Origin of the sequence: Maritalea porphyrae (genome assembly GCF_027213965.1) — a bacterium.
Lineage (GTDB): Bacteria > Pseudomonadota > Alphaproteobacteria > Rhizobiales > Devosiaceae > Maritalea > Maritalea porphyrae_A.
The window spans coordinates 52,040-109,238 of the sequence record NZ_JAPWGX010000001.1 but is presented as its reverse complement, the minus strand read 5'-3'; the positions used below and the strand labels follow the sequence as shown (position 1 = coordinate 109,238).

The window sequence follows — 57,199 nt, the reverse complement described above, 5'->3', positions numbered from 1 at the left end:
AGTTGCCCGCAAGCTTGATGTGGGACCAGCGCTCATTCTGGGGCAAAGCGAAGCCAAAACGGGCGGCGCGAGCAAAGAAGCCATTTTGGGTGATGTGTGCGAAGCAATCATTGGTGCCCTATATGTTGATGGCGGACTAGAGACAGCGCGAGCATTTATCGAAAAACGGTTCTCCAAATTCATAAAGGCAGGAACCGAAGGTCGCGGCGACGCAAAGACCAGTCTGCAGGAATGGGCACAATCGCGCAGCTTGAGTTTGCCCGAATATGTGGAGGTGGCCCGCAACGGGCCGGACCACGCGCCAGAATTCACAATTGAAGTCCGTATAGACAAACACGAGCCTGCTTCATCAAGCGGGAAGTCAAAGAAATTTGCCGAGCATGAAGCCGCGAGCCTGTTTTTGGTGCGCGAAGGCATTTGGAGTGAAGATGACGAATAGTCAGAACAATGAAACAGAACAGCAGGACACCAGGTGCGGGTTTGTTGCGCTTGTTGGTGCGCCAAACGCGGGCAAGTCAACGCTGCTTAATGCGCTAGTGGGCACCAAAGTGTCCATTGTTACGCACAAAGCGCAAACAACCCGCGCACAAGTTCGTGGCGTTGTTACGCTTGAAAAAGAGCAAATAATCTTCGTTGATACCCCAGGTATTTTTAAGCCAAAACGTCGTTTGGACCGGGCTATGGTCCATTCCGCTTGGAGCGGCGTCGGCGATGCGGATTTGGTTGCGCTGATCATTGACGCAAAGCGCGGGCTTGTTGACGAAGTTGAACGGCTCATCGAGGGCCTCGCCAACTACAATCAACGCAAGGTCTTGGTGCTCAACAAAATTGACCAGATTGAACGCTCAAAACTGTTGGAACTCGCCCAAACGCTGAATGAAAAGGTTGAGTTCGAGCAAACCTTTATGGTGTCCGCGCTAAATGGCGACGGGGTGAAGGATTTTGTCACCTATTGTGGTGAGCAAATGCCTTTGGATCATTGGCATTTCCCCGAAGATCACCTAACTGATCTAACGATGGCATTGACTGCAGCCGAAGTGACGCGTGAAAAGCTCTTCTTGCGTATTCACGAAGAAATTCCTTACGGCGCAACAGTGGAAACTGAGAGCTTTAAGACCCAAAAAGACGGCTCTTACCGCATTCAACAAATCATCTATGTGGCGCGCGATGGCCACAAAATGATTGTATTGGGCAAGAATGGCCGAGCGATTAAAACAATCGGCGAAGAAGCGCGAATTGAATTGAGCGAAATGTTCGACACAAAGGTGCATTTGTTCTTGTTCGTCAAAGTGCGCGAGAAATGGGCAGACGATCCGTCGCGCTATCGCGAAATGGGACTTGAGTTCCCCAAATAGGCAAATGAAATGGAATGGCGGGACGAGGGGTTGATCATTGGCACGCGAAAGCATGGCGAAAACGCTGTGATCATCGAAGCCATGACCAATTCACACGGCCGCCATCTGGGCTTGGTGCGTGGTGGTCGCTCTCGACGGTTCGCTGCCATCTTGCAGGCCGGCAATACAGTGGAATTGAGTTGGCGGGCGCGGCTCGAAGACCATTTGGGCAACTATACGGTTGAAGCCAAAACGCTAAGGGCAGCGGGGCTAATGCAAAGTCGCAATCGTTTGTCCCTCAGCCAATTAATATGCGAACACCTGCGTATCCTGCCAGAAAGAGAACCGCATCCGCGTTTGCTGGCAGAAGCAACTGCCATGCATGATGCTGACGCGGATGGCTATGTGTTAGGCTGTGCACTTGCCAAGTTTGAAATGCGCTTGCTCAACGAACTGGGCTTTGGGATAGACATTGCAAGCTGCGCGCTAACAGGGGAAGAAGAGGGCCTGGCCTACATCTCGCCCAAAACGGGTAGGGCGGTGACGGTTGCGGCCGCACAACCCTATTTGGAAAAGCTGATGCGTTTGCCGCATATCTTTGGCGGGTCGCTAGATATGGACCCAAAAGAGGAACTTGAATCCGCTTTCAACCTCACAGCTCACTTTATGAACATGCATATTTGGCTTCCGCGCCAATTATCCCCACCTTCTATGCGAGAACGACTGATCAAATCCTTGTGTGACGGGCTATAATCGACAAGTTGATTCGATAAACGCGACGAGTAATTCAAGACTGACGAGGCATTGCAATGGGCGAACAACTGCCCCCCGACGATAGCGATAAGCTGCCAATTCTTAATCTGCGTTCTGCATTGGAAGAACGCTATTTGAACTATGCGCTGTCGACAATTACGCAACGGGCGCTGCCAGATGTGCGCGACGGACTGAAACCCGTTCACCGCCGCATTTTGCATGCCATGCGTTTGCTTAAGCTTGAACCGGGTCAAGGTTACAAAAAATCGTCACGCGTGGTCGGTGATGTGATCGGTAAGTTTCACCCCCATGGCGATCAGTCTGTCTATGATGCGTTGGTGCGGTTGGCGCAGGATTTTGCTGTTCGCTATCCGCTCGCCGACGGCCAAGGCAACTTCGGCAATATCGATGGCGATAGCGCCGCGGCGATGCGGTATACAGAAGCGCGACTAACAGACGTTGCCGCTCGCCTGCTCGAAGGGATCACCGAAGACGCTGTTGATTTTCGCGATACCTATGATGGCGAAGACGAAGAACCAATCGTTTTGCCGGCGAACTTTCCCAATCTTTTGGCCAATGGCTCAAACGGGATTGCTGTGGGCATGGCGACGTCCATTCCACCACACAATGTTGCCGAACTTTGCGATGCGGCATTGCACCTGATCAAAACGCCAAATGCGCGCACCGAAACGCTCGTAAATTACGTCAAAGGTCCAGATTTCCCAACTGGTGGCATTTTGGTTGATGATGAGGCATCTATCATCACCGCCTACGAAACTGGGCGCGGCGCATTCCGCTGCCGTGCACGTTGGGCCACAGAAGATACGGGCCGTGGCGGCTATCAGATCGTGGTCACCGAAATCCCATATCAGGTGCAGAAGGCGCGCCTGATTGAAAAGATCGCTGACCTGCTTATCGGCAAACGACTGCCGTTGTTGCGCGACGTGCGGGACGAGTCAGACGAAAACGTTCGTTTGGTACTCGAACCAAAATCACGTGTTGTCGATCCAGTTCTTTTGATGGAGTCGCTGTTTAAGCTGACTGATCTTGAAAGCCGAATCTCGTTGAACCTCAATGTGTTGACCAAAGGGGCCGTGCCAAAGGTACTTGGCCTGGGCGACACGCTGCGCGAATGGCTTGAACACCGCAAAGAGGTTCTGGGCCGCCGTTCACGGCATCGCCTGCGCCATATCGAGCATCGATTGAATGTTTTGGGCGGTTACTTAATCGCCTATTTGAACTTGGATGAAGTCATTCGCATCATCCGCGAGGAAGACCACGCCAAACAGTCGTTGATGAGCACTTTCAATCTAAATGATGTGCAAGCCGAAGCGATTTTGAACATGCGTTTGCGGGCATTGCGCAAACTCGAAGAAATCGAAATCCGCACTGAATTTGATAATCTGACCGCCGAGAAGATCGAAATCGAAGCGCTGTTGGCCTCAGATGAAAAGCAATGGGGCGTCATTTCTTACGAAGTGAAAGAGCTCAAGAAGGCATACGGCGAAAACACGCCTCTAGGAAAGCGTCGCACCACGTTTGAAGTGGCACCTGTCGCCAACCTTGAAGACATTCAAACCGCAATGATTGAGCGCGAGCCAGTCACCGTCATTCTATCTGAAAAAGGTTGGATTCGCGCGTTGAAAGGTCACACAACGGACGTTGAGGGGCAGACGTTTAAGACAGACGACCGCCTGAAGACGTGGTGTCACGCGCAAACGACGGACAAAATCCTACTCGTTGCCACCAACGGCAAGGTCTTTACTTTGTTGGCCGATAAACTGCCCGGTGGGCGCGGTCACGGGGAACCAGTGCGCATTCTAATCGACCTTGAAGAAGGTGCCGATATTCTTGACCTGTGCGTCCATGTTCCAGGTACCAAGCGCGTCGTGGCGTCTGATATTGGCAATGGTTTCCTCGTGGAAGAAGACACAATGATTGCCAACACCCGCAAGGGCAAGCAAGTGCTTAACTTGTCCGGTGCCCAAGAGGCAAAGATTTTTGCCCATGCGCAAGGCGATATGGTTGCCGTTATCGGGCAGAACCGCAAGTTGCTGGTGTTCCCAAGCGATCAATTGCCAGAAATGGCGCGCGGAAAGGGCGTTCGCCTGCAACGCTATAAAGATGGTGGTGTGTCTGACATCAAACTGTTTAACAGCGCGGATGGTTTAACCTGGACGGATAGTTCAGGCCGCACCTATACAAAGCCATTTGATGAATTGATGGAATGGCGTGGTGAACGAGCGCAAGCGGGGCGTCAGCCACCAACTGGTTTCCCACGCAACAACAAGTTCAAAGGCTAACTTGTTGGATCATCACCAATTTCAAAATCAATAATGAGCGGGTAGTGGTCAGACCCGCCATTTGCGCCTCGGTGAGGAAGGTTCGTTTTTACGTCACCACGGGTCAAAATGTGATCAAGCTGCATCCAAGGCGGCATATCAAACGGATATGTCGGTGGCGCGGGCCAAGTTGGCATCAACCAAACGACGCGTTTCATGCCCGCTTCATCGACCAAGCCTTTGAAGGCGTAAGAGAAGGGGGTTGAGTTGAAATCTCCCCCGAACAGCGTCGGTCCATCAATCTTGTTGAGCGCATCCGCTACCACTCGCCGTTGTTTTTTCTGGCGATCGGAAGGAATTGGCCAATCAAAATGGGTAGTTACAACATTAAACGGAATCTCATCCTGAACTTGAACGGCAATGATTGATGTACGTTGTTCCGCACTCAGTGAATCAACGCAGTCTTGTATGCTGAGTTCTTTAAGTGGGAACTTTGAATAGACGCCCAAGAATGATCGTTTGCCACCCTGACAGTGCACACTATATGGCATCAACTCACTAAGCCTTGGCTCTAGCCCTTTGCGATGCCAGCTCCAATACTCCTGAATGAATAGTATATCCGGGTCCTGTTCTTCAATGCTCTGAAAGAGCCCCTCAAGGTCCTCGTTTTTGGCGTAGATGTTAAATGTCATCAGACGTCGTGTTTCGCCAAACAGTTTTGTCGGGTTTGCATTGAACTGAACGGCGCCAACAACTTCAGGAACGACAACCAGACTTGATGCAACAAAGCCCATTGCGCAAAAACTCAAGACCAAACCCTTGAACGGTTGGTGTTTAGCAAAAATTGCGCTGATCAAAAACAATGCCAGGCTGAGTGGAAATATAATCGGTTGGAAATGATTGAAGACGTCTAGCGGCCAAAAGGCAAAGGCCAAAAAGCCAACAATTGCACTCAGCGAAACAAAGAATGCGCCGCCAGCAAAGAGAAACCGTACTATGGACAAAAGCCCTTGATTGTTCACGCGCTATCTAACTTGTCTTGACCCTGTTTGGTCTTCATCCAGCAATTGCCAGTGATCCCCGTTTCCAAGAACTTCTAGCGGTTTAAACGAACTCTTATAGGCCATTTTAGGCGAATTCTTGACCCAATATCCTAAATATAGGTGAGGCAAGCCCGCGGCACGTGCGCGTTCAATTTGGTCCAATACCATGAATTTGCCAAGACTTCTATTGGACAAGTCAGAATCAAAAAAGCTGTACACCATAGAAATGCCATCCGGCAAAATGTCGGTTAGGGCAACAGCTAGCAATGGCCCCGGTTTTTCACCGATTGGCGTGCGTTCGCGGTATTCAACAACAACGGACTGCACGGGCGTGTCTTCCACCATAAACTCATAGTCAAGGTGCGACATTTCCGACATGCCGCCATTTTTATGCCGATCCTTCAAATAGCGCTTAAACAACAGATATTGTTCCTGTGTCGCATGTGGAAACACATCTGTGCTGACAATATCTTGGTTTTTGCGCCAGATCCGGCGCTGATTGGCGTTGCGTTCAAACTGTGCAACCAAGACCCGGGCAGACTGGCACGCTTGGCAACCATCACACGCGGGACGATATGCGATGTTTTGGCTCCGCCTAAACCCATGCACACTCAACATATTGTGCAAGTCAGCGGCGCGCCTGCCGGCTAAGTGGGTAAACAGTTTGCGCTCGTACTTTTCAGGCAAATAGGGACACGCTGTTTCAGCGGTCAAATAAAACTGCAGGTCTGAAGGACTATGTTCGGTCATTTCCGCTTGTTGATCGTCAATACGATCATCCCTATCGGCAACTCGTCAAGACAGTTTAGACCCCATAGTACCATGGCGCAACAATGCTGAAAGTAATCCAAACCAATAAGATTAATGGCACACCAGCAATAAAGTAATGTTTGAACCGATAATGCCCGGGTCCCATGACCAACAAATTGGTTTGATAGCCGATTGGGGACGCAAAAGAAGCATTGGCACCAAGGATAACAGCAACCACAAATGGCAATGGATCAACACCTAAGCTTTGTGCTGTGGATATGGCAATCGGGGTGAACAATACCGCCGTGGCATTGTTGCTCAACACATTGGTGAGAATGGCCACAACGATAAATATGATCGCCATCACAATGGATGGTGTCACATTGCCAAGGCTACCAACGGCCCAGTCCGCCAACAATTGCGCGCCGCCAGTGGCTTCTAAAGCCCCAGACATGGCGATAGCAGAGCCGACCAAAAGAATAATCCGTCGATCAATCGCTCGGGTTGCTTGGCGCACGTTCAAGCAACCAGTCGCCAACATACCAAATGCCCCCGCAATTGCAGCAAACACGATGGGCACAACGCCCGTTGCGATGGCAAGGACAGTAGCAAGAAATACCAGCTGTGCGCGTAGCGCGAAGCGGTGAGGGCGCAATTCAGAGGCACTCCATTCGATCACCACAATATCTTGCAATCCGCGCATTTTGTTGATCCGGTCAGCAGGACCTGCAATCAACAGCACGTCCCCGGCCTCCAAACGAATATCGGACAGAGACTCGCGCGGCATGCGACTTCGCCGTTCGACCCCTAAAATCAAACAGCCATGTTGCGCAAGAAATCCACGCTGATCGACACCATTGTTGATGAGGCGCGAACCGGGCTGCACCAACGCTTCACACATGACCACACCATGATCAGGCGTGCCATCGTCAGAACCGGGTTGAATAGGGTTGTCAAAGGCACGCCATTGTTTCAGCGATTCGGTCAGCTTTTCCCGTGTGGCGGCCAAAATCAGTACGTCGCCAGTGCGTAACTCAATGTCATCGAACGGGGGCAGGTATCTCTGATAACCACGAATGACCGTGCGAACGGTCATGGTGGTGATCGAGGGGAACATGCCGGCAACCGTTTTGGCCCCAATTAAGGGGTGTCCTTCGTAAAGTCGAATTTCAGAAATAAACTGCAAATTGCGTTGTGGGATTTCCTGCCCATCTGCATTGATGGCACTGGGCAATAGTCGTGGCATGACAAAAAGCACATATGCGCCGCCAACCAGCGCCATGATGGACCCAGGAACGGTAAAGGCAAAGAAGTCCAATCCTTGCACACCAGCACCAATAGCAATGCCCGCTGCAAGAAGGTTGGTGGACGAGCCAATGAGCGTGGTCATGCCGCCTAGAATTGAAATGAAACTCAACGGCATCATCATCTTGGGTGTTGGCAATTTCCGACGCGCAGCAACGGCTGTGAGCAGCGGGATAAACATCACGACAACTGGAGTGTTGTTGATGAATGCACTGGCAAGACCAGCAATGACCAATATTAAAGGGATAACCCGGCGCGGATGGCGGGGCCACAGCCGCTCAAAGGTCTTGGTCAAACCGCCAAGTGCGTCAGTTTGAAAAAGGGCCTGACCAATGACCAGAAGAGCCAAAATCGTCAAAAGGGCCGGGTTGGAGAACCCAGACAGCAACGCATCAACCTCAAGTCCTGAATCAGGAGCAAGCAGACCAACCGTCATCAATAGAACGATTGCGCCCAGTGCCACCAGCTCAAGCGAGACCACTTCTGTCGCAAACAATACAATTGCAATTACAATAACTGCAAAGCTTGCCCACATGGCGATAGAATCAATGTTTAAAACTTGTGCGACCATAAACGACACATTGCAGACTGGGGGCGATCACTCCAAGTCCGTTTTTTGCCTTACATCGCTCAAATCAACAGATTTTGTTGTTTTTTGAGCGGCCTAGTCGCGCCAGCGCGGGTTTTTTGGGTCTGCCCAAGCTTCCCCATAATGCTCGGCTTCTTGCCGCCAAAACTGCTCCATGGGCGAGCGACGCACCATCAACGTACCAACAACAAGGTCATGCAACATCTGGCGGCGCTGTGTGAACAGCGGCACAAACAAGACCAAAGGCGTAAGTGCTTGAGCGATCCAGCCCGCAATAGGGTGCAAAACCGCCAAACCGCCATCCAGCGGCGTAGAACGCGTTGGCGTAAGCACAATATCCATAATCTGCATACCTACAGTGGCACGGGCAGAAGAGCCCAATGTCACAACATAATAGGCAAACAACACGCCGGGAACCAAAATGAAGTAACCCAGCCACGCGATGCCAAGCGTCAATATGCCTAGAACACCAAGAACAACGGCCGATACAACAATGGCAACCGTTATGATGACGCTGTCGATAAAGAAAGCGATGACCCTGCGCATTAAGACGCCTTCAAACAGTTCTGGTGATGTGTTGGGTGTGGGAAGGTCGTCACGCATTATTCGTCCAAACGCATCTTTTGGCATCTTTGTTCTCCATTGTTGTAGCATAGATGGGCATGAATGTGCTGGGTGCAAGACTGTTTTACACATTTGTGTGATGGGATGAATTCAAAGCACACGTTTGCGCACCGCGGCGCATTTGCCCGGAGATTGAAGATATTGCAGACACGCGAGGCAAGTTTTTGTCTCTTAGTGCGTTGAAATGTAAAATGAGACGCCGACCGCCTCGCGCAAATGGCTTTTGCCTTAAAACTGAAATGCCCCGAGGTGCTAAACCCTTCTATCCCCTTGCTCAGCGCTCCATCAAAACAGTTTTGATCTCTTGCGATCATTTGATGATCACCGTTTTAAAGGTGAAGGTGAGAAACAATACCCACCAAACATCTTACAAGCTGCCTTCGGTGTCAGGCTGGACATTTCAATTCAACGCGAACAACAACCGTCTTGTTGTTCGGCCATCCCCTTTTCTTTGAGGAAGTTGGCTGATCCGGGGCGATGCGGCTGGAAGTCAATTGTTCCTCTCGCACCGTCCCGCACTTGATGCGGGACCTCTTTAAAGAGCCCCCCCACCCTTAATCCCTCCCCACAAGGGGGAGGGAAACAAGGGCAGTGCCATCACAACTCTCACCGCCCAACATTCGTCAATGCCCTGCGACGGTTTCAAGAAAAGGTATGGATATTCTGGCATAAGGTTTTGGGGGCGGGGATAAGTTTTGGGATGAATGGGCAATGGGAGCCTAGCGACTGAGCAATCGCGGGGCCGTCCACCGCTTGTGCGGCAAGAGCAAGCGGCACGCTGTGAATTTGAATTTGCGGGTATAAATGGGGCCAGCTTGGTTCGGGGCAAACCTGCAATCCAAGCTGGTTGATGATTAATCGTTCAGCAATTGCGCCATTTCTTTGGCAAAATAGGTCAAAACACCCGAACAGCCAGCGCGTTTAAACGCCACAAGGCTTTCAACCATTGCCGCTTGTTGATCGATTGCGCCGGCTTGGCCAGCAAACACAATCTGTGCATATTCGCCAGACACCTGATAGGCGAAGACAGGCACTTCGAACCGGGTTTTGATTTCGCGCACGATATCAAGATAAGGCATACCCGGCTTGACCATAATCCAATCCGCAGCCTCTAATATGTCTTGCTCAACCTCGCGCATGGCTTCTTCGCGATTGTAGGGTTCAAGCTGATATGTCTTCTTGTCGCCTTTTAGTCGAGAGCCAGAACCAACGGCGTCTCTGAAGGGGCCGTAGAATGCCGAAGCATATTTTGCCGAGTATGACAAAAGAATTGTATTTTGAAACCCTTCCGCATCCAACCCTTCTCGTATGGCACCAATGCGACCATCCATCATGTCTGATGGAGCTATTATGTCCGCGCCCGCGCGCACTTGATTTAGTGATTGTTTGATGAGGACATCGACAGTCTCGTCATTCAAAATCTGCTCGCCGTCCATCAACCCGTCATGGCCATGACTTGTATAGGGGTCTAGTGCAACGTCGGCGATCAAACCAATTTCTGGCACGGCGCTCTTTATGGCCGAGAGAGCACGGCACATCAAATTGTCCGGATTAAAGCTTTCTTCGCCCATGTCCGAACGGCAGTCTGCGGGCGTGTTGGGGAACAATGCCAGCGCAGGTATGCCCAACCCATGGGCTTCTTTGGCCGCTTCTACAGCCAAATCAATGCTCAGCCTGTCAACGCCGGGCATGGATTTTACGGGGTCGCGCTCATTAGTCCCCTCAATTACAAATAGCGGCCAAATCAAATCACTGGGTTGAATTGTGTTCTCACGCACCAAATCGCGGCTCCAGCCAAATTGGCGTGACCGCCGAAGGCGACGACCATTCAGAAAATCCATGTTTGCGCGTGCGAATTTGTTTGTCATAGGTCTCACATCAAATATTAAACTGCTTGGCGCATTTGGAACTTAACTTGATACAATCGTCCAGCTAAATTTATGTAATTTCGCTGCGGCACCTTGCCACGAGTTCAAAAGTTTCGTTATTGAGCACAAAAAAGGAGCGATCAATGGCATTCACAGCACGTCGAATTCGCGTGGCAGCACGTGTCGTTGCGGGCGTAAGCTTATTCGTGGGATTGGCCAATGCGCTCCATGCTCTTGGGGTAAGCGGCAATGTGTCTGACCCTGTGTTGGGGTTCGGTCAATTCGTGTTCGCTGTTCTGACCATAATCGCGGTTGTGCGCCTGTTTGCAGCGGTTGGGCTTTGGGCTTACGCAACCTGGGGCGCTTTTTTGCTGTTGTTTGCAAGCTTGTTAGAGATCGCGCTGGTGGTTCTTGGTGGTGCAGAAATGATCGTCACACCAGCTGGATTCGGTATGAGCATTCTGCTGCTTTCTTCTGCCGTTGGCCTGTTGGTGTGGCGCGTTATCAATATCAGAATGCAGGTCAAACGGCTGTGATGGTTAGGAAATCCTGAACGCAGGTAAGGTTTGGGAAAGCTAAAAATGTCAAATGTTTCAGTAACATATTTTTAAGTCTGTATCTTAAACTGATCTTATCGCCCGCTCGCTAATTTGGCTGCATAGACACGAAAAATCGTGCGACCAAAACAGTGAGGCAATTATGGCAATGAATACTTTGAAAGTGCAGGCGCATGTGCCTGAAGAAGGGCACACTTTAAAGCCCAGCTATCTTGAAGCAGTTTCGCGCGTTGAGCGCTTACACCGCCGGTTACTTGATCTTATTAAAGACGAATTCGATCGTATGGGGTGGGATGATATTGGTCCCGTTCAAGCGATCATGATGTTTAACATTGGTGATTCAGAGCTTACAGCCGGCGAATTGCGCTCGCGTGGCTACTATCTAGGTTCCAATGTCTCTTACAATCTGAAGAAACTAGTCGACACAGGCTATATTCACCAAGAAAAGTCAAAGACTGATCGCCGTTCTGTGCGCATCAAACTGACGCCAAAAGGTGAAGAAGTGGCCGAGGTCATCGACGAACTTTATGACCGTCATCTGAAATCAATTGCAGAAGTTGGTGGTCTTTCCCAGGAAGAATTTGAGGGGCTAAATACAGCACTTGCTCGCCTTGAACGCTTTTGGGTCGACCAAATTTTGTACAAACTTTAGAATATTTTCTAGGTCCTCAACAGGACTGTTTGGTTGAGCGCGGGTCATGTCGAGTGCATTTTTTAGCATCGACATGGCCTTTCGCAGTTCAATCTGCTCAATCAAACCCACATAAAAGTTCAAGTGCACGCATAGTCACAATCATGCCGCAAACGCCCCTTATTCAGCATTTGCAAGATTGGCAGGTTGAGGCAATTGCGCTGGGGTGTTAAACCTCGGCAAAATTATCCCTGTTTTGGTGACCATTGGGGCATTTGGCATGAGTTTCTCTAAGAATTACGTTTTGGCAGCGCTGTTGAGCGTCGCATTATCATTTTGCGTTGGTGCCGGTTCTGCATCAGCACAAGACAGCGAAAATGCGCCAAGCGCCGCAATTGAAACCATTGAGCCCATTTTGTCTTACGACACGGCTTATAATCTGCAGCTCGCCATTCAAAAATATGAAGCCATTGTGGCGGCTGGCGGTTGGAAAGAACTGTCGCGCGGAACCTACGGTTTGAAAAAAGGCGCGGTTCAAGGTCATGTGCGTGGTCTTCGTCGCCGACTAGTTGCGACGGGTGATTTGAGCGCGGACCTAAGAATGTCCGATAAATTTGACCAAGATGTTGAAGACGCTGTGCGCTTGCTTCAAGCGCGTCACGGGTTGCGCCCAACAGGCATAATTGATCAAGAAACAATGATCACAATGAATGTGCCTGCCACGGAAAAGCTTACACAGCTGCGGCTTAACCTATTGCGCGTGCAAGACGCGGTGAGTGCTCTGTCTGAGCGGTATATCGTTGTGAACATTCCCGCAGCATCGATTGAAGCGGTTGAGAATGGCACCGTACAACGCCGACACACAGCAATTGTCGGGCGCATTGAACGCCCCACGCCGCTTTTGCATTCAAAAGTGCACGAGATTAATTTCAATCCCTATTGGCACGTTCCAAAAAGCATTATCCGCCGTGATATCATAAAGTATATGAATGATGATCCCCAGTATCTGACCAACTTCCGCATCAAAATCTATGGTGCTGACGGCGAGGAATTGGACCCAGCTTCAATTGATTGGTCAACTGATGAGGCCGTGCAATACGCTTTCCGGCAAGAGCCGGGTGCGGAAAACTCCATGGGCCATGTGAAGATCAACTTCCACAACAAACATGCCGTTTATTTGCACGACACACCGCAAAAATCACTATTTGGGCAAAACCGCCGCTTCCATTCTTCTGGTTGCGTGCGGGTTGAAGAAGTTGACGAGCTTGTTGCTTGGTTGCTTGCGGGCAATGAAGAATGGAATCAATTGGCTGTTGATGGCGCCTTCGCCTCTGGTGAACGATTAGATGTGCGATTGAAAAGCCCGGTGCCTATCATCACAACCTACATTACCGCTTGGGCAAACCGCCAAGGCGTTGTGTCATTCCGTGAAGATATTTACCAGTTCGACAAGCAAGGACGTGTTGCACTGCTTGACGATTAGGTATTAATTGTGGGCATGAATGAACGCGAGAAAAGTGAAATCGGTACGGTATATTTCGAATTTGCCCAAATCGGCGGGCAGGTGCGGATAAACGCGATTCACGAAGCTACGGGCGTCGAAGTCATGGCAATTGCGCCCATTCAAGCGACGCAGAACCACATGCGTCAGCTCGCGCTTGGTAAGCTTAAGCGAAAACTTGAGCAACTGAGTAAGCAATAAGTACCATTTAATCCACAGACGGCTTGGATAACCCAATTTCCTATGATAAGCGAAGCGCACCGAAATTGGTCGTTAATCGCGAGGATTTTCCATGACCGAAATTTTTCCAAATTTCTTCTCCAATTCGCTGGCGGATGTCGATGCCGATGTTGCGCGGGCAATTGATGCTGAACTTAATCGTCAGCAAACTGAAATCGAACTGATCGCTTCTGAGAACATTGTTTCAAAAGCAGTCATTGAAGCACAAGGTTCTGTGCTGACAAACAAATACGCAGAAGGCTATCCGGGCAAACGCTATTATGGCGGTTGTCAGCATGTTGATGTGGTCGAGAACTTGGCCATTGATCGCGCAAAGCAGCTTTTCGGCTGTGATTTTGCCAATGTGCAGCCAAACTCTGGCTCACAGGCCAACCAAGGCGTATTCCAAGCGCTCATCCAGCCGGGTGACACGATTCTTGGCATGAGCCTTGATGCTGGTGGTCACTTGACCCACGGCGCGCGTCCTAACCAGTCTGGTAAATGGTTCAACGCTGTGCACTATGGTGTGCGTAAAGAAGATGGTCTGTGCGATATGGACCAAGTGCGCGAAATGGCCAAAGAGCATCAGCCAAAATTAATCATTGCTGGTTTCTCTGCTTACTCTCGTTTCCTTGATTTTGCGGCATTCCGTGAAATCGCGGATGAGGTGGGCGCATACTTCATGGTAGATATGGCCCACGTTGCTGGTCTTGTGGCCGGTGGCAAATACCCAAGCCCATTCCCCCATGCGCATGTGGCAACAACCACAACGCACAAAACATTGCGCGGCCCACGTGGTGGCATGATCTTGACCAACGATGAAGCCATCGCCAAGAAGGTCAATTCAGCTATTTTCCCTGGTATTCAGGGTGGACCATTGATGCATGTTATTGCAGCAAAAGCAGTAGCTTTTGGCGAAGCTTTAACACCTGACTTCAAGCAATATATCTCAGATGTTGTTGATAATGCCGACGCGTTGGCCAAATCAATCATCAGCGGTGGCTTGGATATCTTCTCCGGTGGAACAGACAACCATTTGATGCTTGTTGACCTTCGCCCCAAAGGCGTAACCGGCAAAGCAACCGAAGCCGCTCTTGAGCGTGCGCACATTACTTGTAATAAAAATGCAATTCCGTTTGATACGGAAAAGCCTTTCATTACGTCTGGTATTCGTGTGGGCACACCGGCAGCAACTTCACGTGGCTTCAACCAAGAAGACTTCACCAAAGTTGGTGAGTTGATTGTTGAAGTGGTTGCTGGTTTGGCTGAAAATGGCGAAGAAGGTAATGCTTCAGTGGAAGCTGGCGTTCGTGAGCAAGTTAAAGTGCTGACAGACGCGCACCCAATCTACGCATAATTTGCCTTAAGGAGGCACCATGCGCTGCCCTTATTGCGGTAACCATGACACGCAGGTAAAGGATTCTCGGCCCACCGAGGATTCTAACGCTATTCGCCGCCGCCGAGTTTGCTCGGCGTGCGGTGGACGCTTCACCACGTTTGAACGTGTGCAGCTGCGCGAATTGATTGTCAGCAAAAAGTCCGGTCGCAAGGTGGCTTTTGATCGGGAAAAACTGAACCGATCCATCAAAACAGCCTTGCGCAAACGCGAAGTTGACGCAGAAGCCGCAGATCGCATGATCTCAGGCGTTGTGCGCCGGCTGGAAAGCATTGGCGATGCTGAAATTACGTCCGAGCAAATTGGTCAGCTGGTAATGGAAGGCCTCAAAGAACTCGACGACGTAGCCTTTGTGCGCTTTGCCTCTGTTTACAAGAATTTTTCCAAAGCGGACGACTTTAAGTCGTTCCTGTCCAAGCTCGACGCGGACAATTCGGACGACGATTAAATGCCAACCTTGGCGGACATCAAATGGATGGACGCAGCCGCGAGGTACGCATCGCGCTTTTTAGGCACCACAGCAGAAAACCCCACCGTTGCCGCACTTATTGTTGATCCTAAAACGGACATACTGGTTTCTCGTGCTGTAACTGCACCCGGTGGTCGCCCGCACGCTGAACCCCAAGCGATTGAAAGTGCAGGCGAAAAATCAGCAGATGCAACGCTCTACGTTACGCTTGAACCCTGTCACCACCACGGTAAAACGCCACCTTGTGTTGACGCAGTGATTGACGCGGGCATCAAGCGTGTTGTTATAGGTCAGTTGGACGCAGACCCACGTACCGCAGGTCAAAGTGTCGAAAAGCTGCGTGCGGCTAAGATTGATGTCATTGTGCTCGTGGATCATCAACCAACAACGATATTGCACCGCGCGTTCTTTAAGCGCGTTAGAAAAGGCCTCCCTTTTGTCACAGCCAAACTCGCCGTATCCAAAGACGGTATGGTTGGGCGTATCGGCGAGGGCAATGTTGCCATCACCGGATCAGAGGCAAAGGCTTGGACCCACACTCTGCGTTCACGGATCGACGGGATTGCAGTAGGTGCAAAGACTGCCATTTTGGACAACCCGTCGCTTAATGTGCGTTTGAGGGGGCTGGAAAGCCGCAGTCCACGACCAATTGTCATTTCGTCTGCAACCTCAGATTTGCCAAGTGGCATGACACTTGGTGCAGACCCACGTTTCGTGAGCGTTTGCAGCAACAAAGACTTGAAAAGCGCCCTCCAATCAATTGCGAATGAAGGCATCAATCATTTGCTGGTGGAGGGTGGCCCTAAGTTGCTAAATGAACTGCTCGATGCCGGACTGATCGATGAGTTTTACCTATTGGAAAGCAAAATTGAGATTGGGGCAGGCGGCTTGCCTGCTGTGCAAGGCTCAAATATTGGCGACAAGCTGGCATCGCTGGGCTTTTTAGACTATGGAACCAGCAAACTTGGCGCAGATCGCGTTACACACTTTCAAAGGAACGATTAGTGTTCACAGGAATTGTTTCAGACGTTGCAAACATCATTTCAGTTGAAGAGCGGGCTGATGGTCGCAAAATGCGCATTGGCACGTCTTACAACACCGTTGATTTCGACCTTGGGGCATCAATTGCCCACAACGGCATCTGTTTAACCGTAACCGCAAAAGAAAATAGTGCGGACGGTAAAAATTGGTTTGAGGTATTTCTGGGGCAGGAAACACTGTCTTTGACCACTGCCAAGAATTGGGCGATTGGCGACAAAGTAAACCTTGAACGCTCTTTGCGATTGCAAGATGAGCTGGGCGGACACCTTGTGTCGGGGCACGTTGATGGAATTGCAAAAATTGTGTCGCGAGAGGACTTTAGCGATCAATGCAAACTGACGTTTGAAGTGCCAACTGACCTTGCTCGGTTTATCGCAACCAAAGGTTCGGTGGCGCTAAATGGCACTTCGCTGACTGTGAACTGGGTAGAGGGCAATCGCTTTTCGGTTCTGCTGATTCCGCACACGCTTGAAGTGACAAATTGGCACCTTGCGCAAGCGGGTGATGAGATAAACATTGAAATTGATCAGATGGCGCGATATGCAGCGCGCTTGATTGAAATGCAATAACCCCCGCACAACCTGCGATTTGAGGACGAAGATGACCGACAAGCCAAAGATTTTGCTCATTGAAGCACGTTTTTATGATGAATTGGCCGATGAACTTGCAGCAGGTGCGATTGAAGTGCTGGAAAAAGCAGGCGCTGAAATAACACGCGTCGCTGTCCCCGGCGTATTGGAAATTCCCGCTGCCCTTTCAATGGCGCTCATTGCCGCTGAAGTGGCCGATGCCGACATATACGATGGTTATGTTGTTCTTGGTGCTGTTATTCGGGGCGAAACAACCCATTATGACATTGTTGCCAATGAAAGCGCCCGCGCGATCATGAATATGGTAACATCTGAAGGCTTGGCGCTTGGCAATGGTATTCAGACCGTTGAAAACCAAGAGCAAGCTTGGGCGCGCGCCAACCGCTCAGAAAAGAACAAAGGCGGCGGCGCAGCTGAGGCAGCGCTTGCCATGATCCAAACAAGAACCAAGCTCGGGCTATAACGATGAGTGATGACAAACCACAACGCGATCCGGGCAAAGCCAATCAACGTGGCGCAGCTCGTTTGGCTTCAGTTCAAGCGCTTTACCAAATGGATGTCGGGCGCGCTTCTTTTGATGCTACGGTTGAACAGTTCAAAATGTTTCACCTGGGCAAAGAAGTAGAGGGGGAAGAATATCTTCCCGCTGACGCCGACTATTTCAAGCAGCTGCTTGAAGGCGTGCGGACATATCAGGTCAAAATTGATCCAATTATAGACAATTCGCTCGTGGACGGTTGGCCTGTCACTAGAATCGACAGTACACTTCGGGCGATCCTGCGTTCTGCAGCGTTTGAAATGCTTTACAAAAAAGACATTCCAGCCCGCGTTGTCATCAATGAGTATGTTGATGTTGCACGTGCATTCTTTGAAAAAGACCAGCCCGCAATGGTCAATGGTGTGCTCAACAATATCGCCACAACATTCCGGCCTGACGAAGTGAAATAAATGGAGATAAATCAATGACCGAACCCCAATTTGATAAAGCAAAATATGCGGGGCGGAACATTGGTTTGTTGGCTGTAACCCAAGCAACTGGCGGCTCTAGCCAAGCCATTATTATGGCCGTTGGGGCGCTAACTGCAGCCAATCTTGCGCCTGACAAAAGCATGGCGACAATTCCAACCACGGCCATGATTGTTGGTCTGGCGCTTATGGCGGGCCCCGCCACCAAGATCATTTACGCCATTGGGCGCCGCAATGGCTTTATGATTGGCGCTGCATTGGGCTTTGTTGCTGGACTGTGCGCCGCAGCTGCTGTTGCCTTTTCCTCATTCATCCTCTTTGCGCTTGCTCTTTCTATTGTGGGTATGGGTGGAGCCTTTACCCAGCAGTATCGCTTTGCAATCGCCGACAGTGTGCCTGACGACATGAAGGCGAGGGCGATTTCATTGGTTTTACTTGGCGGCGTCGCTGCTGGCTTTTTGGGCCCTAGATTGTCCTATCTGGCCAAAGATTGGCTTGGGGGCGTCGAGTTCGCGGGCTCGTTCCTGATCATTTCGATCCTTTCAATCGTCGCCATGGCCATGCTCTGGCAAACACGGCTGGCGCCAATTGTTAAGCCAAAGGAAGGCGACGCCAAGGGCCGCACGGCCATGGAACTTTTCAAACTGCCGGAAATCAACATTCCCATCATAACGGGAATGGTTTCTTATGCGCTGATGACCTTTGTTATGGTCGCGGCGCCTTTGGCGATGGTGCATGTATGCGGGCACTCAGCAGAGGCCGCAACCACAGCAATTCAATGGCACATCATTGCAATGTTTGCTCCAAGTCTTGTGACGGGCAACATCATCAATCGGATCGGTTCTCACGCCACGGTGGGCATTGGACTGGTCTTAATTTTGGGTAGCGCTCTGATCAACTTGAACGGCATCACGACCCTTCACTTTGACGCTGCGTTGATCTTGCTTGGTGTAGGGTGGAACTTTGGTTTCATCGGCTCGACAACCATGCTGTCACAAGCCTATCGCCCAGAAGAAGCATCAACGGCGCAGGGGCTAAACGAGCCATTTGTTTTTGGCTCAATGGCAGTTGCCTCAATCAGCTCAGGGGTCTTGCTAAACACTCTTGGGTGGCAGTCAATTAACATCTTGGTCCTGCCTATTGTAACGGCCACTTTGGCGCTGTTGGCTTGGGGCGACTACCGTCAACGTAAGTTGCGCACGCAGTAAGCCACAAAAAGGCGAGGGGAGCAAATTGCTCAACCCTCGCCATTTTCTATGTTTCTTGAAACCGGATGTTTGAACTTACAAGCTCAACGATCCCAACAATTGTTGAACGAACGAGCGATCCTGCCCAAAGCCCGGTGTTTTGCGTGAAACGGTCTCGACCAAGCGCCCATCTTCAAGTGAATAAACCGCTTTGTCGACGACACGGTCTTTTTTGTCGAAATAAACGGCAACAACGGTGCGCTCTTTGACGTTTTTGAGGCCAAAGGCTGTCTGTTCAATTTTTGTTTCCACGTAATAATAGGCTTCTTCGTCGCCGAACGTGTTCTTAGATTGCGGTGAACCCATTACAAATTCGACCAATTGTCTGGAAACGCCTGGGCGGACCTGCGCCAAATTGTCCTCAGAAATGTCATAGCCCTGTGTGCGCTGTTGTGTAAGACAGCCAGAAAGTGCAAGCGCAGCAGCGAAGACACTGATAAGTGAAAGGAAGCGGATTGCTGAACGCGTGAACATCATTTAATTGGCTTTCTCACAAAAACTCGATTAACAAGACAAATAACGCATCTAAAAAAGGGGCGTCGGAAATCTGTTTAGCTGCCAAAGTGATAAGATGGCAAGATGCAGATGGAACTTAAAACTTCGACCTGTAGCAGAACCGACAACAGACTGATGATTTTCAACCCATTTCGCAAAGACCCATTCGCCGATGCTGCACTAGCTGCGTACAATATCATTGTGGCGCAATCTCGGCACCCAGAATTCTATTTGTCCCATGGCATTAAAGACGATGTAACCGGTCGCTTCGATATGATCGCATTACACATGACCCTGGTTTTCCACCGCCTGCACAAAGGCGACGAAGACCAAAGGAAGTTCGCCCAGTCGCTGTTTGATTTGTTCTTTAAAGATATGGACCGCTCTTTGCGCGAAATGGGCGTTGGCGATATAACCGTGCCCAAAAAGGTCAAAAAAATGGGTGAAGTCTTTTACGGCCTTTTGGGGGCGGTAAAGGACTCATATGAGAGCAAAGATGTCGCAACACTTGCTCTGGCGCTAAATCGTAATTTGTATAATGACGAAGATAGCACAAATGCAAACGTGTTGGCCCAATATGCGATTGGACAAATCGCCAACTTGGGCACTCAAAACCAAATCATTCGCGGAACAATCCATTTTCTGTCTCCCGAACAATCAATTGCCAGCATAAATGCTGAGGAACAAGAATGAGCAAGACCCAAGAATACACCATCGAACAACTATCTCTTTTGCTCGATATGGTGGTTCGTGTTGAAGAAGTGCCCACACAAGGGCGTAAATATGACTTTGCAGCCGACGAGCAAACGCTCAAAGTCCTCGCTGAGCACTCAGCGGCAACCGAACTTACACAGTTTGAAGGGTTTGTCGAAATTCGACCGATTCGTGGGGGGCTGGAAGCCAAGGGCAAGTTGAAAGCGGCACTGCAGCAACCGTGCGTTGTAACGCTTGAGCCGGTCGAAGAGCAAATTGATGTCGCTATCGAACGCATTTATTTGCGCGGCGAAGAGCCCGAGTTGGATTTGACCGCAAATGGCGAAGTCTTTGTGGATCTGGAAGTGGATGCGGACACAGAATGGTTCACGGCCGATAAAATCGATCTAAGTGATTTCATATACGAGCAGTATTTGCTAAACATTGATCCGTATCCAAAGAAACAGGGCGCTGAACTGTCAAATGTCAAAGATGACGAGGATTCGGGCGAACTGTCCCCATTTGCCGCGTTGGCGGCACTTAAACAGACAAAGTAATTAGTCGACAAAGGTGCAAAAAAGCTTGTATGCGGCTTATTCCTAGATAAGCTGCGCACGAGTTTTGCTAAAAACCAAAGCGAATATGGCAAAAAACATAACAATATCAGTCGACGCTATGGGTGGCGACAACGGGCCGGCGATCGTTCTCTTGGGCGCGAAAATGGCTCTTTTGGAGCGGCCAAACACCAAATACATCTTTCACGGGCGTGAAGATGAGCTGGTGCCTTTGCTCAAAAAATATCCTGACCTTCAAGCAGTGTCCGAAATCCGTCATTGCGAAAATGTGGTTTCGATGGACGAGAAGCCTAGTCAGGCCCTCCGCAAAGGCCGCGGCAAATCATCCATGTGGAATGCCCTGCAATCCGTTGCCGATGGAGAGGCCGACGCGGCCATTTCAGGCGGCAACACTGGCGCACTTATGGCGATGGCGACATTCTGCCTGCGCCCGATGGAAGGCATCGCTCGGCCCGCGTTGGCCGCGATCTGGCCGACCTTGCGCACAGAAATCGTTGTGCTCGACGTGGGGGCAACCGTAGGGTTTGACAAACAACAGTTGATTGACTTCTCCATTTTGGGGGCCGCCTTGGCCCGCGCGCTCTTCGATATGAAAGAACCAACTGTTGGTTTGCTCAACGTCGGCGTTGAGGAAGTTAAGGGCTTGGACGCGGTCAAAGATGCTGCCAAAGAACTTAAGTCACACACAGGGTGCGGTTACCAATATCACGGCTTTGTTGAAGGCGATGACATTGGCAAAGGTACAGTGGATGTTGTGGTAACAGAAGGTTTTACAGGCAATATCGCCCTGAAAACCGCAGAAGGAACCGCACGACAGGTCGGCACTTATCTGCGCACCGCGCTCACCAACAGCTGGCTATCAAAACTTGGCGCACTCATTGCTTCGGGTGGCCTACGCACGTTGCGTGACAAAATGGACCCGCGCAATGCCAATGGTGCTGTTTTTCTTGGCGTAAATGGCATCGTGATCAAAAGCCACGGCGGCACCGACGAAATTGGCTTTAAGAGCGCTTTGGGCATAACCTATGAAATGGCCAACAATCGATTGATGGATAAAATCGGTGACGGGCTGAAACAATTTGAAAAGCCAGCCGACAAGGCATCAAATGGCGACAATGAAAGTGACGAGGTAGCATCAGCGTGAGTGGGGTAAAATCAGTCGTGCGTGGGGTTGGGCATTATTTGCCCAAAAACGTTGTCACAAACAAAGATCTAGAGAAAAAAGTCGACACAACGAACGAGTGGATTGTTCAGCGCACGGGCATTGAGCAGCGCCACATTGCCCTAGAAGACGAACAAACATCGGATTTGGCGGTAAATGCTGCACAGAACGCGCTCGACGCGGCGGGCATCAATGCCTCTGAAATCGATTTGGTCATTGTTGCAACAACAACTCCAGACCGCACGTTCCCAGCGACAGCTGCATTGGTGCAAGAAAAACTTGGCATCACCCAAGGGTCTGCATTTGACATTCAAGCGGTATGCTCTGGTTTTGTTTATGCCGTTGCAACTGCAGATAGCTATTTAAAAAACGGTCTTGGCACCAAAGCGCTTGTTATTGGCGCTGAAACGTTTTCGCGTTTGCTCGATTGGGAAGACCGGACAACCTGTGTGCTATTTGGCGATGGCGCAGGCGCCATGGTGCTTGAAGCTGTGCCAACTGAGGCAGAAGGTGACCGTGGTGTGCTTTCAAACTGTTTGCGCTCAAATGGCGAACATTGGCGCAAGCTCTATGTTGACGGTGGCCCATCGCTAACTCAATCCGTTGGATTTGTGCGCATGGAAGGCAAAGAAGTGTTTCGCCATGCTGTAGGCATGATTTCGGACGTGGTTGAAGGCGCATTTGAAAAAGCAAATGTTGAGCCAAGCGATCTAGATTGGTTCGTGCCGCACCAAGCCAATAAGCGTATTATTGACGGGGCTGGCAAAAAACTGAAGATCCCGGCAGAAAAAGTTATCGTTACGGTGGACAAACATGCCAATACTTCAGCGGCTTCAGTGCCGATGGCGCTAAGCATTGGGGTGGCTGATGGGCGTATCAAGCAGGGCGATCTTGTGATGCTTGAGGCCATGGGTGGCGGATTTACATGGGGCGCGTCTTTGGTGCGCTGGTAAAGTGCAATAAGAGTTTGCGCTTCATCATTGACCAAGACAAATGTCGCATCTATGCTCGTTAACATATTGAAATGCATTGCGGAGTGGACATGGCAGGGAAAACACTAACACGTGCTGACCTCAGTGAGGCAGTTTATCAGCAAGTCGGCCTTTCGCGGGCCGAGTCGTCTGATTTGGTAGAGCGTGTATTGGATTTGATGAGTGATGCACTTGTCGCTGGGGAAAGCGTCAAACTGTCGTCATTCGGTTCATTTTTGGTCAGATCTAAGAATGAGCGGATTGGTCGGAATCCTAAAACCGGCGAAGAAGTACCGATTTTGCCAAGACGGGTTTTGGTGTTTAAGCCAAGCAACGTTTTGAAATCCAAAATCAACGATAAGATGCTAAGCGCAAAATAAAACAATAACAGCGCTTAGCTAATACGAGGGTGGAACCGTTGGAAAAGTCGCCAGACGCTTTTCGTACCATATCGGAAGCGGCAGACGAGCTTGACTTGCCTCAGCACGTTTTGCGTTTTTGGGAAACACGATTTTCGCAAATCAAACCGCTAAAGCGGGGCGGTGGTCGTCGCTATTATCGGCCCGACGATGTGCAACTGCTGCGCGGCATACGATATTTGCTCTATGATGAAGGTTTTACCATCAAGGGCGTCCAAAAAATTCTCAAAGAAAATGGCGCACGCCACGTGATCACCATTGGCGAAACCGGGGCAATTGAGCCTGTGGTTCCCGTTGGTGGCAATGGCGACACGGCTGAACAACCTCAAATTGCAGCACCAGAATCATCACACGGCTCCGGAAAAATCGACACCTATTCGCGCGCACGACTAAACGAAGCGCTGCACGAATTGCTCGAGTGCAAGCGGCTTTTGGACAAAGCCACGGAAGATCCGTTGAATTAGGTCAATTTATTCGCCATGACCAGTGCTGTATTTTGCATGATGCCGAACTGGACTGCATCATACACGGCGGCTGCAATGATTGCCAAAACTACGGTGTACCAAAATCTTCTTTGCAGCTTGCCAGGTGAGGCGACGCCTTCAAATTCCATTTTTGGAACCATCCACTTGAAGTATGCGAAAAGTCCTCTAAAAATATAAAGTGATAAAAACATAAAATAGATGTGAATCGGAATTTGTATGCCGCTATTCAAATCTAGATTTCCAAAAAACAAATTGTAAGCCCGAAAAGTCCCCCAAAGGGATAAAGGAAGTCCGAGAAGCATAAGTAGCCAATCATATGCGCCAGCTTTGTGGATCCAGTTTGTTGGTAGTTTTCTGTCAGCGAAGAACTCGGATAGCTGAGAGGAAAGCGACCGTGCCCACGATTCAGAGGTGCTGGAAATGAAATAATTGCTGTTGTTTGGCGTTTGCGCAGTTGGCGGATTCGACACATCCAAGAGCAATGGTCGAGTGAAATCTAAAAGCAGAGTAGCTTGTTCAGTGGGGTCATGATCTAAGAGTGCTTTTGGACTAAAGCTCGTGTCGAAGAAAACTTGGTCGACACTATCTGGAAACTCAGAACTCTCGAAGAATTCTTCGCCGTGGCCAGTTGTCATTATGCCGTTGGAGCCGGTAACAGTTACGGTGACAATCAGCGCATCGCGCACTCGCTGCGCACGTTGATTGAATTGTTGAACTGACTCTTCTTCGATCTGACTGATCTTAGACTCCAACCCATTCAAATACTCGAGCTGTTTAGCTGAGAATATCCTGTAAAGGCGTTTGAGATCAGCCGAGGTCAAACGGCAAGACTCAATAGGCGTCCGGCTCTTAAAGCTTCGCCAAGCCAAATTAGGATTTTCGTAAGCCGGAACAGGCGGTTCATTTGTCATGGGATAATGCTAAACGAAAGTATGGTGCCGATAAATAGAAAAAAAGCTGACTGGTAGTATGGGTTTGCTATTCGACGAAAAATGGTCGGAGTGGCCAGATTTGAACTGACGACCCTCTGTCCCCCAGACAGATGCGCTACCAGGCTGCGCTACACCCCGACTGGGGCCTTGTTAGACAAATTCGCTGCTTTGCGCAAGTCAGTGTTGCGCTAATTTTGTGCGTTCTGACGGATCTGACGTTTTGCGCCTTAACACCAACTCCTATTTGCGGTAGCCATCTGCCATGTGTGATGGATATTGATGATGGCCCTGATTGAAAACACCGGGATTGACCGTGACAAACTGCTCGCTGCGCTAACGGCCTGGCCGGGGCTTGCGCGCGCTCAATGCACTCTGATCAACCATACAGAAAACGCTACCTTTCGCTTGGACTTGCCCGATGGTAGCAAGAAAATATTGCGCGTGCACCGCCCCGGCTACAATAGCGAACTTGCCATCACTTCTGAACTGACTTGGGCAAAGGCGCTGCGCACCGATATGGCGGTGCAAACCCCAATCGCCATTGCTGGTAATAATGGGCATTTGCTGCAATCAGCTCATGTGAGCGGAGCATATGCGCCGCAGTTCATGGTGCTTTTTGAGTTTGAAGAGGGGAATGAACCCCAAGAAAATGAAAATCTCTCAGCGGCGTTTGTGGAATTGGGACGGCTTGCCGCCACGGCGCACAATCATGTGCAACAATGGCAAATGCCTGAGAGATTTGAGCGGATGCGTTGGACGGCCAGCAGCATTCTTGACCCAAACGGGCTTTGGGGCGATTGGCGCAAAGCACCCGGGATGACCGAACAGTTTCGATCGACCTTTGACCAACTTGATGCGTTGTTGCGCCAGCGCTTAGCAGAATTTGGACAGGGCCAAGATCGGTACGGATTGATTCATGCCGATATGCGGTTGGCGAATCTGCTGGTTGATGGCCGTCACATCAAGCTGATCGACTTCGATGACTGTGGCTTTTGCTGGTACATGTATGATTTTGCAGCCGCCATTTCATTTATTGAAGACAGTCCAGAAATCCCAGCACTCAAGGCAGCATGGCTGCGCGGCTATCGCAAAGAGCGAACGCTTGCCGATGCCGATGAAGCTGAGATGGACACGTTCGTGATGCTACGGCGTATGGCGCTAACCGCCTGGATAGGCTCGCATAGTGAAACGCCTTTTGCGCAAAGTTTGGCAGGCGACTTTGTTCGCCGAGGTGCAAAACTTGCCCAAGACTATTTGCTCAGGTTTGGTGCAGCTTAAGGCAACCGCCGGTCGTATTGGCCGCCTTTATAGACATCATAGCCAGCTGAAACGCCCCAAATGATCCCCATCACTAAGAACAAATGACGCCAGTGATCAATATCGATAATCGCGGCTTCAAGGATCAGCGGTAAAAATGTAGCGAACGCCGGGATCATCAACAAACGATTGGGTGAGGGGATGGCCATGGACACAACGGCGCGTCGCAATGTCATCAGAATCAGCCAAACAAATGCACCGCCGCCAAGCCATCCATAGTCCAAAAAGACTTTTAGGTAGGTATTGTGCGGTTGCTCTAAAACCAACATTTGGTCAAATTGCCAGGGCCCAATGCCCAGTGGGTTATTCAACGCAAGCGCATATCCCCACGCCTGTCGGCCAAATCGACCCGTTTCACCACCGTCATAACTTTGAACAAGCGAAGCACGTTGCAAAAACAAGTCTGCGACTTGCGGGATCATCAACAAGCCCAAAATACCTAGGACCAGGGCGAAAATGCCCACGACGGCCAACCCGATCATTTTTATGCGTTCACGCGGCGTCGCTTCCAACAAGAAGTTGAGCAGATAGACAATGATAAATGTCAACAGCAAGTGCCCCCATGCGCCGCGGGAGAAGGACACGAAAACCCCCACACAAATGATACCCAACCACAGGGCATTCATTGCCATTTTTCGATAGTCGCCCAAAAGGATTCGTTGCCACAAATAGGCAGCGGGCAACACCAAAAAGGGGCCAAATACATTGGGGTCTTTAAAGAAAGCTTTTGCACGACCATAGCGCAGAAACAGATCTTTGCCGGGGATCAAACCAAGATATGCCAGCGTGCCAATAAGGGCCGCAAAAACTGCAGCAAATATATACGCCTTATTGATTAAACGCATACGTTCAAATGGTTTTTCAGCAACAAAGTTGGCAACAAAATACCCGGTGATCAACAAAAACACCGTGACGGTGGTAAAGATCAAGCCCTTCGACAGCGTTGAATATTGCATCTGCAAAATGGCAACGAACGCGGGGGGAATGAACAACAAAGTTGCCATCAAATAGGTGTTGGTGCGCCGCGATATCGGCATGCCCGCCAACATGGCACAGGCAAAAACGGCCACAAATACCAACTCATAAGGGGACGGTTCAAACATAACCAGTGCCCCGCCCGCAATCCAAACCGGCACCAGCATCATCATTAGACGATGAGCGAGCGCAGAGCCGCTCACCTTAATGTTTTCGCCCACAAATGTTGTTTGAATTGACATGAGGATGGCCGCGCTAGTATGCGCCCTCGTTTTTGCTGACCAGCGAAATAGGGGTCATCAAGAGAATATAGAGATCCAAGAAGATCGACCAGTTCTCGATGTAGTAAAGATCGTGATTTACCCGCTGCATGATTTTATCGACGGTGTCTGTCTCGCCCCGCCAACCGTTAATCTGTGCCCAGCCAGTTATGCCTGGCTTCACCCGGTGGCGCGCAAAATAGCCGTCCACAGCATCATGGTAGAGACGGTCATCGGCTTTGGCTTGCAATGCGTGCGGGCGAGGGCCGCAGATTGAAAGCTCTCCGCGCAAAACATTAAGGAACTGGGGCAGCTCATCAATTGACGTCTTGCGAATAAAGCGGCCAACTTTTGTGACACGCGGATCATCTTTTGTGACCAGCTTTGTCGCTTTTTCATCCGACATTTCCGTGTACATAGACCGGAACTTGAACACATTGATCAATTCATTATTAAAGCCGTGACGCTTCTGTTTGAAGAAAACGGGGCCCTTGCTCTCCAACTTGATGGCAATCGCGGTAATCAGCATGATGGGGGAGAAAGCGACCAGTGCAACCGCTGCAACAACCATGTCAAACAACCACTTTGCGACAATATTCCAATCAGAGATTGGTTTGTCGGCCATATCAAACACCGGCACCTCACCTAAATAGGAATAGGCGCGTGATTTGAACTTCAGCTTGCTCATGTGCGCGCTTAGGCGAATATCAACGGGCAGCACCCACAATTGTTTGAGCATGTGCAATACACGTGTTTCCGCCGAAACGGGCAGGGACACAATAACCAAATCAATGCGCGTTAGCCGCGCAAACTCAACCAAGTCGGCGACTTTGCCAAGCTTGGGACAGTCCGCCACCAGTTCAGGTGAACGCTTGTCTGCCCGATCATCAAAAAGGCCAAGCAATTCGATATCGTTGGTCGCCGTGCTGGTGATGTTCTCAATGAGTTGTTCGGCATCTGGCCCACCACCAACAAGCACAGTCCGTCGCTTAAGACGTCCGGCAACCGTCCACTGGATAATCAAGCTGCGCACCGCAATGCGATAAAACACCAAGAAGGCAGAACCAATAACCAGCCAACCCAAAGTCCATACGCGTGAAAACGAGTCGCTGAGTTTGAACAAGAAGATGAATGCAATCACCAACAGAATGGTTGCGCTCCACACAGCCAATGCGCGCCCGATTTGACGCAATGTCGTGCGATACTTTTGAATCGAGTGGTTCTTAATGATGTTCTGACCGAACAATGCAACACCTGAAGCACCAATCGACATGGCAAGATAGTACAAAACAGATGGCTCGGGCACATAAACAAGACATACAATCATCCCGATTGTTGCCAAGAACAGCAGTTCGACGAGCTGAACCACTCCAACAATGATCTTGCTGGACATGGCAGTTTCAACCGGCGCCGAAGCTATTGCTTTTGCGCGCTTGGACAAAGAACTGGCAGCGACAGCATTTTGGCGTGCGCCCACAATTTCGGTCACCACTTCTTTGGGGTCGATGCGATACATTTGGCGTTATTCCTGAATTCAATATTGTTTCAAGACACACAATACGGTTCAAGGCGTGAAAGCCAAATGAAACACTATGGTAAATATTTTGCTATTGATTCAAATATATCGCTAGGATTCTACTTGCCATTTTCTCAATTGAGAACCTAGAGTGCACGTGATTTTGTAGCCGTTGATTGTGCGCGGCCAAGTCTTCACCACCTGCTAAATATTGCTGCATAGTGCGCGACAGCGCCTTTGAATCCGATGGGGGGAGCAGTCGCGCTTTTTCTGGTCCAAAAATCTCTGAAATGCCGCCAACATCTGTAGTGATGACGCTTTTTTCGGCCGCTACGGCCTCCATTACCACATAGGGCAGTGATTCTTTGAGCGAGGGGACCACAACAATATTTGCACGCGCAAATCCGTTGCGTGCGGGTTGTGCACCAGCGAATTCGACACGATCCTGCAGGTTGAGTTCAATACTCAATTGTTCAAATTGTTCCCGGTGTGGTCCATCGCCAATCAATAGCAATCGAGCGGGATTGCCTTGGGGCGTTGTGACATCGGGCAGGGCCCTTAGCAAAAACTCGACGCCCTTTAAGTCTCTGAGTTCACCAACAAAAACAAAATCAAACTCGCAATTGGTGTCAATTTTTGAGAATTCGGCTTCTGCAAGTCCATTGTGTACAACCGTTCCCTTTGCACCAACCTCGCCAATTTGATGACGATAGGTAGAGGCGGCATATTCGCTTTCGAAAATGATCCGGTCACTTTGCGGCACAAGTTGTTTTTCAAGTGTATGAAAAACACGGCCCGCCGGGGATGATTTGGAAAAATGCAGCGCCCCACCATGTGGCGTATAGATCTTTTTTACATTTGGGTTTCCCCAAGCTGCCAAACGCGCGTGAAACCCACCTTTTGCACCATGACCATGGACAACATCAATTCCGAGCTGACCAATCAGTTTCTTTATCTGAAAGGGGGCAACAAGGTCCTGAGGCCCAAAAAGACGAGGAATAGCAATTGGATGAATGCCAAGCTTTAGGTGTTTGGAGATTTGATCCAGTTTTGAGGATGTTTCAGCATCATAAGAGAGCGCATCAACGACCAATCCAACTTCGTGGCCGTCGGTGTCCAGAAAAGTAGAAAGATCACAAACATGGCGAAACAATCCGCCAACTGGTGCACGCAATACCTGTAGAACGCGCAAAGGTTTACCCATTTTACTTGATCCTACTTATTAGGTGTTTAGAGCCAGCGCTCATGCACAACAATAGTATCACCCGGCTGAACCAAATCATCCATCTTCGCGCGAAGTTTAGTCGTTCCTGTGGTCGCTTTGCGGTATATCGTCACTGAGTTTTTGGTTGCAACATCGCTGAACCCGCCTGCCGTGCTGATCGCTGCGCGCACACTCATGCCAAATACAAATGGGAATTGCCCGGAACTGGCAACTTCGCCTTGGATATAGAACGGTCGATATTGCGCCACTTCAACAGCAACATTGGGGTCACGAAGATAGCCGCTTGCCAAGCTGGAGGTGATCAATGCGCTAGCTTGGTTCACTGTTTTGCCACGTACATAAACCCGGCCCACCAATGGCATCGATATAAAGCCAGCATCATCAATGCCAAAACTGTTGGTCAATTGAGCGTCATTATAGACTGTGACGCGCAACACATCGCCCGTATCAAGTTGATAGGCGACGTGAGATTTTTCGAATGCCTGCCCGTTATGTGTGGAAGGGCGTGGTCCAGTAGCACACGCTGAAACAAAGAGCAGGGCAAACAAAGCGGCGAAACGCACCAAACGCATAACAGAGACCTTTTGAGATTCGAAGTCGAGATCTCTTATGGCTGCTTATGGTTAATAATCCGGAAAAATCACCGTCTAATCGACGGTGAAGTAAAATCTTCAGGCAGCAAAGTTAACCGAATTCTTACCATACAGGGGTCACAAAGGATTCTAAATGACGAAGACTTTGAAGGATTACTTCACATGACCCAGAATGGGCCTCGAAGCTACGAAGACGTTCAGATCAATATGTTCAACTTGTTCGGGGCGATTTTTCGTGCGTTGCCGCGCATACTTGTTGTTACGGCAATATTGTGCGGGCTAACCTTTGTTTCATTCTCCTTCATGACCAAACAGTATTCGGCTGAAACCAGCGTGTTGCTTGAACCGCGCAGCGATAGTTTTGCCCAATCTGCTGGTACGCGCACGAACCAAACCAGTGTATCGGCAGTGGATGGTGCTGCCATTGCTAGCCAGATTCAACTCCTCAAATCGCGTGAAACACTTTTGCGGGTGGTTGATGAGCTTGATCTGCGTTCGAATGCGGAATTCGTCGGCAGTTCTGTTGGGCCTCTAGATTTGGTTTTTGCGCTGTTTTCAGTTGGCCAAGACGCGGCAACTAAAGCAGAAAATGATTCGACTGATGACAAGATTATCGGAAAACTGACCAAGAACTTGGTTGCGGCACAAGCAAGAGATAGTCGCGTCATTTCGATAAAATACACTTCAGAATCCGCACAAACAGCCAGCAAAGTCGCGAATGCCCTTGCAAAGGCATTGGTGGATCGGCGCTCTGGTCTGTCAATATCGGACACTTCTGATGCAACGGTCTGGCTTAGCCAAGAAATCAAACGGCTAAGTGCAGATGTTTCGGCCGCGGAAAACGCCGTGGCAAACTTTCGCGTAAACAACGATCTATTCAGATCAACTGAAACGACTTCGCTTATTGGCCAGCAATTATCTGACTTGTCGCGCCAAATCAGCACCGTATCTGAGCGAAAGAACGCCGCGAGCACGCGTGCCCGACTTATTCGCGACTTGCTCAGCTCCGGGCGCAGCCTTGAGGCAGTTCCGGACGTGCGTCAGTCCCCAATCGTGCAACGCATGTCAGAGCAAAAGGCAAATTTCCAAGCTTCGCGCGCACAGTCTTCTGCCACATTGCTAGACAATCACCCAACGCTACAAGCGCTCGATGCTCAGATTCGCGATATCGACCGCCAGATTCAGCTTGAAGGGCGCAGAATTGCGGAATCATTGGAGACTCAAGCGCGCATTGAAGGGGAACTTGAAAAGTCGCTGCGCGATGACTTGGTTCGCTTAAAACTATCAGCTTCCGGCGCTGAACGTAGCGGAGTGACGTTGGCCGAGCTAGAACGTGAAGCTGCAGCCAAACGCGATTTGCTCAATACATTCCTTGCGCGTCAAAGCGAAGCAACTGCACGTACCAATACAGGGGCCATATTCCCCGATGTTCGCATTATCTCCACAGCGGCTACACCTACCAAAGCCTCTGCACCAAACAAACCATTCTTGTTGCTTTTGGTCGGCGGCCTTTCCGTCGTTATTCAACTGGGAATGGTGATTATCAGCGAACTTGCTGCTGGCAATGTGATTACCGTTCGGCACGAATTGCAACGTGAAGAAGTGGCTGATTTGGCTGTTCGCACTGAACCTATGGTCAATACTCAGCCTGAACAAAAAGAAGACGAGTTTGCCAGGTTCAAAGAACCCGTCGCCGAAACCTTGCCTGAGGTAGCACCCGAGCCAGCAAGCTTAAGAGAGCTTCGTGAGGCAGCCAGTGTATTTGAGGAGCCAGAGGTGCAAGAGACAGTGTATGTTGAACCCTCGCCACAACGCGTGGAACAAGCGGCTGTTTCTCACCCCCCAAGTGATCTAACCAAAATTGCAAAAAGTATTCGCCAAAATGGAATGAGTACAGTGCTTGTTGCAAGTGCTGACCAGACGCGCGCTGACAGCGTGACCGCAACACAATTGCAGCAACACCTTTCCTTGAACGGCGCATCAACCATTCTAGTGAATGCCGGCGGCGCCGATAATGTGGGCATGCTTGGACTGACAGACATGTGTGTCGGTGAAGCCGACTTTGGTGGGATCATCAAAGTAGGGGCCAGCGAAAATGAGTTTTTCGTGCCGTGGGGAACCAAGAGCCGACTACAGTTCTCCAATGAGCGGTTTTCGCTGATGTTTGATGCACTCGGCGAGATTTATGACTATGTGATCGTGGAATGTGGTCAGTTTGGACTGCGCGCACCGCTTTCTCCATTTGCTGATATGGACGCGACATTGCTCATTGTTGGCGACTTTATGGACACACAAATGCGTGCCCATATGGAGGAGGATGCCAATGCGATTGGAATTGACAACGTGTCATTTGTGACGCGCGATAAACAAGAATCCAACGTAGCCTAGTTAGGCAAAGCTGTGAAAAACTTGAAATATCGTCTCATCCATCTGGCAATGGAGTGCTTTGCACTCCCAGGCGTTGCACGTTCAATTCGGGCTTTGTCGAAGTGCAAAGGTACGATCTTCACCATGCATCGCGTTTTGCCAGGCACACCAGCGGCTTTTTCCCCCAATGGTATTCTTCAGATCACGCCCGAATTTCTTGAAACGGTTATTGTTGGTTGCCAAAAGCAGAATATTGATATTGTCGACTTAGATGAGGCAATGCGCCGACTTCGATCAAAAGAGCCGGAAAAACAATTCGCTGTTTTTACATTTGACGACGGCTACAAAGACAATTTGGAATTTGCCCTGCCAATATTGCGCAAGCACAATTGTCCATTCACCCTGTTCATTGCACCGAATTTGATTGATGCTCAGGCCGAGATCTGGTGGCAAGCGCTTGAGGATATTATTGGCGAAAACGATAGTCTTGAGTTTGATCTAGGGCAGGGTATCGAATATCGAGAAACGGCAACAACCCAGAGCAAACTCGACGTGTTTGATGAGCTTTATTGGTTCATGCGTGAAAAGCCAGAAGCTGACCGTCTAAAGCTCTTATATCGTTTGGCGAAGCGCTATGCGTTCAACCTGAGCGATCATTGTCGCAATTTGATTATGGATTGGGATGAACTTAGAACCTTTGTCGATGAGCCGCTTTGCACAATTGGCGCGCACACGGTCAACCATTACGAGTTGAACAAATTGCCAGCCGATAAAATGCGGACGGAAATCGAGGATTCTGTCAAAATTCTGACCCTGCGAACAGGCAAGCAGCCAGACCACTTTTCCTACCCAATCGGCGGGAAACTGTCGGCAGGGCCAAGGGAATTTGCGGCCGTTAGGGACTTGGGACTTGTGACGGGCGTAACCACTCGGCCAGGTGGTCTTTATGCTGAAAATGCAGAGCATCCCGAAGCTTTGCCGCGTATCTCACTCAATGGCAATTATCAAAAGAGCCGCTTTGTTGACGTTTTTCTGACAGGAGCAGTCTTTACGACGCACAGCGGCATGAAAAAGGTCAATGTGAACTAGGTGGCAGCTCGTCAGGACGCGCTGACATCCATCTAATGGCCCAAGTCGCTGGGAAAAACCAGCAACTGCCAGCAACCACAAAATATGCCAACAAGATCAGATTGTGCGCACCGGTGAGCCAGTTCTCGTAGATGAAGACGGCAATCGAAGCGTAAACAACGATGATCAACAGCAAAAGCGGAATGCCGAGCAATTTGCGCTGACGTAGACTCATATTGATCCCAATCACTTTGCTTAACGTATGAACCGGTGCGGCATTGCAGTCCCTTGCGGAAATGCACACAAGGATTTAACACAAAGCACCGATCAAACAAGAGTAGATACGCCACATGTCTGTTTCCAATCAGCCTATCAGCGAACAAACGTACGAAGCTAAAATCAGACCAGTTCGCATTTGGTTATATGTGCTGGCACTTTTGGTGCTGTTGATGGTGATGGTCGGCGGTGCAACGCGTCTCACAGATTCAGGTCTGTCGATCACACAGTGGAAGCCCATATCTGGCACAATTCCACCGCTGTCCTTAAAAGACTGGAACGCCGAATTCGACGCCTACCGACAGATCCCTGAATACCAACAAATCAACAAGGGCATGTCCCTTGAAGAGTTTAAAGGTATTTTTTGGTGGGAGTGGGGGCATCGCTTTTTGGGGCGATTCATCGGCTTGGTTTTTCTTGTGCCATTTTTGGTGTTCCTTTTCCAACGCAGATTGGACTGGAAACTGGCCCCCGCGCTCGCCGTACTGTTTGTCATGGGTGGTTTTCAAGGGTTTTTAGGCTGGTGGATGGTGTCGTCCGGCCTTGTTGAGCGCGTGGACGTTTCACAATATCGTCTGGCCGCGCATTTGGGGGCCGCATGCATATTATTTGTTGCGCTTATTTGGGTCGCCCGCCAGTTGCGCCCTGCTCAAGTCATGTGGGTGCAAAAAGGGTGGCGACCTTTGGTCGTCTTCTTCGGCCTCATTGTTTTCGTGCAAATTATTGCAGGGGCGTTTGTCGCTGGGCTGGATGCTGGGTTTAGCCACAACACCTGGCCTTTGATGGATGGAAAATTCATTCCAAATGGATTGGCTATGCACCATCCAATCTGGATCAATAGCTTTGAAAACATCATCACTGTTCAGTTTAATCACCGCATGATTGCATACCTCATCTTGGCACTCGCGGTTGGTCTGTCGTGGCATGCTTGGGCAAAAACGCAATTCGACGGCGTGCACGGCTGGATGCTGATCATTGCTGGTTTGACCCTTTTACAGGTGATTTTAGGCATTTTGACCTTGATTTATGTGGTGCCGATGCACCTTGGGTTGGCGCATCAGGTCACAGCATTTGTTTTGATGGGCTCAGTTGCTGCCTATCTATCTGATATGTCACGACAAAATTAGTGGTATTATTATACCGCTTTTCTAACGTGTTGATATATAACGATATAAACTTTGCGCTTGACGGGGCGTCGATATTTGTCTAAATCGCCATTCGAACCTACTGGAAATCGGGATATTGCCTGGTTTATTGATCCAGCAAATCAAGGATTTGGAAATGAAGACGTACTCGGCAAAACCGAGCGAGATCGAGAAAAAATGGATCTTGATCGACGCAGAAGAAATGGTGGTTGGTCGCCTTGCTGCATTCATCGCAACACGTTTGCGCGGTAAGCACAAAGCCTCTTTCACACCACACATGGATTGTGGCGACAATGTTATCGTCATCAATGCTGACAAAGTGAAATACACCGGCAAGAAGATGGACAACAAAATCTTCTACTGGCACACAAATCACCCAGGCGGCATTAAAGAGCGTTCAATGCGCGATCTACTTGAAGGTCGTTTTCCTGAACGTGTTTTGGAAAAAGCCATTGAGCGTATGATGCCAGGTGGTCCGCTAACACGCGCCCAACTGAAAAACCTCCGTGTATACGGTGGTTCTGAACATCCTCATGAAGCCCAAAATCCAGAAGTTTTGGACGTCGCGTCTATCAACCCTAAAAACAAGCGGGTGAAGTAACATGGCTGAACAAGAGACCATCAACTCGCTCGAAGAATTGGGCGAAGTAGCAGCAGTAGCAACTCAAGAAGCAGCTCCTGTATACGAACAAAAACTTGATGCACAAGGCCGTGCATACGCAACCGGCAAGCGTAAAGACGCTGTTGCTCGCGTATGGATTAAGCCTGGTTCAGGCAAAATCACCATCAATGGTCGTGAAATGCCTGTTTATTTTGCACGTCCAGTTTTGCAAATGGTTGTACAGCAGCCAATCGTTGCAGCTGAACGCAAAGACCAATATGACGTTGTTGCTACCGTTTCTGGCGGCGGCTTGTCTGGTCAAGCTGGTGCGGTTCGTCACGGTATTTCAAAAGCCCTTACACATTTCGAGCCTGCGCTTCGTCCTGTGTTGAAAAAAGGTGGCTTCCTTACACGTGATAGCCGTGTTGTTGAACGTAAGAAATTCGGTCGGGCAAAAGCGCGTCGTTCTTTCCAGTTCTCAAAGCGCTAATTTTCCAAGCACTTTGCATACAAATTCAAAGGGTCGGCTTTTGCCGGCCCTTTTTTGTTCTCAAGCGGATAGGTACTGCGCCAATCTTTTGTTGCGGAGCAGGGCGATGCCACATAACCTAGCATTTCTTCACATGTATAGGATTCCTTCGTGCAACGCTCCCAACCCCTAAAGGCTGCCTATTGGATGGCAGGTGCCATGGCGTCTTTTTCCCTGATGGCAATTGCAGGGCGAGAGCTAGGCGGGCTGTTGGATACTTTTGAAATCATGATGTATCGCTCGTTTTTGGGTGTGTTCATTGTGGTCGCTGTGGGTAAATTTGCAGGAACGTTGGGGACCATAGGTTTCAACCAAATCAAACTGCACGCGCTGCGCAATGTGTCTCACTTTGTGGGGCAAAACCTTTGGTTCTATGCGGTTACTATTGTGCCGCTCTCCCAGCTTTTTGCCTTCGAGTTTTCAGCGCCGCTTTGGGTTATCGTGTTGGCCCCAATCTTTTTGGGCGAAAAGCTGACGGCGACCAAAGCTTTTGCTGCAGTTCTAGGCTTCACGGGTATTCTGATTGTGGCGAGACCGGGATATGTGGAAGTGGACCCAGCAATTATAGCTGCTGCCGCATGCGCAATTTTCTTCGCTGGCACAACAATGGCCACAAAAAAGCTTACGGGAACTCAGTCAACAACCTCAATATTGTTTTGGCTTGTTGTCATGCACTCCGTGCTTGGGTTGGTATGTGCGGGATTTGACGGGCAAATTGCCGTGCCAGAAGGAATGGAAATTGTGTTGGTCGCAGCGATCGGAATTTGTGGATTGCTTGCCCATTTTTGCATCACCAATGCACTCAATTTAGCCCCGGCAACGGTTGTCACCCCGCTAGAGTTCTTGCGTCTTCCGCTTATCGCGTTCATTGGTTTTGTGCTTTATCAAGAGGCGTTTGAGTGGCCAGTGATTGTGGGGGCTGCCTTGGTGCTTGCTGCCAATACCATAAATATTCGAGCGGAAAATGCGCGCAATAAACAAATTGCGGCGCGCACCGCGTAGAAGACTTTCGCACAGATCTCTACAAATACGCTTGACTCTATTTCGAGATGTATCTAATTAGATTGTATTCGAAATAGGATGTGTCTGTGAATTTGGTTTTTGAAGCTCTGTCGCACACAGTGCGGCGAAAAATTGTGAAAGTCCTGAAACAAGGTCCAAAATCTGCGGGTGACTTGGCGGAACTATTTGATCTGACCAAGCCAACGATGTCTGCCCATTTTGCAAAGCTAAAGAAAGCCGAACTTGTGCGCACTACGCGGCAAGGGAACACCATCCTTTATCATCTCAACGCATCCGTGCTGGAAACAGCACTCAGTGATTTGCTCGACTTTAAACAAGGTGGCTCAAATGATTAAAACCTTCTCTCCCATCAACATTTTCCTTTTGCTGATTATCCTCGCCATTTTTGTGTTTGGATTGGTCACCATACCAGCGGATCAGTTGGTGGCGGTACACTGGAACATCAACGGCGAAGTTGATTTTGAATTGCCTGCCAATTTGGCGCTTTGGATTGGCCCATTGGAATGTCTTGTGGTGATTCTTGGTGTGTATTTTGCACATAAAAACATGCCGACCGAAGAGTTTGCAGCGGCAAAGTCACTCCTTGAAGCCTCGGTATCTATCGCCTTTGGTGCAGGTTTGCTGGTGCAGTCCGTCATCACGTTGAGTGCATCGGGTTATGTGCTAGATGTGCCGCAAATCGCTACAATTTTTATCGGTTTTGTAATGCTGATCTTGGGTAACTATTTGCCCAAATCACAGGCGAACAGAGCAGCAGGAATTCGTCTGCCTTGGACGATGCGTTCAGAAACGGTTTGGACAAAAACCCACCATTTCGCTGGCAAATGCTTCATGGCAGCTGGAATGGTTATCTTGTTGGCGGGGGTTATCAACTTCGCAGCGCCTGTCATACTCATCATAGCACTCGCCACCGTCCTATTGTGCGTCGGTTTGGTGGGCTTCTATAGCTACTCTATCCGTGAATTGACTTAAACTCAGCTAGGCATTGCCGCTATTGCGCGGCATTGCCTTGGCGTACGGTCGAAGACTCAAAATTCGTTATAACTTCGCCAATAAGATCACACGCCCGCTGACAACCGTCTTCTGCATTGAGCTTGGCCGCAATTTGTTCAGCGTTTTTCTTGTAATCATTGTTGGTTGCCAGTTGGCGCAAAGCAGTTGCCAAATCGTCAGATGTCAATTTGCGCAATGCAATTGGTTTCGGCCCGCACCCAAGGGCATGGACACGACGGCCCCAAAATGGCTGATCCATGGTCTGAGGCACAACCAATGCAGGCTTGCCGGCGTGTAGACCCGCAGAGGTCGTGCCTGCGCCGCCGTGATGTACAACACCCGCAACATATTTGAAGAGTTTATCATGCGGTGCGCGACGTATCGCATAAATGCTGTCTGGTAAATCTTCAGGGTTTATACCGCCCCAACCACGACCCACTACAAGACGTCCGCCCCATTTGGCTACGGCGTCCTTTAGGATCTGCGTATTGCGCTCAGCGCCAAACGGCATGGAACCAAAGCCCACATAGATCGGTTTGGAGCCGTTGGCCAAGAACTCTTTAAAGCTTTCACTCGGCTCCCAATTCGTTTGATCTTTTAACTGCCAATAGCCCGTCACATGTGCCGTGCGCGGCCAGTCGTCGGGTCGGCGGCTAATGTGGGCGGAATAGGCATAGAGCGCGGGCAAATCAAAGCCATTGTTGTCTTTAAAGAAACCACCCTTTTTGCGTGGCTCCATCCCCATGAGGGCCTTACGCAACTTGTTGCGCGGCCAATCATAAAACATCTGCTGCCAATTCATCGGCGCATGCGAAATATAATTGAAAGCTGGCCCCAAGTCGGGACCATCATAGGCAACAATAGGGAACTCGCTTGTGGCGGTGAGGGGCTGGAGGGCCGACATTACCACAGGTATGTCCAAAGCTTCGCCGATATCGATGCAGAATGTGGTGTTCATATTTGCCATCAGCAAATCAGCGCCTTGGGCCATTTCCCAAGACCGACGCGCGGCAATCTCAACGATTTTTTGACCCTGGCGCATCAATTTTGGCGCGCTCGTCAGCAGTGATTTGCTCACCACTTCATCCAAATTCGATTGTTTTACAAAGGTTTGGATGTTTCGGCCAAGCGAGAAAAATTCCAGACCATTGGCCTCGATCATCTCTTTAAAGTCATTGGGCGCGCCCAAGACTACCGAATATCCTCGATCCCGAAGAGCAATTGCCAGAGCCACATAGGGCTGGACATCACCTTGCGTGCCGATCGTGGCGATCGCAATGCGTTTTGCCATCAAAACCTCACTTCCCAATATTCCGCAGAACCCCAAAAAGGTACCGCGTCCACTCATCCTACCATTTACAACGCCATGCGGCGCGGATAAAACAGCGCAAACGGACATATTTCTTTCGCACAATCAACCAAAGAGGGCAAGTATCATGAGCCAGAAGCTCAACGCCGCACTGCTGGGTGCCTCCGGGTATACAGGGGCTGATTTAATGCGATTGGGTATTTGTCATCCCAATATCAATTTCACTGTTCTTACCGCCAATACACATGCTGGAAAGCCCGTAGAAGAGGTGTTTCCGCACTTAGGTGGTGTTGACCTTCCACAATTACAACGTGCTGACGATATCGATTGGTCTGCGTTAGATGTTGTTTTTTGTGGACTACCACACGCCACTAGCCAGCAAATTGTGTCTCAAATCGTACAATCGACCGACAAACCGAAGATCATCGACATGTCAGCGGATTTCAGATTACGCGATCCAGCGCAATACAAAAGCTGGTATGGCAATGAACACGTCGATCCAGCACTGCAGGATATCTCCGCTTACGGCCTGACAGAGCACAATCGAGACGCGATTCGCACAAAACGGATCATCGCGTGCCCAGGCTGCTATCCAACAGCCACCCTATTGGCGCTATTGCCTTTGGCCAAAGCGCAGTTGATCAATGTTGAAGCTTTGATCATTGACGCAAAGTCTGGCGTCACGGGCGCGGGCAGGGGCTTAAAGCAAAACACACTCGCGGCAGAAGCGGGCGAAAGCATGTCACCCTATGCTGTCGGCGCACATCGGCACACCGCTGAGCTTGAGCAAGAAATTGGCGCTGTTTCGGGCAAAGAGATCAAAGTGAATTTCACTCCGCACTTGATTCCCATGTCACGTGGTGAATTGATCACAGCGCATGTGGAACTGGAAAAGGGTAAGTCAGTCAATGATTTACGAGCGGCTTTAGACTCAACTTACAAAGGCGAGCCTTTCGTTCGCGTGTTGAATGAAGGCAAAATGCCTTCAACCGGTATGGTGCGCGGCTCCAACTCTTGCGTCATCAATGTGTTCGAAGACCGTATTCCGGGCCGCGCCGTCGTCATCGCTGCGCTCGACAATTTGGTCAAAGGCAGCGCGGGCCAAGCTTTGCAAAACTTCAATGTGGCCTTCGGCATTGAAGAAAAGACTGGCCTTAGCCAGCTGCCAATGTTCCCATAAATTCAATCACTTACACTGGCTCGCAGAATCACATTGCGAGCCAGTTGATTCCATTGTTGAGCAACAAACCCTAAATTCTATCCAGCAATTTGTACCAAGCAAAAGCAGGCGGCAGCAGGTTTCGGCGTAGGGGGCCCAATTCGAACTTGCGCATTTTCTTCTGCATCAGTTGGGCGTGTGGCATTGTTTGGTTGCCAAGCGCCATGTCAGCCACCAGAGCACCGCAATAGGGCGCCATGCTGACCCCATTCCCATGGTAGGCCATGGCTGCATATGCGCCATCCATCCCTTCAATCGGGCCTGCAAACGGCACCAAATCACGGGACATGCAAATCAAGCCCGACCAGAAGTGGTCTGTTTCAACCTTGCGCCACTTGGGGAATAGACGGTCAAAGTCGGCACGCGCAATCTGCTTGGTCTTTTCCATGTTCTGCACGCTGGCCCTAACAGAGCCGCGCAAGCCAAATAGCATGCGCTTATCAGGCAGTAGCCTGAAGTAATGTAAAAGATTGCGAGTATCCACCACCATTTGCTCGCTCCACCAGCCCTGACTTGTCAATTCGTCGTCAGCCAGTGGCCGGGTGACCATTATGTTTGATTGCACCGGCATGTAACGAGAAGCAAAGGCGTTCGGCACATCGTCGCTAGAATAGCCATTCGTGGCCACAACTAGCTTTTTCGCCCGCACGATACCGCTGGCCGTGTGCAGTGAGAAACCATCATCAAATTCTATGTCTTGAACTGCGCTGTTGGCAAAAATCCGAACTCCGGCTGAAGAGGCCGCGCTGGCTAGCCCCAATATGAATTTCATTGGGTTTAAGGCAAAACCTATCGGCAAGTTTACCGCGCCATGGAATTCTGGGCTGTCCATGCCATGTTCAGCCATAGCGCTTTTGTCGAGGAACTCACAATCAAGGCCATAACGAGACTGATACTGTGCACCGTAATCTTTTACCGAACTGACGGCCGTTTCGCTATGCGCTGCAAACGTGTAGCCTTTCGAGTGACGGTCAACGTCAAGTGAAAGCTCAACGATCAGCCCCTCAACAAAGTCGACAGCAGCGCGTTCCGTCGCAAAATAGGTGCGTGCATCTTCTTGGCCGAATCTTGCCACAATTTGTTTGTCTGAAAGTTTGGACCCGCCAACCGAAACCAATCCGCCGTTTCTGCCCGACGCGCCCCAGCCCGGCGCGTTAGCATCAACAACCACCACGTCTGCACTGTGTTTTGCAAGGCGTAGGGCGGCGCTGAGGCCAGTATAGCCGGCACCAATGATGGCAAAATCGCAATTGATTTCATCTGAAACACTCGGGTAATGGGGACCATTGTCCGGCATGAAGCCGTGCCAATAGCAGTTTTCGATGGGCTGAGCACCATACGCCATGGGTTCATAGATGCGTTTCATAACAACACTCATTGTATTTTCATTGGAGACTAGATTGGTGCGAAGCTGCGGTAAAGCGAGCACTTTGTGTACTTGATCCCGCAGCTGGGCAACGATATTGTTTCTTCAGGCAAGCGCTGCCTGCTGTGGGCACCTTTGATGGTATGGTGAAAGCGCTAGAACTCAAAAAATGCAAATCGTCAACATTGCGACGATCTGCTGGCAACGCCCAAACTGGCTTTAGATCGTCACAAATGAGGCGAACATGTTTACTGAAAAGCAGATTAAGGGCTACGCAAAGGCCCTGCGCAAAGCGCTGTCCATCCGAAACCTTGAACTCTCGCACGCCCAATCGCTCGAACTACTAGCCGAGACTTTAGGCGAAAAAAGTTGGAACCATCTAAGTGCGAAGTTGGACAAAACGCCCAACGAACAACGCAACAACGAAATACCTAATGGATGGTCGTTCATTGGGCGCGAGCATCTTGATTGCTATAGCGTTCAACTTGATAACACGCAGCCAACCAATGAGTTGATTATCCAGTGTGTAGAAAACCGACCCAACGTTTTCGCCTCGCTAATGCAATTTGTTGATGCCAAAACCTATTTGGACTTTCATGTGAAGCTGACAGCCGAAGTCGCGACAATTGAAAGCGGTCCGGCTAGCTTGTGGATTCGTGTGGATGGTAAACCCAGAAGCACATTGGCGTTCGACAATATGGTGGATGTACCGCCTTATCGCGCCCTTGAGGGCACAAACGATTGGACACTATTAGAGCTGTTTTTAGATGTCCCCAGTGGCGCGGACATAGTCAACTTTGGGCTTATGTTGTCGGGAAAAGGCGCCGCTAAATTCCGCAACATCACCTTTGAGAAAGTGGAAAAAGACATCCCCATTTCCGGCGGTCGACCATATGGTGGAGATGATCCACAAAATCTAGGTTTCAACTAGCCAAACAAGCTTAGCTGCGGGAGTGCGTCGGCTTGTTCGGCGGGCTCTTTTGGTTTTGGCTCAGCCTTTTTCTTCGCACGCGGTTTCTTTTCTTCTTTTGGCGCATCTGGCATATGCTCTAACGCTGCGACTGTTTGAACAGGTGCAGGGCTCAAGATGGCCAGTATGTCCGCCTCAAGTACGCTGGCTAACAGCTCATAAGCTGATTTGCCGATAACCCGCAGTTCTTCACCCTTTTTGCTCAGCAAAAAGTGCTTCGCGCGTGCGTCGCGCTTACAGGGTTTCACGCGAACCAATTTGCGTTTTTCAAGTTTGTCCATCATGGCGCTGGCCGAAGCTTTATTGACGCCCATGGCGGTAACAATGTCATGCAGGTGTTGACCGTGGTGGTCGGTTGTTTCACTCAACACGGCTTGTTCGTAGATTGCACTTAGATATTCAAATTCAGAGTAGCTTAAACCCAGCGCCCCAGCGCTCTTCATCCAATGCCGATGGGTGAGCCGGTGAATTGTCTCAAGTGTTTGCGCGTGCTGCATGTTTGGTCCACAACAAAATGTTCGTTTTGCGCACTAATAGGCCGCAAACCCTTGGCGTCAATCGCAAAGGGCGTGAAGTATGCGTGATCCACAATTTAGTGAAGGGTGGTGAGCCGCGTTAGCTGACTTTTACGATCACATTGACCATGCGCAGGGTGGAGCGGGCATGATCGGGATCAAGTTGTTCATATTGCTTATGGAGCTTTTCCGTTGAAACACGGGGAATGCGAAGCTGCGCTGCTCTTAGAGCGTCGATTTCGCAATAGGCCCGAAAAGACAGCTCCAACGCGCGGGCGATTAAAGCCAAGAAGTCGCCATTGATATTGATAATACCCCTGTTCACTTTGTCTTCGGGCAGGGTAGAGACAACCGCCAATACAGTTGCAATAGATTTAAGCCGTGATTGGCTTGCAAGCAGTTGGACAGTTTGCTCTAGCGTTCGATAATTACCCTCAATTTGCTGGATGAGCGCCAGAGTTTCGACCCTATCTGGGTTTTCATCAGCATTGCCTTCCGACGAAAGGCGTTTGGACTTGTTGATAAGGCGCTTAAGCAGGGTGCTATCGCTAATCACCAGCTTCTCCAAAACGGCTTTGCCTTTCGCATCCACGTTGCTCAAAATATGTTGCGCTGTTTTCGGGGGCAGGTCCTCGCGGTTGATCAATGCGTGCATGATTTGTTCATCGCTGCCGCTATTGCGCGCAAGGGTTGAAAAACCATTGTCCGATATGCGCGCCGTCTCGTTGGCGGCCACTGACTGCATCACAATATTTTCTTCAAACTGAATAAGGCTATCTGTAACGCATTCTGGCAAATGCTCTCGTTTAGAGATCGCCAGCCGATGTTGTGTGGTTGCCGTGTTGGCCACTTCAATCAAATCATCATCTTTTAATTGCGGTGAACGGGTGAGCACAGGCTGGGCTACTTCTGCCTCTGAAACCGCCAATGCCTTGACGAGCTTTGTCGGGGCGCCGCTTTGCGCGCTCACTTTATTCGCTAAATCAATGCGCATGCTTTGCGCCATGTCGCTCAACAGCCGGCAAAGCACATCACCAAACGCATCACGTTGATTTTGCGTTGTGTCCTGACCTGCGTGAAAAAACAAGTTTACAACTTCACGCGCAAGTTGTCGCCGTTCGCTATTATCCTGCGCTGAGCTGACTTTGCTGAGAAGTTCCATTTGCCACCAATCCGATTGTTGCGGCCCATCATCCTAAAAATGGTTTGAAACTTTGTCGTGCGCACCCAGCGCATTTTCATAAAATTTTACCCAAACAGCGCTGCGAACGAAAACCTGATAAAAAAGCGAGGGGCCAACAAGCCCGATTTTTGCAAAGCTGGGTACAGATTATTCTTTTAAAAACCACATTTATTCATAATAGATGGTATAGCGCTGATTGCGCTGGTGCATTGGGCACCACCACAACCCTATTAGAGGTCGAAAGAGAGACAATGACCGAAGAATTTCACCGCATCCGCAGACTACCCCCTTACGTGTTTGAACATATCAATCCGATCAAGGCGGCGGCGCGAGCGGCGGGAACGGACATTATCGATCTGGGTATGGGCAATCCCGACTTGCCAACACCAAAGCATATTGTTGAGAAACTGCAAGAAACGGTGATGGACCCACGTACCCACCGCTATTCAGCTTCACAAGGCATTCCCGGTCTGCGTAAGGCACAAGCTTCCTATTATGGTCGTCGTTTTGGCGTAAAGTTGGACCCGGACACGCAAGTTGTTGCAACGCTTGGCTCAAAAGAAGGTTTTGCCAACATGGCCTCCGCCATCACCGCGCCCGGTGATGTTGTGCTGGTACCAAACCCAACTTATCCTATTCACTCGTTCGGGTTCATCATGTCAGGCGGCGTTGTGCGCTCTATGCCGGCAGAACCAAACGAGCATTTCTTCGAAGCGCTGGATCGCTCGGTGCGCCATTCAATTCCAAAGCCAATCGCTTTGATTTTGAACTATCCGTCCAACCCAACTGCTTATGTAGCGGATTTGGATTTCTACAAACGGGTGGTTGAATATTGTAAAAAGCACGAGATCTTCATCTTGTCCGATTTGGCTTATTCGGAAATCTATTTCGATGACACACCACCGCCTTCGATTTTGGAAGTGCCAGGTGCGATGGACATTGCAGTTGAATTCACGTCCATGTCCAAAACCTTCTCCATGCCGGGCTGGCGCATGGGTTTTGCTGTTGGCAACGAGCGTTTGATCAAAGCGCTGAAGCGGGTGAAATCCTATTTGGACTACGGCGCTTTCACGCCAATTCAGGTCGCTGCAGCAGCGGCACTGAACGGACCAGATGACTGCGTTGCCGAAGTGCGCAAAATCTATAAGCATCGCCGCGACGTGCTTGTTGACAGTTTTGCGCGGGCAGGGTGGGATGTTACCCCACCACCAGCCACCATGTTCGCTTGGACACCAATCCCGGACAAATTTGCGCACCTTGGTTCAGTTGAATTTGCTAAAATGCTTATTCAGGAAGCCGACGTGGCAGTTGCACCCGGGCTCGGTTTCGGTGAATATGGCGACAACTACGTGCGTATCGCGCTGGTGGAAAACGAACAACGCATCCGCCAAGCGGCGCGCAGCATCAAGAAGTTTATGGCAGACCATGAAAAAGGGTCTAATGTTGTGCCCATGAGTAAATAATCCGAGAGATGATCAAATGCCCTTTTTGTTTCAACTAAAGCAAGCAGGGCTCCAACTCTCAGAGTTTTGTGTAATAGGAGCATCGCCGCGAAAACAAGCGGCGGTGTTTTTCAACTTTAATGACTGAGTTTACTACCGACAAAGCCCCGATGTGGCGCTACATTATTTTCGTAATTACGAGCATTTTTGCACTATTTGTGCTGCCGCTTGCGCTGCGTTTGTCTCTATTTGATCCGATTACGACCATCGGATTTGGTGTTGCTGACCTTAAAGGCATTGCGATCGACGTTGCGCTGGTATCCGCACTTTTGCTCATCGCTGTTTGGGGTATCCCTCGATGGGGCGCAGCCATAGCAGTTGTATTGTTTGGACTACATCTGTTGGTGCAGGTGGCCAATGCGGAATTTGCCTGGGTGTTTGGCAGGGCGCTTGAGTTCTCACAAATCGGCTATATGGCAGATCAGACCTTCTTTTGGGGCTCTGCAACCAAGCTACACAATCCGGAACTGTTCTTTGCTGCAATCGGTTTGGTGTTCATTGTTGGTTTTGCCATACGCGGCATATCAGGCAGTGCATTAGTGCGTGTTTTCTCCATTTGCGGTTTGGTTGGGTGGCTGGCTTTCGCCCTTTTGCCTTCAAATGATGACTTGGCGGATTGGCGCACGTCTGGCTTTTTAAATCAAAATGCACGTAGCGCGATCGCCATGCTTAAGAACAGGTTCAAAGACGACAGTAAAGCCGATTTTTCCACTGAAATTATGCGGTTGAAACAAGAACTTAGTGCTGATGCATCGGGAGCTCTCTGGCTAGATCTGCCACTGGAAAAACCAAATATTTTGATGGTGGTTTTGGAAAGCGCGTCCGCAGCTTACCTGCCCAGTGTTGTGGAAACACAAGGGCTTAACAGCAACGTAAAAATGACCAATGTCGATCAGTTTGTACGCAAAGGTGCGGTTTTTAGCCAATTCTTCGCTCATCAACGTCAGACGACACGTGGCACATACGCATTATTGTGTGGCCAGTTGCCAAGATTCTCTTCTGCCACACCAAAATTGGAAGTTGCTGCCACTCGCGGTCAGGAATTGGACTGCTTGCCACGACGTTTGGCTGATGCAGGCTACGTGACGGAATACTTGCAAGCTGCGCCACTTTCTTTTTCAAAAAAGGACCAATCGCTTCCCCTGACAGGATTCCAGACACTGTATGGCGCTGCTTCATTTAGTGCCAAAGACATTGGTAGCGCTTGGGGCGTTGATGATCACGTGTTGTTTTCCAAGGCCCAAGAGCGCGTTGAAAGCCTTTCAAAGGGTGAACAGCCGTGGTTCCTAACAGTGCTCAACGTTGGCACACACCATCCATTTGATATTGTACCCAGCTCATTTGCGGGCAATGACGACCCAAAAATCAGATCGTTTGAATATTTGGACGTTGCTTTCAATGAATTTGTAGAAGGACTGGAGCGCAAAGGGCTGTTGGCGAATACATTGGTTATCGTTGTCAGCGATGAATCTGGTGGCTTGGTCGGGCCTGCGGCAAGCGCCGTTGCTGAATTAGCACGAAATTGGGGCCTGTTTGCCCTTGTAGCGCCGCAATGGATACAGCCAAGGCTAATTGAATCGGTGGCGGGGCAAACCGATCTACCGATTTCGGTGGCCGATTTTGTCGGGCTAGAAACAGCTCAAAACTTTGGCGGACGCAGTGCGTTTAGACAATATGTTGAAACGAGAACCATCTATGCGTTCAACAGTATCGGCAATTTCACCTATGGAATCTCAAATGATAGCATCGATATATGCCAGTTAGACGAAGATCATTGCCAATCCTTCCAGCGCGTTGACGGTAAAATGGGCGATTTGCGCCAAGTTGGCACGACAACATCAATGAACAGAAAAGCTGCCGCACTTGCAATCCTAACTAATCAAGGCGTCGATGATTTCCAATTGGAGTTGATGCCCGCAAACAGCCTTGTTGAGATAACTGATGACGAGCCATATCTGATTTGTTGCCAGTATATTGATGTCCAATCAGGGGGCAGTTTGACCTTCAAAGCGGCTCTGGAGCTTACCTCTGCTGCCGCTGCAACAGTTCATGTGGACATTGTAAGTCAGGACGAGGGCCAGTTCACAACACATTTTGAGAACAATTTCGATTTGCTGATAGATGAGAACACGCCAATCCTCATCGAACATCATTTCGATAGGGCGGTAGGCGATGTTGAAGTGCGTGTGCGGTTGGTTGATGCTGACCGACCAACTATGTTCATTGTCCACAACGCGACATTATCAGTGATAAACTAGCCATCTTGCACGTCTACTGCAGATCCCGCCGTACATATCGTTAGTTGCCTGTTGACGAATAGGACTTTTCCTATTTAAGTGCGCGAGCAAAAATGATCACCTACAACAGCCGAGCAAGTCTGATCGCCAATGACAGAGTTAGAACAGTTTCGAACGCGAGTTGAGCGCTTTTTGGAGCGCTACAATTGGACAGCGACGCGCTTTGGCCGTGAACTCGCATCAGATCCCCAGTTTGTATTTAACTTGCGCGAAGGCCGTGAGCCGCGCGCTGAAACACGAAATAAGATAGTCGACATGATTAAAGAAATCGAAAAAGCAGATTCGAATGCAGGCGCGCCTATTCGCATTGGGGTTGCAGGGGTTGGTACCGTTGGCGCCGCTTTGGTGAATATGCTGCAGGGTCAACAAGATGTTGTGCAAAAGCGCTTTGGCCGCGACATTGAAGTCACAGCGGTTTGCGCTCGCTCGCGTTCGCGCGATCGTGGTGTCGATTTGAGCGCGGTCGAATGGTTTGATGATCCCGTGCAACTGGCAAAGTCCGATTCTATCGATCTTTATGTTGAACTGATGGGGGGCGAAGACGGTCCGGCGTTGGCCAGCATTCGCGCAGCGCTTGAAGCGGGTATTCCCGTTGTCACGGCCAACAAAGCGTTGATCGCCAAGCATGGTGTTGAAATTGCGCGTTTGGCAGAAAAGCACAATACATCCTTTAGTTTTGAAGCGGCGGTTGCCGGTGGCATTCCCGTTATCAAAACCTTGCGCGAAGGGCTTGGCCTCGCCCGCGTTCAGCGCGTTTACGGCATTATGAACGGCACCTGCAATTACATTCTGACCCGCATGTCCAATGAAGAGATTTCATTTGCTGCTTGTTTGAAAGATGCGCAGGAATTGGGATATGCGGAAGCGGACCCAACTTTTGATATTGAAGGCAACGACACCGCGCATAAACTCGCAATTCTCACAAGCCTTTGTTTTGGTACAGAAATTGCGGCTGACGAAATGTTCGTCGAAGGTATCACACGGATCGATCAAGCAGACATCAAAGTAGCAGACGATCTTGGTTTTAACATCAAATTGCTTGGCGTTGCGCAGCGCACGCCTGATGGTATTGAACAGCGCGTGCACCCAACTCTTATTCCAAAATCGTCAACGATTGCAGGCATTGACGGCGTGATGAACGCGATTGCCTTGGAAACAAACCACGTGCAAGAACTATTGATGGCTGGGCCCGGCGCTGGCGGCGAAGCAACAGCTGCATCGGTGCTCGCGGACATATTCGACAGCGCGCGTGGCACGCTTGTTCCGCCGCTGGGCATGCCGGTCGACGAGTTGGCGCCATACAAAAAGGCACGCATGCGCGCGCATGAGGGTGGCTATTTTATACGACTAAATGCTAGGGACATTCCAGGCGCGCTAGCTGCTATAGCGTCGCGTATGGGTGAGAGTGATATTTCGCTGGAAAGCGTCATCCAACGTCCAGATTTAGTTGTTAATGATCCTGAGGCGGGTGATGTGGCAACTCGGACAGTGGTTTTGATCACTCAAGAAACGATGGAAGAATCTGTGCGCCAGACATTGGACCGCGTCGCACAAGATGGTTTTATCGTTGGCACACCGCAAGTTATACGGATCGAGCGATTCTAGTTGCCGTTGGTAACTTCAATGTTTCGATTATATTTCCGTTTTGGGGACAGACACATAAAAGGCGTCAATTATGACTACAACAGCTAAATCAGCTTTGAGCGAACCGGCCATCGTCGATCGTAATCTTACACTTGAAATTGTACGCGTTACAGAAAACGCAGCAATTGCAGCGGCTGATTGGCGCGGCAAGGGTGACGAAAAGTCGGCTGACCGCGCCGCTGTTGAAGCCATGCGCGAAGAGCTGGGCAAAGTTACTGTTGATGGCCGCGTGGTGATTGGCGAAGGTGAGCGCGACGAAGCGCCGATGCTTTTCATTGGCGAGGAAGTTGGCCTAGGCACAGGTGCCAAAGTTGATATTGCTGTTGATCCGTTGGAAGGCACAACGCTTTGCGCAAAGAACCAACATGACTCTTTGGCCGTGTTGGCCATGGCGGAACGCGGCGGCCTTTTGCATGCGCCCGACGTCTATATGGACAAAATTGCTGTTGGCCCAGGATTTGAGCCGGGCATTGTGCAACTTGATCGTTCGGTTACTGAAAACGTGAATGCCATCGCCAAAGCACGCGGCGTCAAGCCATCTGAAGTCACCGTTTGTGTGCTGGATCGTCCGCGTCACGCAAAAATCATTGATGAACTGCGCGAAATTGGCGCCTCCATCAAATTGATCAATGATGGCGACATCGCAGGGGTTATTCACACCACAGACCGCGAAGAAACCGGAATTGACATGTATGTGGGCACTGGCGGCGCACCTGAGGGTGTTTTGGCTGCAGCGGCTCTGCGCTGCGTTGGCGGTCAAATGCAGGCGCGTTTGGTGCTCGACACAGCTGAAAAACGCGAGCGTGCAGCACGTTTGGGCATTGAAGACCCTGAGCGCGTTTATGAAGTGAATGATTTGGCGTCAGGCGACGTTTTGTTTGCCGCAACGGGTGTAACAGATGGTTCTTTGTTGGATGGCGTGAAAATTCGGCCAAACTATTTCGAAACTTCGACCCTTGTTATGCGCTCGTGGTCCAAAACAGTGCGTTGGATCAAAGCGCGTCACGTGCGCGACATCTAGTTCAAACTGTTTTAAAACTCTGATATTGGGAAAGGGCAGCCATTTGGTTGCCCTTTTTACTTTTTTGGACCTGAATATGACAAATCCTCAAAACGTTTTGGTGCTCGGCGGCGCAAGTTGGAACACTATGATCTATCTGGATCAATTGCCCAGCGGCAAACCGCAGACAATTGCAAACGCTAAATTTGTCGAAGGGGCGGGTTCAACAGGTATCGGAAAAGCGTTTGCGCTCAAACAACTTGGCTATGATCCATTGTTGCATCTGGCCGTGGGAAAAGACGCGGAGGGGCAAAAACTCATTTCGACCTGTGCGCAAAGAAGTGTCGAATTGCTTCTGGATTGGGATGATGCACCAACATCGCAGCATGTCAATTTGATGGACAAGGATGGTCAGCGCATTTCAATCTTCCGTGAAAACGGGTCTGCGTCGCCTAAAATTGATGTTGATGCACTCCGTCCACATATTGAGGCGGCGGACACCATATTTCTCAATATCACAGCCTCTAGCGTCCCGATTTTGCCATTGTTGCGGCAAGTAGAGGCAAAAATCTATGTGGATTTGCATGACTATGACGGTGAAAACCCATGGCACGAACAATTCATTGTTGTTGCGGATATTGTGCAGCTTTCCGACGAGCAATTATCTGACCCGGCAAGCGTTGTGCAGCAACTGCTTCAACGCGGCATCGAATTGGTGGTGTTGACGAGAGGAAAGCAGGGGGCTGTATTACATACGAAAGCTGAGCGGGTTATCGTTCAAGCCATAGACGCTGAAGTGAAAGACGCAAATGGGGCCGGAGATACATTCGGCGTTGCCCTTTGGCATGAGCTGGAAAATGGGGGCACGTTGGAACAATCAGGACGATTTGCTGCAGCGGCATCAAAACTATGCGTTCAAAGCTTTGACATCGTGCCAACGCAAATGAGTGTGCAAGTGATCCGCGAACTAATAGACTAGCGCCCTTAGTACAATTGGCGGGACAGTGTGCCCCGCCAACCGGACGCAAATATTGCGCCATTTTAATAAAAATGGAGCTGTTTTCCTATGCTCAAAGCAATATGCCATCAGCATAATCACGAAGAAAGCAGCGAGTAAAACGACAGAGGGAAGTGTTGCATCACTTCAAACTGCCTGTTGGATGACTATCTGATTGCTCGCTCCGCATTCGCGTGTTCAAGACGAAAACAGTATCGCAATCTAGGCGATCCAAATAGTATGGCCTAAAGTGACTCGTTTGGATCTTTGGTTTGCTTGATTAAAACTACGTGGAACCTTTATTATATCTCTGTGTTTTTGTTTATTACTGTATTGAGTAATAGTTGCTTTGAATTGATGAAATAATTGTAAAACGTAAGAAATTCAATTTTTAGTATTTCCAACCGGCCGAAATGATTACCGTTTCGATTTTTGCTCGACGAATTGCTGTTTGCGCGTTAGCACTTAGCTATGTTGCAGCGAACCAAACACTTCCTCGGCGTTGAAAAATCTGTCTCTGGTCGTCAATGGCTGGATCGGTTAGACGAAAATGCTTCCCGTGCCGCCACGGCCATGAGCCAACAGCTTCAAATCAGCGAAATCGTTGCGCGGGTCATGGCTGGCCGTGGCGTGTCGCTTGAGAATGCTGAGCAGTTCCTGACCCCCACATTGCGCGATCTGATGCCCGATCCGACCATGCTGACGGGCATGGAAGAGCTTGTGGATCGTTTGGTGTGCGCTGTGCAAAACAATGAACAAGTGGCGCTTTTTGGCGATTATGACGTTGATGGGGCCACATCGGTGGCGTTGATCACCCGTTATCTCACAGGTGTTGGCTTGGACCCACTGGTTTATATCCCGGACCGGATATTCGAAGGCTATGGCCCCAACAATGGCGCAATCGACCAATTGATCGACGACGGCGCAACTTTGATCGTAACGCTAGACTGTGGCACCACCAGCCTCGGGCCAATCGCCCATGCAAAAAAGAAGGGGGTCGATATACTGGTCATCGACCACCATATGGTTGATGGCGAATTGCCCGGAGCCGATGGGTTGGTCAACCCAAATCGTCTTGATGATATTTCACAGTTGGGGCACCTCTGCGCTGCTGGGGTTACCTTTATGGTATTGGTTGCCCTTAATCGCAGACTGCGGGACGCAGGTGTTAAACCGCTACCCGATTTGATGAGTATGACGGACTTGGTGGCCTTGGGCACCGTATGCGATGTTGTACCCCTAAAAGGCCTAAACCGTGCCTTCGTGCAGCGCGGCATTGAAACCATGCGCAAAGGCTCAAACATAGGAATTGCCGCCTTGGCGATGGCGGCGCGGGTTTCCGGGCCTTTAAATCCCTATCATTTGGGATTTGTAATTGGTCCTCGCATAAATGCAGGTGGACGAATAGGTGATGCGAGTTTGGGCGCAAAACTGCTTTCGACCAGCGACGAGCATGACGCGATGCATTTGGCATCTCAACTCGATCAACTTAACGTTGAGCGCCAGCAGATCGAAAAACAGGCGGTAGATGAAGCAATAGCTGTTGCTGACGCTGAAATTGGCGAAGGCGAGGGGCCTCCCATTATCGTTGTTGCATCCCCCGACTGGCATCAAGGTGTTGTGGGGCTGGTCGCGGCGCGCCTAAAAGAGCGGTTTAACCGGCCCGCGTTTGCGATTGCCCAGCGTCCGGACGGAAGCGGAACCGGGTCTGGCCGATCGATCCCCGGTGTTGATCTTGGTGCTGCAGTGCTAGAAGCCGTTTCAAAGGGTTTGATACCAAAAGGTGGTGGGCATGCCATGGCAGCGGGCATTTCGGTCAGTAAGGGGCAAATTGGTGGCTTTCGAAGCTATATGAGCGAAAAGCTTGAAGATGACGTTCAGTCGGCGCAAAAAGACAGCGGACTAAAAGTCGATGCAGCCCTAACCGCGCGCGGAGCCACGATCGATTTTCTACACGCTGTTGAAAAAGCAGGGCCTTTTGGTTCGGGTAACCCTGGCCCCGTGTTCGCATTGCCGGCTCATCGGGTAACGTTTTCTGACATTGTGGGCGTTGGTGGACATGTCAAAGTCAGCCTTATCTCTCAAGACCGCGCCCGTATAAATGGCATTGCTTTTCGCGCAGCTGATACGGCCCTTGGTCAATTCTTACTTGAAGCAAGAAATTCTGATCCGATTCATGTGGTTGGAACGTTATCAATAAACCATTGGCAAGGGCGCGAAGAGGTTCAGCTCAGGATTATGGATGCAGCACCTATGGGTTAGCCTTAGCCCCGCCGAACCTCAAAGTTACCGCTAAATCAATGGCTTGTGAAATGGGCTTGCAAGAAAAATGCAGTCCCGTTAAACTTCAGTTAGTAATTTAGGGAGGCCTTGGCGTTGCAGATCATGAGGCTTTTGCGCTGTATAGCGCAATATTTGAGTGCCTTGAATCAGCAAGTTACGCCGGATTATTGGTATGAGTGACTTTGCACTGGATCAGACGAGCGCTTCAGGCTCATTGTGGTCAAAACTTGCTTCAAGTCTTGTTGGTTGGTTGGGTAAACGTTCCGTTGGCAGCATCAAACACGGCTGCTTAAAAGTGATTCTACCTTCAGGGAAATCAATTAATCTGGGGGACAAAACGAACGCCGGCCCAAGGGCCACGCTCAAACTCAACAACTTCAATGTCCTGCGTGAAGCGGCGCGGCGCGGCACCGTGGGTTTTGCTTCCGCCTATATGAACGAGGATATCGAGGTTGACGATCTGGTGAAACTTTTCACCTTTTTCCTCATCAATAGGGACCAATTGGTCGGCAAAAAGCCGAATTTTTTCCAACGTGCAGCCCACGATATGGCCTATCACATGTCGCGGCAGAACACCAAAGAGGGCGCGAAAAAGAACATTTCCGAACACTACGATTTGGGAAATGACTTTTACTCGCTCTGGCTTGACCCGACGATGGTCTATTCGTCCGCGTATTATACGGATGATAATCAAACACTTACTGACGCCCAATGGGCAAAGAACCATCTTGTCGCCGATATGGCTGGGATTGAAAAAGGCTCGTCAGTGCTAGAGATTGGGTGCGGTTGGGGCGCGTTCGCTGAAACAGTGGCGAAAGACTATAGTGGCGAACTGAAAGGGATTACCCTATCTGTCGAGCAGCTTAAGTTTGCAAAAGATCGTATGCAAAGCAAAGGCTTAGACGGATTAACCGAATTGGTGATCGAGGACTATCGGGACACGGAACATCAATTCGATCATGTTTGCTCAATTGAAATGATCGAAGCAGTCGGCGAGGACCATTGGCCTATCTACTTCAAGACAGTGCATGACCGCCTTAAACTGGGCGGCACCGCCGCGATCCAAGCGATCACGATCAACGAAACTGATTTTGAAGTTTACCGGAAGAACGTCGATTTCATTCAGCGCTATATCTTCCCCGGCGGCATGTTGCTGACGGAAAAAGCCATGAAAGAACAAGGCGAAGCTGTTGGTTTGACACTCGAAAAAAAAGTGCTGTTCGGCCAGTCATACGCAAAGACATTGCGCATTTGGCGGGAGAATTTCATCGAGGCTTGGCCACAAATTGAAAAGCTAGGTTTTGACGAAGTGTTCAAGCGAAAATGGATCTACTATTTGTGTTACTGCGAAGCTGGGTTTGCTGAAAATATGATCGATGTTGGCGTTTACCAGTATCGCCGGAACGACTAAATGGGGCGGGGATAAGTGGGCTGAAACGTCCGGCTTTGTGCCAGTTTGTCCCGGCTTTGTGCCGGGACGTCCCTACTTTTTGAACATCTTAGATTTTGACTCTTCCACCTCATGCGAACGCATGCGTTTTTGAAACTGGCGTTGTTCCCAATCTGGTCCCAAAAACTTCAAAAATCCAAAGACCGCTAGGAAGTGCATACAAACCGCGAAAGCCCACGGCGCAATGGCGAATATCACCCACCATATGCCTGGACTGATAAAGTAGTTGAGCAACACAAGCAGGGGTGAAACCACAATGAAGACAACTGCGTGTTTGTACAATTCCTTCAATCGCTTCACATAATCTATTGCTTCAGATTCGTAATAGGTCTTGGAGTCGGGTGCAGGATTGGTGTCGGTGTTCATTGCCATCTTTTGTTCCTCAATCAATTCAGCGACATTGGTTTCAAAAACGGCCGCAAGGCATTTAAGGGACTCAAGGTTTGCCGGTTTCCCAGCCTCAATTCTCTGGACAGTACGTGCGCTCAGGCCCGTAAATTCAGCCAGTTGTTCCTGCGTCCAACCTCTCTCAAGGCGTCTATCAATAATGCTCATCTTGGCTCCTATTTGTCGCCCAAACTGACTAGGTCGATGGGCCGGTTTGCACCACGTCATGGCCCCGACACGCACACGACAGACGACGACTAATCGCGTTTCTTTTCGCCTTTTATTCGGTGCG

57 protein-coding genes and 1 tRNA gene (2 of these 58 cut by a window edge) are annotated in these 57,199 nt (G+C 50.0%); 39 read left to right on the top strand and 19 right to left on the bottom strand.

Annotated features, from left to right (window positions below; translation table 11 throughout):
- The 4 genes in view from rnc to parC are tightly spaced (at most 56 nt apart) and all read left to right on the top strand, a layout consistent with a single transcriptional unit that may run on beyond the window.
- On the top strand, positions 1 to 439 hold the 3' portion of the coding sequence (rnc, locus tag O4H47_RS00670; RefSeq protein ID WP_269392002.1) for a ribonuclease III. It extends 272 nt beyond the left edge of the window; the window shows 439 of its 711 coding nt (coding positions 273-711); its start codon lies beyond the left edge, outside the window; its stop codon occupies positions 437 to 439.
- Complete coding sequence (gene era, locus O4H47_RS00665; RefSeq protein WP_269392001.1) at positions 429 to 1,355, top strand: GTPase Era; 927 nt, start codon at positions 429 to 431, stop codon at positions 1,353 to 1,355. The genes rnc and era overlap by 11 nt, the downstream gene beginning before the upstream one ends.
- 9 nt (positions 1,356 to 1,364) lie before the next feature.
- Complete coding sequence (gene recO / locus O4H47_RS00660) at positions 1,365 to 2,087, top strand: DNA repair protein RecO (RefSeq protein WP_269392000.1); 723 nt, start codon at positions 1,365 to 1,367, stop codon at positions 2,085 to 2,087.
- 56 nt (positions 2,088 to 2,143) lie between these two features.
- Positions 2,144 to 4,390 carry a DNA topoisomerase IV subunit A gene (parC, locus tag O4H47_RS00655; protein ID WP_269391999.1) on the top strand — a complete coding sequence of 749 codons (2,247 nt, stop codon included), beginning with the start codon at positions 2,144 to 2,146 and terminating at the stop codon, positions 4,388 to 4,390.
- Here parC and O4H47_RS00650 read toward each other — a convergent pair.
- The 5 genes from O4H47_RS00650 to hemB all read right to left on the bottom strand — a co-directional run bounded on the left by O4H47_RS00650 (position 4,387) and on the right by hemB (position 10,548).
- On the bottom strand, positions 4,387 to 5,391 hold the full coding sequence (locus tag O4H47_RS00650; RefSeq protein ID WP_269391998.1) for an endonuclease/exonuclease/phosphatase family protein: 1,005 nt from the start codon (positions 5,389 to 5,391) through the stop codon (positions 4,387 to 4,389). The two genes, parC and O4H47_RS00650, sit on opposite strands and share 4 nt — an antisense overlap.
- A gap of 3 nt (positions 5,392 to 5,394) precedes the next feature.
- Positions 5,395 to 6,162 carry an arginyltransferase gene (locus O4H47_RS00645; protein WP_269391997.1) on the bottom strand — a complete coding sequence of 256 codons (768 nt, stop codon included), beginning with the start codon at positions 6,160 to 6,162 and terminating at the stop codon, positions 5,395 to 5,397.
- A gap of 55 nt (positions 6,163 to 6,217) precedes the next feature.
- The gene (locus O4H47_RS00640; RefSeq protein WP_269391996.1) at positions 6,218 to 8,038 is read right to left on the bottom strand and encodes an SLC13 family permease; all 1,821 of its coding nucleotides are present in this window, start codon (positions 8,036 to 8,038) and stop codon (positions 6,218 to 6,220) included.
- Positions 8,039 to 8,131: 93 nt separating this feature from the next.
- Positions 8,132 to 8,686, bottom strand: coding sequence for an RDD family protein (locus O4H47_RS00635; protein WP_269391995.1), 555 nt, complete (start codon positions 8,684 to 8,686; stop codon positions 8,132 to 8,134).
- Positions 8,687 to 9,534: 848 nt separating this feature from the next.
- Positions 9,535 to 10,548, bottom strand: a complete 1,014-nt coding sequence (hemB, locus tag O4H47_RS00630) for a porphobilinogen synthase (RefSeq protein WP_269391994.1) — start codon at positions 10,546 to 10,548, stop codon at positions 9,535 to 9,537.
- Between the two features lie 143 nt (positions 10,549 to 10,691).
- Between hemB and O4H47_RS00625 the strand changes: the two genes are divergently transcribed.
- The 11 genes from O4H47_RS00625 (at position 10,692) to O4H47_RS00575 (ending at position 19,126) form a co-directional block, all read left to right on the top strand.
- Positions 10,692 to 11,084: a hypothetical protein gene (locus O4H47_RS00625; protein ID WP_269391993.1), complete on the top strand. Its 393-nt coding sequence runs from the start codon at positions 10,692 to 10,694 to the stop codon at positions 11,082 to 11,084.
- Between the two features lie 163 nt (positions 11,085 to 11,247).
- Positions 11,248 to 11,757 (top strand): transcriptional regulator LdtR, encoded by a 510-nt coding sequence (gene ldtR / locus O4H47_RS00620; RefSeq protein ID WP_269391992.1) that lies wholly within the window; start codon positions 11,248 to 11,250, stop codon positions 11,755 to 11,757.
- 259 nt (positions 11,758 to 12,016) lie between these two features.
- Positions 12,017 to 13,219 (top strand): L,D-transpeptidase family protein, encoded by a 1,203-nt coding sequence (locus O4H47_RS00615; protein WP_269391991.1) that lies wholly within the window; start codon positions 12,017 to 12,019, stop codon positions 13,217 to 13,219.
- A 15-nt stretch (positions 13,220 to 13,234) separates the two neighbouring features.
- Positions 13,235 to 13,438, top strand: a complete 204-nt coding sequence (locus tag O4H47_RS00610) for a DUF6898 family protein (protein WP_269391990.1) — start codon at positions 13,235 to 13,237, stop codon at positions 13,436 to 13,438.
- A gap of 91 nt (positions 13,439 to 13,529) precedes the next feature.
- A complete protein-coding gene (gene glyA, locus O4H47_RS00605) occupies positions 13,530 to 14,813 on the top strand; it encodes a serine hydroxymethyltransferase (RefSeq protein ID WP_269391989.1) in 1,284 nt (427 codons plus the stop codon).
- Between the two features lie 19 nt (positions 14,814 to 14,832).
- Positions 14,833 to 15,300 carry a transcriptional regulator NrdR gene (gene nrdR, locus O4H47_RS00600; protein ID WP_269391988.1) on the top strand — a complete coding sequence of 156 codons (468 nt, stop codon included), beginning with the start codon at positions 14,833 to 14,835 and terminating at the stop codon, positions 15,298 to 15,300.
- The gene (gene ribD / locus O4H47_RS00595) at positions 15,301 to 16,326 is read left to right on the top strand and encodes a bifunctional diaminohydroxyphosphoribosylaminopyrimidine deaminase/5-amino-6-(5-phosphoribosylamino)uracil reductase RibD (protein ID WP_269391987.1); all 1,026 of its coding nucleotides are present in this window, start codon (positions 15,301 to 15,303) and stop codon (positions 16,324 to 16,326) included.
- The gene (locus O4H47_RS00590; RefSeq protein ID WP_269391986.1) at positions 16,326 to 16,931 is read left to right on the top strand and encodes a riboflavin synthase; all 606 of its coding nucleotides are present in this window, start codon (positions 16,326 to 16,328) and stop codon (positions 16,929 to 16,931) included. The genes ribD and O4H47_RS00590 overlap by 1 nt, the downstream gene beginning before the upstream one ends.
- Positions 16,932 to 16,962: 31 nt before the next feature.
- Positions 16,963 to 17,415, top strand: a complete 453-nt coding sequence (gene ribH, locus O4H47_RS00585) for a 6,7-dimethyl-8-ribityllumazine synthase (protein ID WP_269391985.1) — start codon at positions 16,963 to 16,965, stop codon at positions 17,413 to 17,415.
- A gap of 2 nt (positions 17,416 to 17,417) precedes the next feature.
- On the top strand, positions 17,418 to 17,900 hold the full coding sequence (nusB, locus tag O4H47_RS00580) for a transcription antitermination factor NusB (protein WP_269391984.1): 483 nt from the start codon (positions 17,418 to 17,420) through the stop codon (positions 17,898 to 17,900).
- A 14-nt stretch (positions 17,901 to 17,914) separates the two neighbouring features.
- Complete coding sequence (locus tag O4H47_RS00575; protein WP_269391983.1) at positions 17,915 to 19,126, top strand: MFS transporter; 1,212 nt, start codon at positions 17,915 to 17,917, stop codon at positions 19,124 to 19,126.
- A gap of 75 nt (positions 19,127 to 19,201) precedes the next feature.
- On the opposite strand, the gene O4H47_RS00570 is transcribed toward O4H47_RS00575, so the two are convergent.
- The gene (locus O4H47_RS00570) at positions 19,202 to 19,642 is read right to left on the bottom strand and encodes an outer membrane protein assembly factor BamE (RefSeq protein ID WP_269391982.1); all 441 of its coding nucleotides are present in this window, start codon (positions 19,640 to 19,642) and stop codon (positions 19,202 to 19,204) included.
- 108 nt (positions 19,643 to 19,750) lie between these two features.
- On the opposite strand from O4H47_RS00570, the gene O4H47_RS00565 reads away from it, so the two are divergent.
- The 6 genes from O4H47_RS00565 (at position 19,751) to O4H47_RS00540 (ending at position 23,944) form a co-directional block, all read left to right on the top strand.
- Positions 19,751 to 20,353: a ubiquinol-cytochrome C chaperone family protein gene (locus O4H47_RS00565; RefSeq protein WP_269391981.1), complete on the top strand. Its 603-nt coding sequence runs from the start codon at positions 19,751 to 19,753 to the stop codon at positions 20,351 to 20,353.
- Entirely contained in the window at positions 20,350 to 20,910 is a 561-nt protein-coding gene (locus tag O4H47_RS00560) for a YceD family protein (RefSeq protein WP_269391980.1), read from the top strand. The genes O4H47_RS00565 and O4H47_RS00560 overlap by 4 nt, the downstream gene beginning before the upstream one ends.
- A gap of 85 nt (positions 20,911 to 20,995) precedes the next feature.
- Positions 20,996 to 22,072: a phosphate acyltransferase PlsX gene (gene plsX / locus O4H47_RS00555; RefSeq protein WP_269391979.1), complete on the top strand. Its 1,077-nt coding sequence runs from the start codon at positions 20,996 to 20,998 to the stop codon at positions 22,070 to 22,072.
- Positions 22,069 to 23,043 (top strand): beta-ketoacyl-ACP synthase III, encoded by a 975-nt coding sequence (locus O4H47_RS00550; RefSeq protein ID WP_269391978.1) that lies wholly within the window; start codon positions 22,069 to 22,071, stop codon positions 23,041 to 23,043. Before plsX ends, O4H47_RS00550 begins: the two co-directional genes overlap by 4 nt.
- Before the next feature lie 89 nt (positions 23,044 to 23,132).
- Positions 23,133 to 23,441: an integration host factor subunit alpha gene (locus O4H47_RS00545; protein ID WP_269391977.1), complete on the top strand. Its 309-nt coding sequence runs from the start codon at positions 23,133 to 23,135 to the stop codon at positions 23,439 to 23,441.
- 38 nt (positions 23,442 to 23,479) lie between these two features.
- On the top strand, positions 23,480 to 23,944 hold the full coding sequence (locus O4H47_RS00540) for a MerR family transcriptional regulator (protein WP_269391976.1): 465 nt from the start codon (positions 23,480 to 23,482) through the stop codon (positions 23,942 to 23,944).
- Here O4H47_RS00540 and O4H47_RS00535 read toward each other — a convergent pair.
- The gene (locus O4H47_RS00535; protein WP_269391975.1) at positions 23,941 to 24,876 is read right to left on the bottom strand and encodes a hypothetical protein; all 936 of its coding nucleotides are present in this window, start codon (positions 24,874 to 24,876) and stop codon (positions 23,941 to 23,943) included. The genes O4H47_RS00540 and O4H47_RS00535 overlap by 4 nt on opposite strands.
- A gap of 82 nt (positions 24,877 to 24,958) precedes the next feature.
- Positions 24,959 to 25,035: transfer RNA gene (locus tag O4H47_RS00530), tRNA-Pro, on the bottom strand.
- 144 nt (positions 25,036 to 25,179) lie between these two features.
- On the opposite strand from O4H47_RS00530, the gene O4H47_RS00525 reads away from it, so the two are divergent.
- Entirely contained in the window at positions 25,180 to 26,175 is a 996-nt protein-coding gene (locus tag O4H47_RS00525; protein ID WP_269391974.1) for a phosphotransferase enzyme family protein, read from the top strand.
- On the opposite strand, the gene O4H47_RS00520 is transcribed toward O4H47_RS00525, so the two are convergent.
- The 4 genes from O4H47_RS00520 to O4H47_RS00505 all read right to left on the bottom strand — a co-directional run bounded on the left by O4H47_RS00520 (position 26,172) and on the right by O4H47_RS00505 (position 30,762).
- Positions 26,172 to 27,431, bottom strand: a complete 1,260-nt coding sequence (locus O4H47_RS00520; protein ID WP_269391973.1) for an O-antigen ligase family protein — start codon at positions 27,429 to 27,431, stop codon at positions 26,172 to 26,174. The genes O4H47_RS00525 and O4H47_RS00520 overlap by 4 nt on opposite strands.
- 13 nt (positions 27,432 to 27,444) lie before the next feature.
- On the bottom strand, positions 27,445 to 28,965 hold the full coding sequence (locus tag O4H47_RS00515; protein WP_269391972.1) for an undecaprenyl-phosphate glucose phosphotransferase: 1,521 nt from the start codon (positions 28,963 to 28,965) through the stop codon (positions 27,445 to 27,447).
- A gap of 91 nt (positions 28,966 to 29,056) precedes the next feature.
- Positions 29,057 to 30,169, bottom strand: coding sequence for a glycosyltransferase family 4 protein (locus tag O4H47_RS00510; RefSeq protein WP_269391971.1), 1,113 nt, complete (start codon positions 30,167 to 30,169; stop codon positions 29,057 to 29,059).
- Between the two features lie 26 nt (positions 30,170 to 30,195).
- Positions 30,196 to 30,762 carry a polysaccharide biosynthesis/export family protein gene (locus O4H47_RS00505; protein WP_269391970.1) on the bottom strand — a complete coding sequence of 189 codons (567 nt, stop codon included), beginning with the start codon at positions 30,760 to 30,762 and terminating at the stop codon, positions 30,196 to 30,198.
- Between the two features lie 183 nt (positions 30,763 to 30,945).
- Between O4H47_RS00505 and O4H47_RS00500 the strand changes: the two genes are divergently transcribed.
- Both O4H47_RS00500 and O4H47_RS00495 read left to right on the top strand, forming a co-directional pair.
- Positions 30,946 to 33,171 (top strand): exopolysaccharide transport family protein, encoded by a 2,226-nt coding sequence (locus tag O4H47_RS00500; protein WP_269391969.1) that lies wholly within the window; start codon positions 30,946 to 30,948, stop codon positions 33,169 to 33,171.
- A gap of 12 nt (positions 33,172 to 33,183) precedes the next feature.
- On the top strand, positions 33,184 to 34,239 hold the full coding sequence (locus tag O4H47_RS00495; protein ID WP_269391968.1) for a polysaccharide deacetylase family protein: 1,056 nt from the start codon (positions 33,184 to 33,186) through the stop codon (positions 34,237 to 34,239).
- Here O4H47_RS00495 and O4H47_RS00490 read toward each other — a convergent pair.
- Entirely contained in the window at positions 34,226 to 34,453 is a 228-nt protein-coding gene (locus O4H47_RS00490) for a DUF2842 domain-containing protein (RefSeq protein WP_269391967.1), read from the bottom strand. The genes O4H47_RS00495 and O4H47_RS00490 overlap by 14 nt on opposite strands.
- 115 nt (positions 34,454 to 34,568) lie before the next feature.
- Here O4H47_RS00490 and O4H47_RS00485 point away from each other — a divergent pair, with 115 nt between their 5' ends.
- From O4H47_RS00485 to O4H47_RS00460, 6 genes are all read left to right on the top strand, one after another.
- Positions 34,569 to 35,621: a COX15/CtaA family protein gene (locus O4H47_RS00485; protein ID WP_269391966.1), complete on the top strand. Its 1,053-nt coding sequence runs from the start codon at positions 34,569 to 34,571 to the stop codon at positions 35,619 to 35,621.
- Between the two features lie 154 nt (positions 35,622 to 35,775).
- Positions 35,776 to 36,240: a 50S ribosomal protein L13 gene (gene rplM / locus O4H47_RS00480; RefSeq protein ID WP_269391965.1), complete on the top strand. Its 465-nt coding sequence runs from the start codon at positions 35,776 to 35,778 to the stop codon at positions 36,238 to 36,240.
- Position 36,241: 1 nt separating this feature from the next.
- On the top strand, positions 36,242 to 36,730 hold the full coding sequence (rpsI, locus tag O4H47_RS00475; protein WP_269391964.1) for a 30S ribosomal protein S9: 489 nt from the start codon (positions 36,242 to 36,244) through the stop codon (positions 36,728 to 36,730).
- A gap of 150 nt (positions 36,731 to 36,880) precedes the next feature.
- Positions 36,881 to 37,771 (top strand): DMT family transporter, encoded by an 891-nt coding sequence (locus tag O4H47_RS00470; protein ID WP_269391963.1) that lies wholly within the window; start codon positions 36,881 to 36,883, stop codon positions 37,769 to 37,771.
- A gap of 86 nt (positions 37,772 to 37,857) precedes the next feature.
- Positions 37,858 to 38,127: an ArsR/SmtB family transcription factor gene (locus O4H47_RS00465; RefSeq protein WP_269391962.1), complete on the top strand. Its 270-nt coding sequence runs from the start codon at positions 37,858 to 37,860 to the stop codon at positions 38,125 to 38,127.
- Positions 38,120 to 38,764, top strand: coding sequence for an SdpI family protein (locus O4H47_RS00460; RefSeq protein WP_269391961.1), 645 nt, complete (start codon positions 38,120 to 38,122; stop codon positions 38,762 to 38,764). The genes O4H47_RS00465 and O4H47_RS00460 overlap by 8 nt, the downstream gene beginning before the upstream one ends.
- Before the next feature lie 19 nt (positions 38,765 to 38,783).
- Here the strand turns inward: O4H47_RS00460 and O4H47_RS00455 are convergent, their stop codons facing one another.
- Positions 38,784 to 40,076 carry a glycosyltransferase gene (locus O4H47_RS00455; protein WP_269391960.1) on the bottom strand — a complete coding sequence of 431 codons (1,293 nt, stop codon included), beginning with the start codon at positions 40,074 to 40,076 and terminating at the stop codon, positions 38,784 to 38,786.
- A gap of 145 nt (positions 40,077 to 40,221) precedes the next feature.
- Between O4H47_RS00455 and argC the strand changes: the two genes are divergently transcribed.
- Positions 40,222 to 41,274, top strand: coding sequence for an N-acetyl-gamma-glutamyl-phosphate reductase (argC, locus tag O4H47_RS00450; protein ID WP_269391959.1), 1,053 nt, complete (start codon positions 40,222 to 40,224; stop codon positions 41,272 to 41,274).
- 70 nt (positions 41,275 to 41,344) lie between these two features.
- Here the strand turns inward: argC and O4H47_RS00445 are convergent, their stop codons facing one another.
- Positions 41,345 to 42,691: an NAD(P)/FAD-dependent oxidoreductase gene (locus O4H47_RS00445; RefSeq protein ID WP_269391958.1), complete on the bottom strand. Its 1,347-nt coding sequence runs from the start codon at positions 42,689 to 42,691 to the stop codon at positions 41,345 to 41,347.
- Positions 42,692 to 42,923: 232 nt separating this feature from the next.
- On the opposite strand from O4H47_RS00445, the gene O4H47_RS00440 reads away from it, so the two are divergent.
- On the top strand, positions 42,924 to 43,610 hold the full coding sequence (locus O4H47_RS00440) for a glyoxalase superfamily protein (RefSeq protein WP_269391957.1): 687 nt from the start codon (positions 42,924 to 42,926) through the stop codon (positions 43,608 to 43,610).
- Here the strand turns inward: O4H47_RS00440 and O4H47_RS00435 are convergent.
- Positions 43,607 to 44,146, bottom strand: a complete 540-nt coding sequence (locus O4H47_RS00435) for a MarR family winged helix-turn-helix transcriptional regulator (protein WP_269391956.1) — start codon at positions 44,144 to 44,146, stop codon at positions 43,607 to 43,609. The genes O4H47_RS00440 and O4H47_RS00435 overlap by 4 nt on opposite strands.
- 118 nt (positions 44,147 to 44,264) lie before the next feature.
- On the bottom strand, positions 44,265 to 45,326 hold the full coding sequence (locus tag O4H47_RS00430; protein ID WP_269391955.1) for a DUF2336 domain-containing protein: 1,062 nt from the start codon (positions 45,324 to 45,326) through the stop codon (positions 44,265 to 44,267).
- Positions 45,327 to 45,598: 272 nt separating this feature from the next.
- Between O4H47_RS00430 and O4H47_RS00425 the strand changes: the two genes are divergently transcribed.
- The 7 genes from O4H47_RS00425 to O4H47_RS00395 all read left to right on the top strand — a co-directional run bounded on the left by O4H47_RS00425 (position 45,599) and on the right by O4H47_RS00395 (position 56,481).
- Positions 45,599 to 46,810, top strand: a complete 1,212-nt coding sequence (locus O4H47_RS00425) for an LL-diaminopimelate aminotransferase (RefSeq protein WP_269391954.1) — start codon at positions 45,599 to 45,601, stop codon at positions 46,808 to 46,810.
- Positions 46,811 to 46,929: 119 nt separating this feature from the next.
- Complete coding sequence (locus O4H47_RS00420) at positions 46,930 to 49,107, top strand: LTA synthase family protein (RefSeq protein ID WP_269391953.1); 2,178 nt, start codon at positions 46,930 to 46,932, stop codon at positions 49,105 to 49,107.
- 294 nt (positions 49,108 to 49,401) lie between these two features.
- Positions 49,402 to 50,751, top strand: a complete 1,350-nt coding sequence (locus O4H47_RS00415; protein WP_269392807.1) for a homoserine dehydrogenase — start codon at positions 49,402 to 49,404, stop codon at positions 50,749 to 50,751.
- A 70-nt stretch (positions 50,752 to 50,821) separates the two neighbouring features.
- The gene (gene glpX / locus O4H47_RS00410; protein ID WP_269391952.1) at positions 50,822 to 51,811 is read left to right on the top strand and encodes a class II fructose-bisphosphatase; all 990 of its coding nucleotides are present in this window, start codon (positions 50,822 to 50,824) and stop codon (positions 51,809 to 51,811) included.
- A 76-nt stretch (positions 51,812 to 51,887) separates the two neighbouring features.
- A complete protein-coding gene (locus O4H47_RS00405; RefSeq protein WP_269391951.1) occupies positions 51,888 to 52,769 on the top strand; it encodes a carbohydrate kinase family protein in 882 nt (293 codons plus the stop codon).
- 489 nt (positions 52,770 to 53,258) lie between these two features.
- Positions 53,259 to 55,049, top strand: coding sequence for a single-stranded-DNA-specific exonuclease RecJ (gene recJ, locus O4H47_RS00400; RefSeq protein ID WP_269391950.1), 1,791 nt, complete (start codon positions 53,259 to 53,261; stop codon positions 55,047 to 55,049).
- Between the two features lie 193 nt (positions 55,050 to 55,242).
- On the top strand, positions 55,243 to 56,481 hold the full coding sequence (locus tag O4H47_RS00395) for an SAM-dependent methyltransferase (protein WP_269391949.1): 1,239 nt from the start codon (positions 55,243 to 55,245) through the stop codon (positions 56,479 to 56,481).
- Positions 56,482 to 56,553: 72 nt separating this feature from the next.
- On the opposite strand, the gene O4H47_RS00390 is transcribed toward O4H47_RS00395, so the two are convergent.
- The gene (locus O4H47_RS00390) at positions 56,554 to 57,075 is read right to left on the bottom strand and encodes a helix-turn-helix domain-containing protein (protein WP_269391948.1); all 522 of its coding nucleotides are present in this window, start codon (positions 57,073 to 57,075) and stop codon (positions 56,554 to 56,556) included.
- Between the two features lie 89 nt (positions 57,076 to 57,164).
- Positions 57,165 to 57,199 carry the 3' end of an SDR family NAD(P)-dependent oxidoreductase gene (locus O4H47_RS00385; protein ID WP_269391947.1) on the bottom strand. It continues 739 nt past the right edge of the window, so the window shows 35 of its 774 coding nt (coding positions 740-774); its start codon lies off the right edge, out of view; its stop codon occupies positions 57,165 to 57,167.

Bases quoted from the DNA above. Each gene is read 5' to 3' on its own strand.
- era (WP_269392001.1), top strand. From the start codon at position 429: ATGACGAATAGTCAGAACAATGAAACAGAACAGCAGGACACCAGGTGC.
- recO (WP_269392000.1), top strand. From the start codon at position 1,365: ATGGAATGGCGGGACGAGGGGTTGATCATTGGCACGCGAAAGCATGGC.
- parC (WP_269391999.1), top strand. From the start codon at position 2,144: ATGGGCGAACAACTGCCCCCCGACGATAGCGATAAGCTGCCAATTCTT.
- O4H47_RS00645 (WP_269391997.1), bottom strand. From the start codon at position 6,162: ATGACCGAACATAGTCCTTCAGACCTGCAGTTTTATTTGACCGCTGAA.
- O4H47_RS00640 (WP_269391996.1), bottom strand. From the start codon at position 8,038: ATGGTCGCACAAGTTTTAAACATTGATTCTATCGCCATGTGGGCAAGC.
- O4H47_RS00635 (WP_269391995.1), bottom strand. From the start codon at position 8,686: ATGCCAAAAGATGCGTTTGGACGAATAATGCGTGACGACCTTCCCACA.
- hemB (WP_269391994.1), bottom strand. From the start codon at position 10,548: ATGACAAACAAATTCGCACGCGCAAACATGGATTTTCTGAATGGTCGT.
- O4H47_RS00625 (WP_269391993.1), top strand. From the start codon at position 10,692: ATGGCATTCACAGCACGTCGAATTCGCGTGGCAGCACGTGTCGTTGCG.
- ldtR (WP_269391992.1), top strand. From the start codon at position 11,248: ATGGCAATGAATACTTTGAAAGTGCAGGCGCATGTGCCTGAAGAAGGG.
- O4H47_RS00615 (WP_269391991.1), top strand. From the start codon at position 12,017: ATGAGTTTCTCTAAGAATTACGTTTTGGCAGCGCTGTTGAGCGTCGCA.
- O4H47_RS00610 (WP_269391990.1), top strand. From the start codon at position 13,235: ATGAATGAACGCGAGAAAAGTGAAATCGGTACGGTATATTTCGAATTT.
- glyA (WP_269391989.1), top strand. From the start codon at position 13,530: ATGACCGAAATTTTTCCAAATTTCTTCTCCAATTCGCTGGCGGATGTC.
- nrdR (WP_269391988.1), top strand. From the start codon at position 14,833: ATGCGCTGCCCTTATTGCGGTAACCATGACACGCAGGTAAAGGATTCT.
- ribD (WP_269391987.1), top strand. From the start codon at position 15,301: ATGCCAACCTTGGCGGACATCAAATGGATGGACGCAGCCGCGAGGTAC.
- ribH (WP_269391985.1), top strand. From the start codon at position 16,963: ATGACCGACAAGCCAAAGATTTTGCTCATTGAAGCACGTTTTTATGAT.
- nusB (WP_269391984.1), top strand. From the start codon at position 17,418: ATGAGTGATGACAAACCACAACGCGATCCGGGCAAAGCCAATCAACGT.
- O4H47_RS00575 (WP_269391983.1), top strand. From the start codon at position 17,915: ATGACCGAACCCCAATTTGATAAAGCAAAATATGCGGGGCGGAACATT.
- O4H47_RS00570 (WP_269391982.1), bottom strand. From the start codon at position 19,642: ATGATGTTCACGCGTTCAGCAATCCGCTTCCTTTCACTTATCAGTGTC.
- O4H47_RS00565 (WP_269391981.1), top strand. From the start codon at position 19,751: ATGGAACTTAAAACTTCGACCTGTAGCAGAACCGACAACAGACTGATG.
- O4H47_RS00560 (WP_269391980.1), top strand. From the start codon at position 20,350: ATGAGCAAGACCCAAGAATACACCATCGAACAACTATCTCTTTTGCTC.
- plsX (WP_269391979.1), top strand. From the start codon at position 20,996: ATGGCAAAAAACATAACAATATCAGTCGACGCTATGGGTGGCGACAAC.
- O4H47_RS00545 (WP_269391977.1), top strand. From the start codon at position 23,133: ATGGCAGGGAAAACACTAACACGTGCTGACCTCAGTGAGGCAGTTTAT.
- O4H47_RS00535 (WP_269391975.1), bottom strand. From the start codon at position 24,876: ATGACAAATGAACCGCCTGTTCCGGCTTACGAAAATCCTAATTTGGCT.
- O4H47_RS00525 (WP_269391974.1), top strand. From the start codon at position 25,180: ATGGCCCTGATTGAAAACACCGGGATTGACCGTGACAAACTGCTCGCT.
- O4H47_RS00520 (WP_269391973.1), bottom strand. From the start codon at position 27,431: ATGTCAATTCAAACAACATTTGTGGGCGAAAACATTAAGGTGAGCGGC.
- O4H47_RS00515 (WP_269391972.1), bottom strand. From the start codon at position 28,965: ATGTATCGCATCGACCCCAAAGAAGTGGTGACCGAAATTGTGGGCGCA.
- O4H47_RS00510 (WP_269391971.1), bottom strand. From the start codon at position 30,169: ATGGGTAAACCTTTGCGCGTTCTACAGGTATTGCGTGCACCAGTTGGC.
- O4H47_RS00505 (WP_269391970.1), bottom strand. From the start codon at position 30,762: ATGCGTTTGGTGCGTTTCGCCGCTTTGTTTGCCCTGCTCTTTGTTTCA.
- O4H47_RS00500 (WP_269391969.1), top strand. From the start codon at position 30,946: ATGACCCAGAATGGGCCTCGAAGCTACGAAGACGTTCAGATCAATATG.
- O4H47_RS00490 (WP_269391967.1), bottom strand. From the start codon at position 34,453: ATGAGTCTACGTCAGCGCAAATTGCTCGGCATTCCGCTTTTGCTGTTG.
- O4H47_RS00485 (WP_269391966.1), top strand. From the start codon at position 34,569: ATGTCTGTTTCCAATCAGCCTATCAGCGAACAAACGTACGAAGCTAAA.
- rplM (WP_269391965.1), top strand. From the start codon at position 35,776: ATGAAGACGTACTCGGCAAAACCGAGCGAGATCGAGAAAAAATGGATC.
- rpsI (WP_269391964.1), top strand. From the start codon at position 36,242: ATGGCTGAACAAGAGACCATCAACTCGCTCGAAGAATTGGGCGAAGTA.
- O4H47_RS00460 (WP_269391961.1), top strand. From the start codon at position 38,120: ATGATTAAAACCTTCTCTCCCATCAACATTTTCCTTTTGCTGATTATC.
- O4H47_RS00455 (WP_269391960.1), bottom strand. From the start codon at position 40,076: ATGGCAAAACGCATTGCGATCGCCACGATCGGCACGCAAGGTGATGTC.
- argC (WP_269391959.1), top strand. From the start codon at position 40,222: ATGAGCCAGAAGCTCAACGCCGCACTGCTGGGTGCCTCCGGGTATACA.
- O4H47_RS00445 (WP_269391958.1), bottom strand. From the start codon at position 42,691: ATGAGTGTTGTTATGAAACGCATCTATGAACCCATGGCGTATGGTGCT.
- O4H47_RS00440 (WP_269391957.1), top strand. From the start codon at position 42,924: ATGTTTACTGAAAAGCAGATTAAGGGCTACGCAAAGGCCCTGCGCAAA.
- O4H47_RS00435 (WP_269391956.1), bottom strand. From the start codon at position 44,146: ATGCAGCACGCGCAAACACTTGAGACAATTCACCGGCTCACCCATCGG.
- O4H47_RS00430 (WP_269391955.1), bottom strand. From the start codon at position 45,326: ATGGAACTTCTCAGCAAAGTCAGCTCAGCGCAGGATAATAGCGAACGG.
- O4H47_RS00425 (WP_269391954.1), top strand. From the start codon at position 45,599: ATGACCGAAGAATTTCACCGCATCCGCAGACTACCCCCTTACGTGTTT.
- O4H47_RS00420 (WP_269391953.1), top strand. From the start codon at position 46,930: ATGACTGAGTTTACTACCGACAAAGCCCCGATGTGGCGCTACATTATT.
- O4H47_RS00415 (WP_269392807.1), top strand. From the start codon at position 49,402: ATGATTAAAGAAATCGAAAAAGCAGATTCGAATGCAGGCGCGCCTATT.
- glpX (WP_269391952.1), top strand. From the start codon at position 50,822: ATGACTACAACAGCTAAATCAGCTTTGAGCGAACCGGCCATCGTCGAT.
- O4H47_RS00405 (WP_269391951.1), top strand. From the start codon at position 51,888: ATGACAAATCCTCAAAACGTTTTGGTGCTCGGCGGCGCAAGTTGGAAC.
- recJ (WP_269391950.1), top strand. From the start codon at position 53,259: ATGTTGCAGCGAACCAAACACTTCCTCGGCGTTGAAAAATCTGTCTCT.
- O4H47_RS00395 (WP_269391949.1), top strand. From the start codon at position 55,243: ATGAGTGACTTTGCACTGGATCAGACGAGCGCTTCAGGCTCATTGTGG.
- O4H47_RS00390 (WP_269391948.1), bottom strand. From the start codon at position 57,075: ATGAGCATTATTGATAGACGCCTTGAGAGAGGTTGGACGCAGGAACAA.